We start from the raw sequence: 57671 nt of genomic DNA on the forward strand, positions 1-57671 counted from the left end.
CTTCGCAACCTTTATGACGGCTAATAACATTGGCGCTGTGCTTGGGCCTGCCCTCGGTGCCGTCTTCTTCTTTCACTATCGGGATGAACTATTATGGACCTGCACCGTTGTGATGCTGCTGTACTTCATCGCCATCTATTTCATGGTCCATGAAACATCGCCCCCTTCCGCCAAACTCCCGAAGGGACCGCATTTTCTTACAACGGTATTCAAGGAACAATGGAAGGGATACGGGATTATATTTCGGGATAAAGTATTCCTCACCTATATGTTGGCGGGGATCTTCTCGCTCATCCCGATTATGCAGCTCGATCTGTATATGCCGGTATATGTTATCGACGAGGTGCCCTCCCAGCCTCTTTTTCCTTGGACAGGCCTCTCCCCCGTATTGTCCGGCGCGGAAATCTACGGATGGCTGGTCGGGTTCAACGGGTTGCTGTTCGTCCTGTTTATTTGGCCTGTTACGAAATGGTTCCACAATTGGAAGGAGCGCGATGTCTTCATCTTATCCTCCTTCCTTTCCGGGATAGGCACGTTCGCCATCGGATTGAACTCCAATATTTGGTTCCTATTCGTTATTACGATTGTTTTCACCTTCGGCGAAATCGTACGAACCCCGGTAACCCTAAGCTTCATCAGCCGCTATGCCCCTGAGCATGCAAGAGGCCAGTATATGGGAGCGGACAGTTTGCAAAACACGATCGGCAAATTCCTGGCGCCTGTGACCGTGTTCGTGTCGAGTTGGGTGCCGCCTATGGGCATTTTCAGTATGATTTTGATATTTTCGCTCATCAGCGTGGCTCTTTACGTTCAATTGTTTAGAATGAATACGGAGCATCCGGAAGCAGCGGATTCCGGGCCCCCGTAACAAAACCATCAAATAAAGAACAAACGGAAGGATGCCGAGAAAAGAATATTTCCCGAGGTTTTTTCTGTTGATTACAGGTGTTTAAAGCATGAAAACGATGGTAATTCCTTTACGACGCTCAATCGCTGCCGTATTCCTCTTGTCCGGTTTTCATTTCATAGATCGAGGAGGGCATACCGCCCCGTCGGATGTCGACGGCATATACTACGCCGCTCTCGGGATGACGGGCGGCACGATGACGGAAGCATGTCCGACCCGCCGAATGTCGATCGATTCTTGTAAAAAACGCGGCGTCTGTCCCACTACCCTCGGAAATGGCCGTTGGGACCGTCCCATTGTTTCCGTGGGTGAACTATAACTGGAATGGCGACTTTGAATGTCGATCAGAGCGGCGGGTAGACCACGATCCTCGTAACGGGGAACGGTCTACCCGTTTTTTCTTGCAGGCGAGTCGAAGTCGCTGCGTTCAAAGCGGCAGCCGCGGCGGTTCATGTACGAAGAGAACTTTCGCCGGCGTTAACGCCAATACGAATGCGAAACAACGTTTCATGATCAATTCTTTTCACCCGCTTTCCCATAATGAACGATAGACTGCGATCGCTTGCGGTCGGTCGCTTCGACAAACCTCATGTCAGGTTTTCGCTAAAAGACGGTGAAATGTTAACACCTCTCTTCTAAAAAAAACGGCACGGCCAGCGGTTTAAGCCTTATTAATTAAAATAATTATAAAGTAGTATTGATTTCCATCGCCCGGCCGTATATAATCGACTCAAATCAACTTTTTATATATTTTAGTATATAAAGTATGTTAAATCGAACGGAGGAGTCGACGATGAACGAACAACAGGTTGTCATGATTACGGGAGCTTCCAAAGGGCTCGGCAAGGCGCTGGCGCTCGCCTTCGCCCGGCAGGGGGCGAGCTTGGCGCTTTGCGCGCGGGGCGAGGAGGCGCTGCAGGATGTGCGCCGGGAGGCCGAGGCGCTCGGGGCGGCCGGTGTGCTGGCGGTCGCCGCGGACATCTCGTCCGCGCGGGACGTGGAGAAGTTCGTGGCGCTGGCGGAGTCGGCGTACGGGCGGATCGACGTGCTCGTCAACAACGCTTCGGCGCTCGGCCCGAGCCCGATGCCGCTCCTGCTCGATTACCCCGAGGACGATTTCGCGGAGGTGCTGCGCGTCAACGCCGTCGGCACGTTTCTCGTCACGCGCCGCGTCATCGCCGGCATGCTGCGGCGCGGATCGGGCTCGATCGTCAACGTGACGTCGGAGGCGGGCAGCGTCGGCTATGCGGGGTGGGGCGCCTACGGCATCTCGAAGTTCGCCGTCGAAGGGATGACCGAGACGTGGGCGGCCGAGGTGGACGGCAGCGGCGTGCGCGTCAACATGGTCGACCCGGGCGAAATGGATACGGCGATGCACGCCTCGGCGGTGCCGGACTGCGATTACGAGCTGGCCGACCCGAACGATTTGACCGGCGTCTTCCTCTGGCTCGCGTCGGACGAAGCATCGCACGTCAACGGCTCGCGGTTCGAAGCGCAGCGGTTCGCGGCGGACGGCCCGGCACCGGCATCGGCGTCGGCGGAAGGAAACGGGTAGGGAACGGAAACGGTTGGAGGACGGAAAGGAGCGGATGTTCCATGGAAACGAAGTCGTTAGCCTTCGAGCTGCCGGAGGAGCGCAACGCCGGGGCTCCGCCCGAGAGACGCGGCTTGCGCCGCGACCGGGTCCGGCTCATGGTGCAAAGCCGGGCGGACGGGACGGTCCGCCATACGAGCTTTCATAAGCTGGCCGACGAGCTGCGGCCGGGCGACTGCCTCGTGCTGAACGAAAGCCGCACGATTCCGGCATCGCTGCGCGCGGTCCGGTTCGTCGGAGCGATTCCGGTCGACGAAGTCGAGGTTCGCCTCGCCCGCCGGACCGGAGAGGCGGAATGGGAGGCGCTGCTGCTGCATGCGGGCGGGTTCTCGGGCGCGATTGCCGATGGCGGGACCGTCTCGTCCGCGGAGGGCGGGTTCGGGACCGCTACCGCTCTCCCCTCGCCCGCCGAGCCGATCGCGGGAGGAACGGAGACGCTGCGGTTTTCCCCCGCCCTGTACGCCGAGGCGGAGAGGCGGGCGGGCTCGCCGTTCGTCGCGCTGCGGTTCAATCGCGGCGGCCGCGAGCTGTTCGCCGACATTTACGCGCTCGGGGAGCCGGTCCGCTACGAGTATACGGAACGGCCCTGGGACCTCGACTATTATCAGACCGTGTACGGGACCGTGCCGGGCTCGATCGAGATGCCGTCGGCCGGCAGGGCGTTCACGTGGGAGATGCTGTTCGCCCTCCGGCGAAAAGGCGTCGCTATCGCCTACGTGCAGCTGCACACGGGGCTGTCGTACTTGTACGGCTCCCGCCTCGATCCGGCGGACAACGCCGAATCGTACGCCGTCTCCGCCGCGGCCGCGGAGACGGTCAACCGCGCCAAGCGGGACGGCGGACGCATCATCGCGGTCGGCACGACCGTCGTCCGCTGCCTCGAATCGGCCGCGGATGCGAACGGCTCGCTCCGGCCGGGAAGCGGCCGGACGTCGCTGTACGTCGACGAGGCGTACCCGCTCCGCATCGCCGACGGGCTGATGAGCGGCCTGCACGAGCCCGAGGCGAGCCATCTCCATATGCTGTCCGCCTTCGTCGGCGGGAAGGCGCTCCGGCACGCTTACGAAGAGGCGATCCGGGAGCGGTACTTGTGGCACGAGTTCGGCGATATTCACTTGATGGTATAGGGTACAAAAAAGCCGGCCGATTCGCATGGAATCGGCCGCTCGCGCCGTTCAGTCCCCGAACCGGAGCAGCAGCCCCATCGTCTCCGCGGGCGCCAGCTTCGCCCGCTCGTACGCCTCCTCCAGCTGCTCGAGCCGGTAGACGCCGGAAATGAGCGGCTTCAGGTTCAGTCGGCCCGATCCGAGCAGACGGGCGAACTCGTCGAGGTTGCGCTGCAGCGTCCAACGCACGTAGCCGTACGGGTAGTCCCGCCCCTCCCGCTCGTAGTCCGCATCGTACCGGCCCGGACCGCCGGCCCGGGATATCGTGATGTGCGCTTCCTTCGCGAACAGCTTGTTCCGGTCGAACTCCGTGTTCGTATCGCCGACGATGACGATTTTGCCTTTGTCGCGAATCCAGTCGAGCGCCTGATCGATGAGCCGGTGCTCCTTCGTATTGGCGCAGATGAGCACGCAGTCGGCGCCTTGCCCGCGAGTCGCCTCCCGCACGCGGTCCCGCAGCTGCTCCGGCGAGCGGCATACGTCGCCGAGCCCCGCCTGCTCGAGCATCGCGCAGCGCGTCTCCATCAAGTCCATCGCGATGACGCGGTACGCGGCCGCGTGAGCGATCTGCGCGGCGAGCTGGCCGACGATGCCGAGGCCGAGCACGACGACCGTCTCGCCGAAGCGGAGGTCGGCCTGCCGCAGCCCTTGCAGCGCGATCGTCGCGATGCCGGCGAACGCCGCCTCCCGCGGATCGACATGGTCCGCGATCGGTGCGACATGGTTCCGGCTCGCGTGGAAGTAGTCGGCGTGCGTATGCGCGCCGTAGCAGACGATGCGCTGGCCGACCTTCACATGGTCGACGCCGGCGCCCGCCTCCTTCACGATGCCGGTCGCGCTGTAGCCGAGAAACGCGTTGATCCCTTTGCGCAGCACCATCAGCTCGGTGCCGGTGCTGACCGCCGAATATTCCGTCCGTACGAGCACGGACCGGTCCGTCGTCTCCGGAACCGGAATGTCCGCGATTTCCAATCGCCCGTCGATGCTTCTCGCCGCTTTCACGTTCGCTCTCCCCCAACCGGCGGTTCGCCCTCCCGCAATGTCGCGGGAGCTCGGCGGTCGCCGTTCGAATATGATACTGTAGTTGATTTTATAATTCATATCTTCAAGCAGTCAATGACTTTATCGCGACCATTAATGCACATTCTAATTCAACCCCCCTAGAAATTCGATACTCCCATTCCGTCACAGCGAGCTGTAATTCATTATAACTTCTATTCCCACGGAGATATGAATTAGATTATAATGGAACCGACAATACCACGATAACGCGAGGAGCACGAACATGACCGAACGAATAAGCCGCAGGACGTTCGCCGAGCGGCTCGATCAGATGGTCCGCGAGCTGCGCGGCCGCATTTTGGACGGGACGTACGCGGAAGGGGATTTTCTGCCCGCGGAGAGCGCGCTCGCCATGCGGTTCCGCCTAAGCAACAATTCGGTGCGCAAAGGGCTCGAGACGCTCGTGGCGGAAGGGCTCATCGTCAAGATCGACAAGGTCGGCAGCCGCGTCATCCCGGGCACCGCCCGTCCGACGACGACGATTACGATCGCCTGCTCCCCGTCGATCGCGCGCGACACGGATTTTCAGCGGCTGCTGGACGATTTTCACCTGATCCATCCGTCGATCCGCGTAGCGCCGGTCGCCGCGAATCCGGCCGGCGACGCCCTCGGCGGCACGTACCCCGAATTCATCCGGAACGCCGTCGATGACGAATCGGTCGATTTGTTCACCGTCAACCATATGCATTTCCGCGAATTGGCGGAGAGCGGCTTTCTGCATGTGGCGGAGCCGCTTCCTCCGGACGGCCGCATGTACCGGTTTCTGAACGAGGCGTTTGCGATCGACGGCCGGACGTACGTCCTCCCGCTCGTCTTTTCGCCGGTGGTGCTATGCTACAATAAGGACCATTTCGCGGAGGCCGGGCTGCCCGAGCCGGATTCCGGCTGGACGTGGGACGATCTGGTGGATGCGGCCGCCCGACTGACGGTGCCGGGGAAGCGGCACGGGTTTCACTTTTTCCAGGTGTCCGAGAACCGGTGGCCGCTGTTCGTGCTGCAGGGCGGAGGGACATTCGGAGAAAGGGACGGGGACGCGCCGATCGGGCGTTCCGGCGGAGAAGACCGGCTGGAGCGGCTGCTGGAGGGCGTCCGGCTGTGCGGGGACATTTTGCGCAACCGGGACGTCTTTCCGAACTATTGGCCCGAGAGCGAGCCGGAAGCGAGCCGGCTGTTCGCCGAAGGCCGCATTTCGATGCAGCTCGCCACGTACCACAGCTTGAACGACTTGAAGGACGCCGGCGTCCGGTACGATATCTCGCCCGTTCCGAATCCGGCGGGCCGGCCGCCGGCCACGCTGCTCGTCGCGATCGGGCTGCTCGCGAGCGCCCGGACGAAGCGCAAGGAGGAAGTGCGGCTGTTCCTCGACTACGCCGCTTCCCGCAGAGCGCAGGAGCACATCCGCGCGCATACGCTCAGCATCCCGGCGATGAAGGCGGTGGCCGAATCGCCCGAGCCCGAAACGGGCGCGAAGCTGAACCGGCCCGCCCGCTTCCCGCTGTTCCGCGAAATCATCCCGTCGTACCGGCTGCACGCGCAGCTCGGGCTGCCGATGCGGCAATTCGAGCCGCTGCGCCGGGAGCTGATGCTGTACTGGTCCGGCATGCTCGACGAGCCGGGTCTGGCCGAACGGCTGCGGAAGCTGTAGCCGAACGCCGTGCCGGACCCGGCGGTGCGAAAGCCGAAAGCCGCCGCGTCACCCTTTGACGCTGCCGAGCACGATGCCTTTGACGAAAAACTTTTGCAGAAACGGGTACACGACCACGATCGGCATCGCGCCGAGGAAAATTTGCGCCGCCTTGACCGTCTGGTTGGACAGCTGCTTCATCAGCTCGACGTCGCTGTCCGACATCGCGCTCACGTCCTGGTTGATAATAATGGTCTGCAGGTAGCTTTGCAGCGGGTAACGGGTCGGATCGTTCATGTAGATGAGGCCGTCGAACCAGGCGTTCCAATGGCCGACCATCGTGAACAGCAGCACCGTCGCGAGCACCGGCTTGGACAGCGGGACGTACAAGCTCCACAGCGTCCGCATATGGCCCGCCCCGTCGATGAACGCCGCCTCCTCGAGCTCCTTCGGCAAGCCCCGGAAAAAGTTGAGCACGAGAATGACGTTGAATACCGGCACCGCGTTCGGCAGCACGAGCGCCCAGATCGTGTCCATCAGCCCGGTGTTTTTGACCGTCATATACGTCGGGACGAGCCCGCCCCCGAACAAAATCGTGACGAAGAAGTACCAGACGTAGACGGTGCGCAGCTTGAAATCGCGCGTCTCCTTCGACAGCGGGTACGCGATCAGGACGCACAGCGCCATATTGAGAGCGGTGCCGAGTACGAGCCGCCGCACCGATACGCCGAACGAGCGGACGAACTCCTCCTTGCCGAGCACGAACGCGTACGCCTTCGTCGTAAATTCGACCGGCCACAGCCCGACCCGCCCGGCCGCCGCCGCGCCGCTCGAGCTGAACGACACCGCCAGCACATGGACGAGCGGGAACAGGCAGACGAAGGCGAGCGCGAGCAGGACGGCGTAGTTCGCGGCGACGAACAGCTTCCGGCCGAAGGACGGATTTTCTACCACGGACGAGCTCCCCCTTCGCTAAAAAATACGGTAGTTGGCCAGCCGGTACGCGAGCAGGTACGACACCGAGATGAGCAGCAGCGAGACGACCGACTTGAGCAGCCCGACCGCCGTGGCGAGACTGTACTGCGCGTCCTCGAGCCCCATCCGGTACACCATCGTGTCGATAATGTCCCCGCTTTCGTACACGTAAGGGCTGTACAGGTTGAAAATTTGCTCGAACCCCGCATTCAAAATTTGCCCGAGGCTGAGCGTCGTGAGAAGGACGATGACCGGCCGGATGCCGGGAAGCGTAATGTGCCACGTCTGGCGCCATCGGCCCGCTCCGTCGATGACCGCCGACTCGTACAAGGACGGATCGACGCTCGACAGCGCGGCGAGATAGACGATCGTGCCGAAGCCGAACTCCTTCCATTCGTTGGAGAGGACGATCGTGTACGGGAACCATCTGTTGTCCCCGAGGAAAAAGATCGGGTCGATGCCGGCCATGCCGAGCACCCGGTTGACGATGCCCTGCCCCGGCGACAGGATGTCGATCAGGATGCCGGCCAATATCGTCCACGACAGGAAATGGGGCAAGTAGATGAGCGTCTGCACCGTCCGCTTGAAGACGGCCCGTCGCAGCTCGTTCAGCAGAAGCGCCGTCGCGATCGGCGCGATAAGGCCCGCGACGATTTTCATGACCGCGATGAACAGCGTGTTCCAGAGCACGTCCATCGTGCTCGGCAGGCTGAACACGTACCGGAAATTGCGCAGGCCGACCCATTCCGACCCGAAGACGCCTTTCACCGGAATATATTTCTGGAACGCCATGACGAGTCCGCCCATCGGCACGTAATGATAGATGAAGACGATAATCGCCCCCGGCAAAATCATCAAATGGAGCGGCAGCTCCCTCAGTCGTTTCGCTTTCCGTACGGCGTTCAACCCCGCTCCTCCTCCCGAACGTTCCCCCGCCGGCGCCGGCCGAACCCGTAGTTCGGCGGCGCCGGCGCGAGGACGGTTACTTTGTCTGCGCGGCGTACCAGTCGTTCACTTCCTTGGTGATCATGTCGCCGCCCTGCTTTTTCCAGTCGGCCACGAACTTGTCGAAGGCGTCGAGCGGCAGGTTGCCCGTGACGATTTTGACGAACGTTTCGATGCGCAGCTTCTTCAGCTGCTCGTTGCGCTCCGCCATCGTCGCGGTCGGCGTCGTGTAGAACTGGTTCGGCACGAACCGGTCCTCCTTGATGATCCGGTCGATGATGCCGGCCGAGCCGCCGGGGCCGTTTTGCGCGAACTCGCCCCACAAGTTTTTTTGCCCGCCCTTGTACAGCATGATCCGGTCGTACACTTTTTTGCGCTCCGGGGCCAGCTCCTCGGGCTTGATTTTGCCGTCCAGCACGGCGGTCGCCTGCCGGTAGTTCTCGATGTTGTTGTCCGGCAAATAAATTTTGACCGGGGAATACGTCCAGATCGCCGACTGGTCTTCCTTGCTCGGCACGATGAATTTGTAGTACACGTCCTCGGACTTGTTGTAGTAGTACGTCTGCAGCCAGAAGTCCATCATTTTGAAAATCGCTTCCGGATGCTTCGTTCCTTTCTTCACGACCCAGTAATAACTGAAGATGTTGAGCGGCAGCTGCGCCTTGAACGGCTTGCCGTCGACGGTCGGCATCTCGTACGCCTGCCACTCCTGGTTCGGCGTCAGCGTCACGAGCGGAGAATTCGCCGAGCCCCGGCCGCCGATCATCATGCCGATTTTGTTGCCGCCGATCGTCTCGTACACTTTGTTCGGGTCCTTGACGATGAATTCCGGATCGAAATGGCCCGCCTTGTACATCTCGCTCAGCTTCGCAAGCGCTTTCTTCATTTCCGGCTGAATGTCGCCGGCGGCGAGCCGGCCGGACGCGTCCTTGATCCAGAAGCCGGTCGTCGCATCGAGATACGCGCCGTACCCCTGCATGATGCCCCCCGCCATGCCGAGATCTTTATCCATCGCCAGTCCGAACGTGTCGTCCTTGCCGTTCCCGTCCGGATCTTTCTTCACGAATGCGTCGGCGATCGCGAACAGGTCGTCGATAGTCTTCGGATCGGGCAGCTGAAGCTTTTCCTTCCAATCTTTGCGAATCCACAGGATCGCCGGTCCTTCCTTCGCGACGCCGGTCCACGGAATCGCCATCAGCTTGCCGTCGATCGTCGCCGACTTGAGCACCGTCTCCCCCGCGCCCGCCATCACCTTCTTGACCGATTCGGGAGCGTAGTCGTTGTACAGCTTCGTCATCTCCTCGAGCTGGCCCGCCTCGTACAGCTGCCGGAACTGCTGCGGCGTCGCCGCGAAGAAGTCGGGAATGTCGCCGGAGGCGATCATCAGGTTCGTCTTCTTCTCGTATTCGGTGGACGGCACGTACCACTGCGTCTTCACCTTGATCCCGTACTTCTCGGCGATCGTGCGCACCCAAATGTTGTTGTTGATATCTTCGCCGTTGAAAAATTTGGTCGTCGGAAAGCTGTAATTGACCGTCGTCAGCTCGATCGGCGGATCGTACTTCTCCGGCACCGTCTTCGGCGCCGCCGTCTCCGTACCGATCCCCGCCTTGCCCGCATCGGCCGGCGGCTTCGTCCCGCCCGCCTCGTCTTTGCCGCACGCGGCCAGCGCGGGAACCGCCGCCAGGCTCAGTGCGAGCAGCCATGCTGCCGTACGCTTCATCTCGATCGCGCACCCCTCTCGATATCGCTCGATTGTCGGACGCCCGTTCGGCCGGACGCTCCGTAAGCCCATCTTAGTCTCGCGGCCCTTTCCGGCACAACGATCCGTTTCGCCGATTGTATTCCGAACCGACACCCAACCGCCGTTTACGCGAAGATGGCTGCTTTTCGGAATAAGAGTAACGAAACGGAATAGCCGAAACGATGGATGAAACCGATTTCATTCGCTATACTGGAACAAAAGCAATCCGTTCGGAAACGGGGGTCATCGACGTGAAAGGACGCATCCGATGGAACGGCCGCTCGTTGTTCGCGAAGCTGCTGCTCGGATTTCTGGTCGTGATTTTCATTTCGTTCGCCTTTAACCTGCTGGCTTACCATTTCTTCTACGGTCAAATGCGCGGGCAGCTCATCCGGTCGGGTACGATGGGCTTGTCGAAGACGGTCGACGGCTACGAGAAGCAGCTGCGCCAGCTCGACGACCTGCTCACCCGCTACTACTTCGACAACGCGGTGGCGGCTCTCAAGAAAGGAAGCATCGACTCCGACTTCCCGATCGTCAACGACCTGGCGGAGGAGTTCAAGACGATCGCCGGCCATTACAACCTCGATCTCGAAAACGTTTTCATTTACTTCAAAAACGAAGGCTTCGTCATCGATAAAAACGGGTTCGCCCGTACCGACGACATGTTCGGCAAATATTACGCCAGCCGCGAATACGGCCCGGCCTTCTGGGAGAAGCAGTTCGCCGAAGATTTTCACCTCCGCGCGTTCCCCGTCGCGGAATTCAAGCGGTTCCGGTACGACGCGGCCGGGCCCGACGGCGGACGCTATTTCCCCGTCATCGTGAAAAGCCGGATCGGCAGCCAGTTTTACGCCGGCGCGCTCGTCGACGCCGACCGGATGTTCTCGGGGCTTGCGCAGACGTCCGGCCATGCGTTTACGATCTTGGGCGCGGACGGCGCGCCGTTTTACCGCACCGGGGCCGCGGGCGATGCGCTGCCGAAGCTGCCGGCGGGGTCGTCGTTCGTGCGCCATGCGGACAGCTACTACTTTTACCAGACGGGGCCGGTATCGGGCTTGACCTACGTCAGCATCGTCCCGTACTCGAGCATCGCCGCGCAGCTATCGAAGCTGAACGCCCTGCTGCTGACGCTGTTCGCGATCTCGGTGCTCGTCAGCGTCGTCATCTCGGTGCTGCTGAGCGCCCGGTTCAAGCATCCCGTCCAGCGGATCGTCGAGGCGCTGCGCCAGATGAATCCGGCCATCCGGCACCGCAGCTCGATCGCCGAATTCAACGTCATCAGCGAAAGCCTGGAGCATATGTTCCGATCGATCCGGCGCAAAGATTCGCTGCTGCAAAAGTACGGCTACTTGGACAAAATCAAAAGCGTCCCGCCGATCGACACCGAAGCGCAGCCGCCGGCCGGTGCGGACCGGCCGTTTCATTTCGTCATGATGCATATTCATTATACGCGGGAAGACGGGCTTGCGGGAGGCGGCGACGCGGCGCGGGCGGCGAACGTGCTCGAATGCGTCAATGCGGAGTGGTCGCGGGCGTTCCCCGATTCGGTGACGATGCCGATCGAGAAGGACCGTCTCCTGACGATCGTGTTCTCGGATACGGACGTTTCCGGGACGGTCGCCGGCATGCTGGACTCGTTCAAGGCGGCGTTCGACCGCGACAAGGCGCTGTACCGGCTGACGATCGCCTGCGAGCCGCGGCTGTGGCAGCCGTCGGAGTTTACGGCGGCCTACGAGTCGGCCGCGGAGATGATGCGCCGCCGCAGGCTGAACGACGAGACGCAGGTGATCGCGACGCCGGGGGCGCCGGGGCCGATCGCCGTCTGGACGCCCGACGAGGAGCGCGGCTTCGCCGCCCATCTGGAGGCGGGCAGCGAGGCGCAGCTGCTGGCGCTGTTGAGAGGCGCGATGCAGCGGCTCGCCCGGTGCGACGCGGCCGCGTGGCAATACCGGCAGTTCGCCGGCGACCTGCTCTCGAAGCTGCTTATGGCGCTCATGGCGCACCGGATCGACACGAGCCTCCTCGCCGGGGCGCGCGCTCCCTCTCCGTACGACGAGATCGAATCGTTCGTCTCCGCGGAGCAGTACGAATCGTTTTTCGAGCGCGTCGCGAGGCAGGCGGCGGCGCTCATCCGCGAGAAGCGCGAGGCGCGGGATCCGATCGTCGACTTCGTCGTCCGGTTCATCGAGACGCATTACGGAGAGGACATTTACCAGGACTTGATCGCGGACCGGCTGAACATTTCGACCGGCTACCTGCGCAACTATTTCAAGGAGAAGACGGGGCAAAACTTGAGCGACTACTTGAACGAATACCGGATCGGCAAGGCGAAGCAGATGCTCGAAGGGACCGAGGACAAAATCCAGGACATCGCCGCCAAAGTCGGCTACCAGAACGCCAACTCGTTCACGCGGATGTTCCGGCGGCTGACCGGCGTGACGCCCGGCGAGTACCGGCGCGAATGCCTCGTCAACTCGACGGAATGAGGCGGGGCGGCGGCCCGCTCCCCCCAAAAAAAGCCTCGCCCCCGGCCGCAACAGCGGCCGAAAGGCGAGGCTTTCCGATTGGACACGGTCTCTAGTGAATATCCTTTTTCTTGAACCGGCCGCCCTTCACGTCGTGGATGTTGCCCACGGCGAGGAACGCGCCCGGATCGAGCTCCTCGACGATCGACTTCATCTTCGCTTCCTCGAGGCGGGTGATGACGCAGAAGATGACCCGCTTCTCGCCGCCCGTAAACGCGCCTTCCCCGTGCAAATACGTGACCCCGCGGCCGAGACGCTGAATGATCGCCTGGCCGATGTCATCGTGCTTCTCGCTGATGATCCATACCGACTTCGACTCGTCGAACCCTTCGATGATGACGTCGATCATCTTATACGCAATAAAGTAAGCGATCAGCGAATACATCGCGCGGTCCCAGCCGAAGACGAAGCCGGCGCTGGCGAGAATGAACACGTTGAAAAACATGACGATTTCGCCGACCGAGAACGGCGACTTCTTCGTGATGAGAATCGCCACGATTTCCGTCCCGTCCAGCGAGCCGCCGAAACGGATGACCATGCCGACGCCGACGCCCAGGATGATGCCGCCGAATACGGAAGCGAGCAGCGGATCGTCCGTCAGCGGCTGGACGGAATGGAGCAGCCACGTGCCGGCCGACATGATGACGACGGCGTATAGGGTGGAGATGGCGAACGTTTTGCCGATCTGCTTATACCCCAAGTAAAAGAACGGAAGATTGAGAACGAGCAGGAAAATGCCGAGCGGCAGTCCGGTTAACGCGGACGTAATGATCGAGATGCCGACGATGCCGCCGTCGATAATATTGTTCGGAACCAGGAAAATTTCCAGGCCGACCGAGAACAGCGCCGCCCCGAACGTAAGGAACAGCACCCGTTGGACGAATTGCATCCGGGTCATTTGCGAATGGGTATGTTGGGGATGCGTTTGCGTTTGTTGCAGCTGTACAGTGTCTGTTTTCATCGTAATCCTCCCTGTAGCGATGCGCGCAAGGCGCAGGCGCAGCCAAACAAGCCCGCGCGATTGCGGCTCAGTATGGCAGGCAAGTCGACTCGGCTTGCCACGGACGGGTCGGCGCGAATGTCGCTACAACGAGACGTATACGGAAGTGAATTTGATCGGACGAAGAAGCAATCTCCTCATCAGCAGAGGAATCGCTCGAGCTTGCCGAAGCAGCATGGCGGAGATGACGAAGCCGACCGGGAACGCCATTTGCGAGAAGACCGCAAACGGTAAAGCTTCCTCCGGCTTCTCGAAATTTTGGACGGCCGCGCTGGCCGAAGAGCATCCCGCCCCCCCTGCAGATACGGCGGGAATGGCGCTGGATACGGGGGTGACGACCGATTCGATCGTCGGCATGAGAAACGACCAGAGGAGAGCGAAAGCGACGATCGCCTTCAGATGTATCCGACACACCTTCGCAACGTTCATACTTCCCCCCCTCCCCGCAAGTCTCTCTAAAGCCATAATACCACAAATTTGCCCAATTTTCAAAAAGAATGCAACGGAACGGCATCTTTGGTCCGTTTCCCTCGCATTATCTCCGAATATCACTCCTAATGTAAGCTCTTACGCGGAAAGAAAAAAGCCCGAGCCGCGCGAAAACATCGGTTTTCGCAGCGGAGCTCCGGCTGCGGATGCGGGCGAGCTCCCCTTACTTTCGCTTGCGCAACACGCGGCCGAACACGATCAAAAGCGGCGACAGCAAAGCGGCTGCCGCGAGAAGCGACGCCCGGACCGAGTACCGGCTCCCGACGAGGCCGACGAGCGGACCGCCCGCCGTTTGCCCGAGCGCATCCGACTGGCCCATCATCGATAGGACGGTCGCGCGCACCTTGCTTTCGATGTTTTGGTTGAGCCACGTATCGTATATCGGTCCGGACAGCGACCGGATGACGCCGAGCGCCAAGACGGAGCCGAACGCCCAGGCGAAGCCGGGCGAAAGCGCGAACGACGCGATCGCGGCGATGCGCAAGCCGGTCAGCACGAACATGCTCGTGACGATATGGCGGGTGTTGTCCATATCGAGACGTCTTTCGGCGATTCGGACGGCGATCAGGCTCAGCACCGTGACGAGAACGGATATGACGCCGAACCAGGCCGCCATCGACAGCGGGACGCCGTCCGGGAACCCGATCCCGCCGATCATATGGGCTTCCCACAGCCGGTCGTACCCCTCGGACGCCGCGCCGCCGAACAGCGTCACGACGACGATCGCGATCAGCACCGGCCGATGGCGAACGGCGTTCACGCCCGTGAGCCATGTCGTCTTCATGTCCCGGAACGGGGAGGCGCCGGCGACGCGCTCCGCCGGGACGAAGTTCGTTTCCGTCATGCGCGCGACAAGGAAAAAGCCGAGGCCGGCATACAGCAATCCGCCGACGACATACGGAACGTTCGGGGCGACGGTCGAAAGGCCGACGCTAAGCGCGATGCCGGCCAAGGTCGCGATCAGCGACAGCCGTTTGACGCGCATGAACAGACGCCCGACGTCGGCTTCGCCCGCTTCGTCGACGATCCAAGCCGTTTCGGCGCCGCTGATCAGCGTATAGCCGATGCCGCAAACGACCTGCGAGACGAGTATCCAGGCGAGCGCGGGCACGGCGGGTGCGGGCGAATCGAGCCAAGGGACGAGCCCCTGCAGGACGAAGCCGGCGCCGAGCGCGAACACCCCCGAGAGGACCGACAGCCGGCGGCCGTACGTGTCCGCGACGACCCCCGTTATCCCTTCGAACAAGAGCACGGTCGCTTCGAGAGCCGTTCCCACAAGGAGCAGCTCGAACGGGCTTAATCGAAGCTCCGCGACGTAATAGATCGCATACGTCGTAAACATCGTCGCATTGGCGAGCGACTCGACGATTTTCATAACGGCATACAGCAGAGACGCGCGATGGTTTTTCAAAATGTTGTCCGCCTTTCAGGCGAACGGAGGCCATCCATCCAGTCGGCAATGCGATGAAGCTTGGCAGGCATGGGGCGGCGGGATGCGCCCCGTTCCCGTTACAATCTCGTTCTTCTTTGCAGCCCGACCGCGCGACAAGCATCCGCTATCGCGTTGCGCGCACCGTCCGCCGTTCGTTTTTCGTTATTTTGGAATTCGTCTGCCATTCGTTTGCTGAATCGTCTCATTTCGGACACCTCCGTTAATCGTTACCATCCAGTTTTACGCGTCAAGCCTGCAAAGTAAAGCGAAAAGTCGATTATAACCGAATGCGGCGAAAAAAAACGGGAGCTTCCCGCAGAGCTTCTCGCTCCGTCGGGAAACTCCCGTTCTCGTCGCTAGTGCGTCGGCGAATTAGCGGATCGGCTTGTGCGGCTTCCACGCCTCGTCGAGTCCGAGCCCGCGCAAGTCGGCGACCGTCCCGTTCCGCTCGGCCTCGTACAGCCGCCAAATGACCCGCAATCCTTGCAGGCTCGTCGGCCCGTCCGTCATCGGGCGGGAGCCGTCGCGGATGCAATCGAGGAAATGCTCCAGCTCGTGATGCGTGAACTTGCCCGACGCGTCGGCCTCGTACAGGACGGTCGTACGCGATGCCGTATCGAGGTTCGCCTTCTCTTCCTTGATGTGCGTATGCGCGTACAGCTTGCGCTCGGCCAGGTTGATTTCGAGCATCCCTTCCGTGCAGTGGGCGTGAATGCTCCAGCCGAGCCTCGTCCCTCGGGCCCCCCACGTGCCGAAATGATAGCCGAGAGCGCCGCTCTCGAACTCGATCGTCACGTTGCTCGTTCCTTCCCGTTCCATCCAAGGCGTGCCGAAGTTCGTCCCGATATGCGTTCCCCGCACCGGCCTGCCGAGCAGCCAGAGCAGCAAATCGACGTAATGGCAGCCGTGGCTGAAAAATTGCCCGCCCCCGAGCCGATCCGCGGAAAGCGCCCAGTGGCCGTCATAGTACCGGGTGAACTGCTCCGTCCAGACGGACATTTGGAAGCAGTCGCCGTACGCCTTCGCGTCGAGAAGCTCCTTCAGCTTCCGGACGATCGGCCAAAAGCGGACCGGGTAAGCGGTCATCAGCACTTTGCCGGCACGCTCCGCCGTCTCGATCAAATCGATGCACTGCTGCTCCGTATTGCACATCGGCTTCTCCATCAGGACGTGCTTGCCCGCCTCGAGGCAGGCGAGCCCCACCTCGTAATGGAGGTCGTGCGGCAGCACGACGAGCACGGCGTCCACATGGCCGAGCAGCTCCCGGTAATCGGTGACGGCGACCTTGGCGCCGGTCAGCTCCGCGGCTTGGTGCGCGCGCTCCGGCACGACGTCGCATACGGCGGCGATCTCCACCCGGTCTGCCAAATGATGGAATCCACCGGCGTGCGCTCCCGTCATGCCGCCGCAGCCGATAATGCCCAGACGAATCGTTGTCATGGCGTTCTTCCTTTCCCCCGCTTGGTTTGCTGAAGATTCCAGCGTTTCTCACACCTCCATCTTATCCCGATTGCAGGGGACATTCTTTGTCTTCCCGGTCCTAAGTTTTGCACTTTTCGCACTTCGCCTCCGTGCAGCCGCGGCCGGTTACGGCCCGTAAGGAGCCTCGTGCCGGCCGCCGCCCCCTTCGACCGCGGTCGCGGTCAGCTCGGCGGCGGGGTCCGCCCCGCGGACCTCCTCGCGAAGCGCGCGCTCGCGCTCGCGGGCGACGATGGCGACGAGACAATCGCTCTCCGCGGCGGATGCGTGCGGACCGCGGAGGAACGTCACGTCGCCGCCGAGACGCTCCGTCAGCCTCGTCCGCACGTCGTGCGGGCGCCCGGAGCGGATGACGACCATCGTATGGCGGCGGAACCGGCGCACCGTCGCTTCGAGCGACTTGTACGCCGCATAATACGCGATGGCCGAATACAGCGCGCGCTCCCAGCCGAACGCGAAGCCGGCCAGCGCCAGGACGGCCAGATGGAAAAGCGCGACGAGCTCCGCCGCCGACAGCGGCACCTTCGGCCGGAGGCGAAAGGCGGTCTCGCGCAAGCCGTCCGTATACGCGCCGACGCGAAGGACGAGCCCCGCGCCGGAGCCGATCGCGAGGCCGCCGAGCACCGACGCCGCGAGCGCATGCTCGGTCAGCGGCGGCACCGGCTCGAGCGCGAGCGCCGCGGCCGCCGTCGCGCCGAGAGCGGCCGTCCGGGCCAGGACGGAGCGCAGGCCGCTCCCGGGACGTTTCAGGAACAGGAACGGTACGTTCAGAGCGAGAAGCAGCAGCCCCATCCGCATCTCCGTCACGTGCGAGAGCACGATCGAGATGCCCTGCGTGCCGCCCGCCACGAGCCGGTTCGGCTTCAGGAACAGCTCGAGCCCGACCGCGATGAGGGCGATGCCCGCGCAAAACGAGACGGCGGCGGGCGCACCGCCGACCATACGCCGCCACATACCGCCGGCCGGGCAACCGAACTTCGCCCCGCGCCGCATCGCGTCAACCTTCCTTCTCCGCGGCCGGTGCCGAAGCCGCCGCCGCGGACGTGTCGGAGGGGCCGACAGCGGCCGCAGACGGCCGCTCCTCTCCCAACAGCGGACGTACGAGCCGGTAGACGCGCTTCGACTCCTTCGTCAGCAGCGGGCCGAGTATGGCCAGCAGCAGGACGTACAGGGCGGCGAACGGCTGCAAAACCGCGAGCAGCCCGCCCGCTTTGCCGAGATTCGCCATGACGATCGAAAACTCGCCGCGCGACACGATCGTCAAGCCGATATTGACCGACGCCTTCGCCGACAGGCCGGCGCTTCGCCCCGCCAGCAGGCCTGCGGCGAAATTGCCGGCGAGCGTCACCGCCACGGCGGCGAGCGACAGCCATACCGCTCCGCCGAGCGTCGTCGGATCGATCGTCAGCCCGAAGCTGAAAAAGAACATCGCGCCGAAAAAATCGCGAAACGGCAGGATGAGATGCTCGATCCGCTTCATATGCTCGGTTTCCGCCAGCACGAGGCCGACGAGCAGCGCGCCGATCGCTTCCGCGACGTGGATCGTCTCGGAGAAGCCGGCGACGACCATCAAGCCGCCGAAAATGACGAGCAGGAACAGCTCGTTGGAGCGGATGTCGAGCGCTTTGTTGAGCAGCGGCACCGCCTTGCGGCCGATGACGAGGACGGCGAGCATGAACGCGAGGGCGACGAAGGCGGACAGCGCCACTCCGGCGACCGAGGTCGAGCCGCTCAGCAGAAGCCCCGACAAAATCGAGATGTACACGGCGAGGAACACGTCCTCGAACATGATGATGCCGAGAATCATCTCCGTCTCCGGATTGGCCGTCCGCTTCAGGTCGACGAGCACCTTGGCCACGATCGCGCTGGACGAAATCGTCGTAATGCCGGCGATGACGAGCATCTCCTTGTACGGCATCCCCGCCAGCAGGCCGAACAGCAGGCCGAGCGTAAAATTGATGGCGATGTAAATCGTCCCGCCCACGACGATCGAACGGCCCGACCGGATGAGGCGGCCGACCGAAAATTCCAGACCGAGATAAAAGAGCAAAAACAATACCCCGAGCCTCCCCATGAATTCGATCAGAGGAGCGCTCTCGATAAAGCGGAAGTCGAACACGCCGAGCTTGGGCGCATGCGGCCCGACGGCCATGCCGATCAAGATGTAGAACGGAATGACGGAAAATCGCAGCCGGGCCGACAGCAGTCCGGCTATGGCGATCAGGACGACGGCGAGACCGATTTCGAGAACGAGGTGATCCATCGTCACAGTCCCCCGTTCTGCAGCAGCCGCTTGAGCAGCTTCAATTGCCCCCGTTCGCCGGCGACGACCAGCGTGCCTTCGGCGGCCAGCCGATACGAAGGTCCCGGGTTGATTTGCGACGTACGGTCCAGGCCGACGGCCGCGATAATCGTCGCGCCGGTCGTCCGGCGGACGTCCAGCTCGCCGATCGTCCTGCCCACGCAGGCGAAGCCGGCGTCGATGCGAAACCACTCGATGACCAGGTCGTGCAGCGCGACCTCGATCGTCTCGAGCGCCTTGGGCTTATAGTTCATTCCGCCGAGAATGGCGGCAACGGCTCTCGCTTCGTCGTCTTCCAGCGTCATCGTCGAGACGGCCTCATCCGGCTCGCGGTGATCGAATTGGTATACTTCCCGTCTGCCGTCGTCGTGGACGACGATGACGAGCTTGAGCCGCTCTCGCGTCTCCACTTCATATTTGCGGCCGATTCCCGGCAAATCCGATTCTCGGATTGGTTTCATGGATGACCTCCCGATTGTGTGATAACGGCACAATCGGATGAGGGCGATGCCCGGATCGGGAGACGAGGCGCCTTTTTCGGGCATGCCAAACTACACCCGCGTACCGAGTGTTAAAAAATGGATGTTTGTTAGGAAGGAAAAATAAGGACCAGGCCGTTATAAGTAACGGGAACCGAATCGGAGAGAACGCAGAAGAAGCTGCTTGCGGAGCAAAGCAACGGGGGGCGCGAATCGTTGCAGACGAATGCGGACGCGGTCCGCGCGGACGATCGCAATCGGAAACGGCATGAAAACGGCGACGAGCGCCAGCAGCAGACGAAGCTTCTGCACCGGGTGGGCCGGAGCGCCGCTGGGCGAATGGAAGGAAGCTTTGGCCGATACGGCGGGGATCGTCTTGGAAACCGGCGTCACGACACGCTCGGCGGTCGGCACGAGAAACGTCCACAGCAGCGACAGCGCGAAAGCGAGAAGAACGATCGTACGGACGTTGCGGGATAGCGTCAAGCGGTTCGCCCTCCTTTCTGTCGATTTCCGTTTTATTTTATCATAATATTCGGTCAAATTCAAACAAATGGAACCTTTTACGTCACAATGAAAGGCATTATCTCCGTATATCGCCCGATTTCTGATCCGTAATCGCGTTTTCGCCATTAATCCTCACGAATAAAGAAGCGACCGAACCGTGACGGTCCGATCGCATCGTGGTCTCATCGCGCCCCTTCCGGGACGAGCCTGCCGTCGTATACGACGAGCTTTCCCCGCTTCACGACGGCGTGCACGTGATTGACGCCGAAGTGATAAGGCAGGTAGGCGACGTTCGGCGCGTCGAACAGGACGAGGTCGGCAAGCTTGCCGGGCTCGAGCGTCCCGGCGACGTCCCCTTTGCCGATCGCGCAAGCGGCGTTGACGGTCACCGCCGTCATCGTCTCCTCCGGCGTCAGGCCGAGGTTGAGGCAGCCGAGCGTCATGACAAGCTGGATCGACTCCGTCGGCGAGCTTCCGGGGTTATAGTCCGTCGACAGCGCGACGGCCATCCCCCGGTCGATCATCGCGCGCGCCCGGGCGTGCTTCGTCAGCCGCAGGTTGAACGACGTCGCGGGCAGACAGACGGCGATGACGCCGGCGCCGCGCATCGCCTCCAGCCCTTCGTCCGACGCCGCGATCAAATGCTCGGCGGAGACGCATCCGAGCTTGCCGGCCAGCTGCGCGCCGCCCATCGGCTCGATTTCGTCGGCGTGAATCTTGATGCCGAAGCCCATCGCGCGGGCGGCGGCCAGCAGCTCCTCGGACTCCTCGACCGAGAAGACGCCGTGCTCGCAAAACACGTCGCAATAGTCGGCCAGCCCTTGCCGCTTCACCTCCGGCATCATCTCGTCGATGACGAGCCGGACGTAGTCGCGCGAACGCCCTTTATACTCTTCGGGCACCATATGGGCGCCCATAAACGTCGAGACGAGGTCGACGGGGTGCGAAGCGTCGAGCCGCTTGGCGACGCGCAGCTGCTTCAGCTCGTCCTCGAGCGTCAGCCCGTAGCCGCTTTTCGCCTCCGCCGTCGTCACGCCGTGCAGCAGCATCGTGTCCAAGCTTTTTTTCGCCTTGGTGTACAGCTCGTCCTCGGTCGCCTGCCGGGTCGCGCGCACCGTGCTCAAAATGCCGCCGCCCTGCGCCAAAATGTCCAAATACGACACGCCCTTCAGCTTCAAGGCGAGCTCGTGCTCGCGGGAGCCGCCGTGCACCAAATGCGTGTGCGGGTCGACCAGCCCCGGCGCGGCTAGCCGCCCACCCGCATCGAGCCGCGACGCGGCCGTCGTCCCTCGGGCCTCGAGCCCGGCGATCACCTCGTCCTCCGGCCCGGCGGCGACGACGAGGCCGTCCCGGATCGCCACGGCCCCCCGCCCGACGGCGCCGATGTCGGACATGGCCGCGCCTTTCCGCGGTCCCGGCGCCCCTCTCATCGTGATCAGCGTCCCGATATTGTGCACGAGCAGATCGATCCGTTTGTCGTCCATGCGATTCCCTCCGTGGCGGACGCCCGGCCGGCCGCAACCGGCCGGGCCGCCGCTTCTCCATCAGATGCCGAGCATCGGCACGCGAACGCCGCGCTCCTTGGCCGTGTTCACCGCCAGCTCGTAGCCCGCGTCGGCGTGGCGGATGACGCCCATGCCGGGGTCGGTCGTCAGCACCCGTCTCAGCCGCTCCTCCGCTTCCTTCGTGCCGTCGGCCACGACGACCATGCCCGCGTGCAGCGAGTAGCCCATCCCGACGCCGCCGCCGTGGTGGACCGACACCCAGCTGGCGCCGGAAGCGGTGTTGACGAGCGCGTTCAAAATCGCCCAGTCGCCGACGACGTCGCTGCCGTCCTTCATCGATTCGGTTTCCCGGTTCGGCGAGGCGACGGAGCCGCAGTCGAGATGGTCGCGCCCGATGACGATCGGGGCGGACAGCTCGCCGCTGCGCACCATTTCGTTGATGGCGAGCCCCATCTTCATCCGCTCGCCGTAGCCGAGCCAGCATATCCGCGCGGGCAGCCCCTGGAACGCGATCCGCTCCTTGGCCATGCCGATCCAGCGGCGCAGATGATCGTTTTCCGGGAACAGGCGCAGCACGAGCTCGTCCGTCTTGTCAATGTCCGAGGGGTCGCCGGACAGCGCCGCCCAGCGGAACGGGCCTTTCCCTTCGCAGAACAGCGGCCGGATGTAGGCCGGCACGAAGCCCGGAAAGTCGAAGGCGTTCTTCACGCCTTCGTCGAGCGCGACTTGGCGGATGTTGTTGCCGTAGTCGAACACGACGGCCCCGCGCTCCTTCAGGTCGAGCATCGCCTGCACGTGATCCGCCATCGACCGGCGCGAGCGCGCCACGTACTCGGCGGGGTTCGACTTCCGCAGCGCCGCCGCTTCGTCCAGCGTGAGGCCGGCCGGGACGTACCCGTTCAGCGGATCGTGCGCGGACGTCTGGTCGGTGACGAAATCGGGCACGATGCCCCGTTTCACGAATTCGGGGAAGATGTCCGCCGCATTCCCGACGAGCCCGATCGCGAGCGGCTTCTCCTGCTCCTGCGCCTCGCGGGCCAGCTTCAGCGCCTCGTCCAGCTCGTACACCATGACGTCGCAATAGCGCGTTTCGATACGCCGCTGAATGCGGGTCGGATCGACGTCGACGCCGATGACGACGCCGTCGTTCATCGTCACCGCGAGCGGCTGCGCGCCGCCCATGCCGCCGAGTCCGGCGGTCAGCGTCAGCGTCCCGCGCAGCGTGCCGCCGCTATGCTGCCGCGCCGCTTCGGCGAACGTCTCGTACGTCCCCTGCAAAATGCCTTGGGTGCCGATATAAATCCAGCTGCCGGCCGTCATTTGCCCGTACATCATCAGCCCTTTCCGGTCGAGCTCGTGGAACGTGTCCCAGTTCGCGTACGCCGGCACGAGCACCGAGTTGGAGATCAGCACACGCGGCGCTTGCGGATGCGTCTTGAACAGGCCGACCGGCTTGCCGGACTGGATGAGCAGCGTTTCGTCCGCCTCCAGATTCGTCAGGCATTCCACGATTTTGTCGAAGCATTCCCAGTTGCGGGCCGCCTTGCCGATGCCGCCGTATACGACGAGGTCCTCCGGACGTTCGGCCACCTCCGGGTCCAGGTTGTTCATCAGCATGCGCAGAACGGCTTCCTGCTGCCATCCTTTCGCGGTCAGCTTCGTCCCTCTCGATGCGCGGATGACGCGTTTGTCCGTATGTTGCATCGCTTATCTCTCCCCCATGTTCGATGATGTCTCGTTTCGCTTCGCATAGCCGGCCAGGAAAGTCAGTATGACGTGCAGCGCGGTTCGCACCGTCGCCCGCCGCGGATCCTGCAGCGGATCGACGCAGACGACGTCGAGCGCCTTCACCTTCGGATGGAGCCCGAGCATGTACGCGGCGTCGAGCAGCTGCCACGAGGTCATGCCGGCCGGCACCATCGCCGGGACGCCGGGCGCAAACGCCTGATCGAGCACGTCCATGTCGACGGTCGCGTAGATCGCGTCCGTCCCGTCGCCGGCCGCGGCGATCGCCCGTTCGACGAGCGTCTCGACTCCTTCGCGGGCGACTTGCCGCGCCGTGAATTGCGTAATGCCCTTCTCCACGGCGTATTCCCGGTACGGCTTCGAGTTGGCGAAGCCGTGAAGCCCGATCTGCGCGATATGCCGGCCTTCCACCGTGCCGGATTCGATCAGTCCGCGAATCGGCGTTCCGTTGGACGGGCCGCCGTCCTCCAAATTGCGCACGTCCATGTGCGAATCGAGCTGGACGATGCCCACCTTCCCGCCGATTTTGCTTTTGAACGCCTTCACGGAAGGACAAGTGATCGAATGGTCTCCCCCGGCGATGACGGGGAACAAATGAGGCATCGCCTCGTATACGCTGCGCAAGCCTTGCTCGATATTGTCGTGGCACCGCAGCAGGTCGGTGACGTGCATCCGGATGTCGCCGAGATCGCGCGCCTGCAGCCGCTGCAGGTCGACGTCGTGGTCGATGCTGTACGTCGTGACGTTCGGGAACAGCTCGCGCAGCGCGTTCGGCGTCATCGACGCCGCCGATACGCTGATCGACGTTTTCGACAGCGGCACGCCGATGAAGCCGACGTCGACCGCCTCCTCCCCGTCCCACGGGACGAGCCATTGCGCGACCTTCGTCTCGTACCGGTCGCGCCAGTTCAGGCGGCGGACGAGCTCCGGCGGGTTAAGCAGCTCGATTCGTTTCATGCCGAACCTCCGAGATACGCTTTTTTGACGATATCTTGCGACTTCAGCCGTTCGGCCGTGTCGTGGTGGACGATTTCCCCGTGCTCCAGCACGTAGCCGCGGTCCGCGACGGAAAGCGCCATCGCGGCGTTTTGTTCGATCAGCAGCGTCGTCAGCCCTTGGCCGCGAATCGTCCGGATCGTATCGAAAATGTCGCGGACGACGATCGGCGCGAGCCCCATCGAAGGCTCGTCGAGGATGAGCAGCTTCGGCTTCGCCATCAAGGCGCGGCCGATCGCGAGCATTTGCTGCTCGCCGCCGCTCATCGTGCCGCCCATCTGGCGTTTCCGCTCCGCGAGACGCGGGAACAGCCCGTAGACGTACTCCATGTCCCGCGCCAGCTCGCTCCGCGATGCCCTTCGGGAAAAGGCGCCCATCCGCAAATTTTGCTCGACGGTCAGCTTCGGAAAAATGCGGCGCCCTTCGGCCACCATCGCGATGCCCGCCTCGACGATCCGGTGCGTCGGAAGTCCGAGAATCGGCTTCCCGCCGTACTCGATCGAGCCTTTGGCCGGCAGCGCGCCGCATATGGCGTTGACCGTCGTCGTCTTGCCGGCGCCGTTCGAACCGATGAGCGTGACGACCTCCCCTTCCTCGACGGTTAACGAAACGTCGCGCACGGCGTGAATGCTGCCGTAGGACACGTGCAGGTTACGAATGTGCAGCAACGGCGATCACCTCCTCGTCCGGCTTGCCGAGATACGCCTCGACCACTTCCGGCTTGGCGATGACCGACTCGGGCTCGCCGTCGGCGATTTTTTCGCCGTGGACGAGCACGGCGACCCGGTCGCACAGTCCCGTCACCATGGCGACGTTATGCTCGATCAACACGATCGTCGTCCCTTTGCCGCGGATGGCGCGAATCAAATCGGTCATTTCCTGCACCTCGGCGGCGTTCATGCCCGCCGTCGGCTCGTCCAGCAGTAGAAGCTTCGGGTCCGACGCGAGCGCCCGGGCGATTTCCACCCGCCGCTGGTCGCCGTAGGACAAGCTGCCGGCCGCCTCCCGCTCGCGCCCCTTCAAGCCGACCCGTTCGATCGTCGCCAAGCTTCGCGCCGTCACCTCCTCTTCCTCCCGCTTCGCGGAACGAAGACCGAGGATGGCCGCCCAGAGGCCGGAGCCGGTCTTGCCGAACAAGCCGACCTTCACGTTGTCGAGCACCGACTCTTCCTTCAGCAGCCGGATGTTCTGGAACGTCCGCATCATGCCCGCCCGGGCGATGCGGAACGAAGGCAGCGCGTGAATCGGGCGGCCGTCGAAGGAGATCGTTCCCCCGTCCGGCTTGTAGATGCCGGTCAGAATGTTGAAGAAGGTCGTCTTCCCGGCGCCGTTCGGGCCGATCAGCCCGAGAATTTCGCCCTTCCGTACTTCGAGGCCGACTCCGTTCACCGCGGTCAGCCCGCCGAATCGTTTCGTGACGCCGTCGGCTTTAAGCAGGATCGACACGTTCCTTCACCCCCTTCGTCTCCCGGTCCGCCGAACGGTCCTCATCGGCCGCGCGACAGCTTTTCGTTTTCATCCCCGTCTTGCCGAAGATGCCTTTCGGCCGGTACCGCATGACGACGACCATGAGCAAGCCGTAAAGCATCATTTTGTACATGTCGATATATTTCATGTCGACGCCGTCGATCTTGAACAGCCGGAACAGCTCGGGCAGCAGGTAAAGCAGCGTCACGCCGAACAGCGTCCCGCGGATGCTGCCGAGGCCGCCGACGACGACCATGCTGAGCACCGTGGCCGACACCGTGAAGCCGAACGATTCCGCGCCGATGAACGACATCTTGTGGGCGAACAGCGCGCCCGCTGCGCCCGCATAGGCGCCGCCGATCGCGAACACGAGCACTTTGCAGTACGTCGTATGAATGCCCATCGCTTTCGCGACCGTCTCGTCCTCGCGGATGACCATCCAGGCGCGTCCGATGCGGGAGCGGGTCATTTTCCGCAGCGCGTAGATCGAAGCGAGCAGCGCCAGCGCGACGACGACCAGAACGCCCGTATTGTCCAGCTTCGTCCCGAACAGCGATAAGGGCGGAATGGAATCGATGCCGTAAGCGCCCCCGGTAATATCCGCGTTTTTGAAAAACGACTGGATGATCAGCCCGAGTCCGAGCGTCGTAATGGCCAAGAAGTCTTCCCGCACCCGCAAGCTCGGCAAGCCGAGAACGGCGCTGAACAGAAACGTCAGGACGACGGCCAGGATCATCGAAATCCACGGGTCGATCCCCGCTTTCGTCGACAAAATGGCGGAGCTGTAAGCGCCGATTCCGAAAAAGGCGGCGTGCCCGAGCGACACTTGTCCGGCGTACCCCGTCATGAGATTCAGGCCGAGGCCGAGCATCATGTAGATGATCAGGAAGACGACGATGTCGACGTAATACGGATTGAAGAACGCATCCAACGGGATCACCTACACTTTCTCGATGTTTTTGCCGAACAGGCCGGAAGGCTTGATCAGCAGAATGACGATCAGAATGAGGAACGCGATGGCGTCCTTGTCGACGACCATGCCCGTCATGAACCCGTCGCTGAGCGACTCCACGATGCCGAGAATCAGGCCGCCGACGATCGTCCCCGGAATCGAGCCGAGTCCGCCGAGGACGACGACGCAAAACGCCTTCAGACCGGGAATCGCGCCCATCGTCGGATAGAGCGAGTTGAAGTTCATCGCCACGAGGACGCCGGCCGCCGACGCCAAGGCCGACCCGAGGAAAAAGGTGACCGACACGACGCGGTTGACGTTGACGCCCATCAGCGATGCGGCGCGCATATCTTGGGCGGCCGCCTGAATGGCGAGACCGAGCCGGGTCAGCTTCAGAAACGCGTACAGCAGACCGATGCCCGCCAGGCCGGCGGTGATGATGTACAGCTTCGTATTGGTGAGCGATACCGATTCCGACAGCCGGACGATCGACACGTCGATGCCCGTTTCCGGAAACGCCCGCGTATCCGAGCCGAAGGCGACCTGGAATGCGTTCTCCAGAAAGATCGCCACGCCGATGCCGCTGATCAGCGTCGTAATCGGATGCACCCCGCGCAGCGGCCGGTACGCGATCCGCTCCACCGCCATCCCCGCCGCCCCCGAGACGGCCAGCGCGAACAGAAACGCCACGGCGAAATACATATGAAAGTACGTCATGCCGGCCATCGCGGCGAAGGCGCCGACCATGTAGATGACGCCGTGCGCGAAATGAAGCAGCTTCAGCACCCCGTACACCATCGTCAGCCCGACCGCGATCAGAATATAAATAAAGCCTAGCGAAACGCCGTTAAGCAATTGCTGAATCAACATCCGTTCATCCGTCCTTTCCGAGTCTCGAAGCGGGCGAAGGAGGACCCGGCCGATCGAATCCTCCTCCGCTTGCGCCTGCCCGCTCCCCGATGCCGGTTCAGTTGTACGTTTTCGCCTTGACGAATTGGAACTTGCCGTCCTTGACGGTCATGAAGACGACCGGCTTGATGACCTCGTGGTCTTTGCCGAACGTGATTTTGCCGGACGTGCCGTCCAACTCCTTCGTCTCGTTGATCGCCTGCTTCAGCTTCTCCCGGTCCGCCCCGACTTTCTTGAGCGCCTCCAGCACGACCGTCGCCGCGTCGTAGCTTTGCGACGACAGCATGTCCGGCTCGCCCTTGTACTTGTCCTGCCACGCTTTGACGAAGCTTTGCACGACCGGACGGGTGTCCGACGTATAGAACGACGTCGTGAACGTCGAGCCTTCCGTATTCGTCTTGCCGAGCTCCAAATATTTCGGCGAATCGAAGCCGTCCACGCCGAGCAGCTGCGCCTGGATGCCCGTCTCTCTCGCCTGCTTGACGATCGCCGCCGCTTCGTTGTAGTAGCCGACCACGTACAGCGCGTCCGGGTTCGCCGCTTTGACCGCGGTCAGGATGGAGCTGAAATCTTTGTCCCCCATCTTGAACGGGCGTTCGATCGCCACCTTGGCGCCGAGCTTCTCCGCTTCTTCCTTGAAGGCGCCGTAGATCGTCTTGCCGTAGTCGATGTCGACGTACAGGACGGCGACGTTCTTCTTCTTCAAGTCGTTGACGGCGTAGTCGGCCATCGCCTTGCCTTGGATCGGTCCGGCGTAAATAACCCGGTTGACGTAATCGCCGGCCTTGGTCGCCTCGGGATGCACCGCGTACGCGATCACCATCGGCACCTTCAGCTCCTGGATTTTCGCCGCCGCCGTCTTCGTCGGTCCGCTGTACGCCCCTCCGACCATCGCGACGACCTTGTCGTTGCTCACGAGCTTTTGCACCGCCTTGAGCGCTTCCTCCGGCTTGCCTTGATCGTCCTCGGCTACGAGCTCGACCTTGGCGCCGTTCAAGCCTCCGGCCTTGTTGAACTGCTCGACCGCCAGCAGGGCGGCGTCGCGGCTGTGCGTGCCGTCGGTCGCCGTCGCTCCGGTGAGCGGACCGAACCAGCCGATTTTGATCGTCTCCGCCGGCTTCGCGGAAGCGCCTTCATTTTTGCCCGAAGCTGGGGACGCGCTGCCGCCCGCACCGCTGCCGCAGGCCGAAAGGAAAAGGGATGCCGACAGCAGGCCGGCCGCGACCATGGACATTTTTCTCATCTTGTATGCCCCTCTCGTGTTGGATGCTCGTTAATGAATCCGCTTTCATGAACCCATCATACCGGAAAAGCGCGGCCTTGCCTCTAGCCGAACTTGTGATCCTCTAGCACAATTTTGCGGTCCGGTATTCGTTCGGCGTCGCGTTCATGTACGCCTTGAACTTCCGCGCGAAATAGTTCGCGTCCGGAAATCCGACGCGCCCGGCGATTTCCTGAATGGTCAGCTCGCTTGTTTCCAAGTAGTGCAGCGATTTTTCGATCCGGAGCTTGTTGACGAAGTCGACGAAGCTCATGCCGGTTTCTTTTTTGAATAAATGGGAAAAATGAGACAAGCTCAAATGACAATATTGTGCGATCTGGTCGAGCGTCATCTTCTCGCCGAGATGTTCCTTGATATAGGCGATCGCCGAACGGATCGCCGGCGACGACCGCTCGCCGTGCATCGAGGCGGCCTGCTTCGCCAGCTTGCGCCAGTAGTCGCACACTTTGAGCACGAACTTGTCGTAGCGGATCGTGCCGCTCAAGTCTTGCAGCACTCTCGCGTTTTCCGACAGGATGACCGCCGCGTCTCCCCCCAGATCGAGCACCGTCCGCGACAGCGAAAGGACGAGGTCATACGCCTCCGACTTGAACATGTCGACGCTGTGCTTGTACGACTGGGCGAGCCGCTCCAGCAATATTTTCAGATGCGCGACGGAGCCTTCCTCGTCGCCGATGCGGACGCGCGCGAGCAGCTCGGCCCGCTCCTCGGGCATCACCGCCTTTTTCCAAGGCTGCTGCAGGCCGCTCTTCTTCCCGCGCTCGTAGACGAAAATGATCCGGTTGCCCTGAAAAAACCGATCGACCATCGATTCCTTCGCTTCCTCGAACGAGTAATGGAGCATGTACGGGTTGTCGTAGTAGGCGCCGATGCCGGCCGAGACGGCGAAGCCGCGCGCGTCGGTCCGCTTCTGGACGTCGCGGGCGATCCGGACCGCCTCCGTCTTGTAGCCGGAGCTGTCCCCCTGCAGCTCCAGCAGGACGCACAGCACCCCTTCGGCCGCCCATACCCAGACGTACGGCACCCGGATCGCCTCGCGAATCGCCTCGACGAGCTGCTGCCCGATTTCCATCCGCCACGAGAAGGGCTGACCGAGCGCCAAGTCCGGATATCGGTCGATCGAGAGCGCCATCGCCACCTGCGGCCGGACTTCGATGCCGAGCGCACGCTGCAGCTCGGCGAAGCTTCCTTCGTGAACGAGCGTGCCGGAGACGAGCAAATGGGAAAATACCGCTTGCGCCGAATCGAGCTTCATCGTGCGATGTCTCCTCCTGATGTTGGGATGTCCAAAAATTGTCCATAAATAACATACACGATTGAAAGCGCTGCCACAATAGGAGGCGGCTGGAATACGCCTCAAGCGCGGCTGTCGTTCCTTCGACCGTAACGGAAAAAGCGCCGACCTCTTCGGTCGGCGCTTCTCGGAAACGCGGGCATATTCGGTTATTTCGCCGGACTCGGAACCGGCTCCGCCGCTCCCGCGCTCGGCCGCCTGTCTCCGGCCGCCCGGTTCGGCTCCTCGTACTTCACTTTTTTGATGAAGAAGGCGAGCACGAGCGCGGCCACGGTCATCCAGGTCGCCACGACGAACGCGTAATTGATGCCGTAGACCGTCGCCTGGTTCACTACCTCGTGCATTTTCGCTTGATCCGCCGGATTGACGTGACCGGCTGCGACCAGCTCTTTCGTCCGTGCGGTCGCCTGGTTCGACATGATCGTCACGAGGAGCGCGGTGCCGAGCGCGCCGGCCACGTTCCGCAGCGTCTGGGACATCGCCGAGCCGTGCGGGTTGAGCCGCGGCGGCAGCTGGTTCATGCCGGCCGTCTGAATCGGCATCATCAGCATCGACATCCCGAACATCCGCAGCGTGTACATGAAAATCATATGCGTATACGTCGTATCCACGGTCAGCTTGCTGAACTCGTACGTCGTAATCGCCGTGATGGTCAGGCCGATGACGGCGAGCCAGCGCGCTCCGATTTTATCGAAAATGATGCCGGTAATCGGCGACATGATGCCCATCAGAATCGCGCCCGGCAGCAGCAGCAGGCCCGATTCGAGCGGCGTGAATCCGCGAATGTTCTGCAAGTAAATCGGCAGCAGGATCATCGCCGAGAACATCGCCATCGTTATGATGACGTTGATGACCGTCGTCAGCGAGAACATGCTGAAGCGGAACACGCGGAACTCCAAGATCGGCTTCTCCGCTTTGAATTCCCGCCATATGAACAGCAGGAGCGCGACGACTCCGACAGCGATGCTCGTCAGCACGCGGGCACTGCCCCATCCGTCGTTGCCGGCGTCGCTAAACCCGTACAGCAGGCCGCCGAAGCCGAGCGTGGACAAGATGACGCCGAGCGTATCGAGCTTCGGCTTGGAATTGCGCGTAACGTTCTTCATCGCGAAGCTGCCGTAGACGAGCGCGAACAGCGAAATCGGCAGCACGATGTAGAACAGCACCCGCCACGAATGGTGCTCGACGACCCAGCCGGACAGCGTCGGCCCGACCGCCGGCGCGAAGATCATGGCGAGCCCCATCATCCCCATCGCCTTACCCCGCTGCTCGATCGGGAATATCGTCAGGAAGACGATCGACATGAGCGGCATCATGATGCCCGCTCCGGCCGCCTGCACGAGCCGCCCCGTCAAAACGACGGGAAAGCTCGGGGCCAACGCGCATATGACGGTGCCGACCGTGAACAGCCCGACGGCGACGTTGAACAGCTGTCTTGTCGTGAAGCGGTCGATCAAATAGGCGCTGATCGGAATCAATACGCCGTTGACGAGCATGTAGCCGGTAGCCAGCCATTGAATCGTATTCGGGCCGATGCCGAGATCCTTCATCATGCTCGGCAGCGCCACGTTCAGAAGCGTTTGGCTCAAAATGGCGACGAACGCGCCGATGAGCAGGGACGCGACGATCGGTCCCCGTTTAATTGCGGAAATCGCTTGATCCATATTTCGTTATCCTCTCTCCCGGTGCAAAATCGGATTATCGCCGGCTTCAATCGTCCGTTTGGTCCGCACCGTTCAGCATAAGCATGAAGATGCGCCGCAAATGTTCGATATCTTCCTCGGCCAGCGGTTTGAAAAACAGCGCGATCGCCTCCCGCTGCGTATCGAGCAGCCGGTCCAGCGTCTCCTTGCCTTTGTCCGTCATGCGCAAATAGACGACTCTCCGGTCTTCCTCGCTCCGCTCCCGCTCCAGCATCCCTTTCGCGATGAGCTTGTCGGCCAAGCCCGTAATCGCGCCGGACGTGACGCCGAGCGTCTCCGCAAGCTCCGCCGTTTTTTGCGGGCCGCGGGAATTCAAAATGTAGAGCGTGCGGAATTGGCTGATCGACATGCCGTCTTCCATCCGTTTGTTCCATTCGTGCGATATTTTGCGCACCAAATTTTTGAACAATGCGGTTAGCTCCAGCATTCGGGTATTTTCCGGCATTGCTCCCGATCCGCCCCCTTACGCTTTCGTTCAGCCGTAAACATTTTAGCACTAAACTATTAGACAGTTTAGAAGAACGAAGACGGCGCGTCAAACGCCGTCTGGCTCGATATGGGGCGATATGGCTCACATGGCCGGGCGATGTATCCGTTTTGCCGCCGGTTTCCGAACGTTTACGCCATAACGTCCTTCACGGAATCGGTCTTTTCCTTACTTTACCCACCTTCCGTCCGTTGAATGTGCGGCCTCGGCGCTGATAACGATTACCATTCTCGCTTATTTAGAATTATTATAAATAAGTATTGTATTTAACGAACCGCCGTGTATAATAAGGTACACGGACGACATTTCCATCGTCCTTTCAACGGAAAGCGGGTGACTCTCATGTACGATTACCATCATCTCCGCCACGTCAAGGAGCAGGCGACCTCCAAGCGTGCGCTGTGGATTACGCTATTGCTTACGTTCTTTTTTACCGTCGTGGAAATCGTCGGCGGCCTCCTGTCCAACTCGCTCGCGCTGCTGTCCGACTCCGCGCATATGGTGTCCGACGTCATCGCGCTCGGGCTGAGCATGACCGCCATCTACTTGGCTTCCCGGCCGTCCGACGCGCGGTTTACGTTCGGCTACCTGCGATTCGAGATCATCGCGTCGTTTTTGAACGGCTTTGCGCTCTGTATCATTTCCGTCGGCATCTTTTATGAAGGCGTACGCCGGTTTCTCCACCCCGAGGAGATCGACCTCGGCCTCATGCTGACGATCGCCTCGATCGGCTTTGCCGTCAACCTCGTGCTGACGATCGTGCTCAGCCGCAGCATGAAGGAAGAGGAAAATTTGAACGTCCAGAGCGCGCTGTGGCATTTCATCGGCGATCTGCTCAGCTCGATCGGGGTTATCGTCTCGGCGATCGTCATCTATTTCACCGATTGGGGCTGGTTCGATCCGCTCGTCAGCGTCGTGATCGGCGGCATCATCTTCACCGGCGGGGCGAAAATCGTCAAGGAATCGTACCTGATCCTGATGGAATCGGTGCCGTCCAAGTTCGATCTGGACGACATCCGCCGCTCCATCGCCGACGTCGAAGGGGTCGAGGACGTGCACGAAATGCATTTGTGGGCCATTTCGTCGGACCACTACTCGCTTACCGCTCACGTGTTCATCGACGAGAAGATTCAGCCGTTCTGCATCATCCTCGCGATCAACGAGACGCTGAAGCGAAAGTACGGCATCGAGCACTCGACGATCCAGATGGAGCACGCAACGATCCATCCGCACGGCGAGTACGGGAAAGAGTTTTTGCGGCATAAGGAAGAAGAGGAACGATTGAAGGGGAACGGATAACGGCATTCGGAACGGAAGCCAAATAAAAAGGGACGGCCGCTTGGGCGGAACCGCTCCCTTTTTTGGCGTTGACGCGCGTATTTTAGCGGCCGCCGTCGAACTTTTGCATCCAATGGGCCGCATCGTGCAGCGGCTCGAACCCGAATCGGCCGTACAGACCCGCGGCGTCCTCGGTGACGAGCAGGAAGCGACGCAGCCGCTGCAAATCCGGATGGTCGACGACCGCCCGGACGAGGCGTTCGGCGATGCCATTGCCGCGATACTCCCGGACGACGAAGACGTCGGTCAAGTAAGCGAAGGTCGCCCGGTCCGATACGACCCGGGCGAAGGCGACCTGCTTCGGCTTGCCGCCCTCTCCCGTCGGCTCGTAAGCGGCGGCCACGACGGCGGAATGGCGGACGGCCCGCCGGAACGTGTCGAGGTCGAGCGATTTCGCCCAGTACATATGCTCGTGCAAGTACCGGTACGTAAACGTCTCGTCGATCAAGGACGGATCGGTCGAAACGAACACGTTCGCGGGAGCGGCGGTCATCCTTCTTCACCGTCCTCCGGAACGGCTACCCGATCCGCCAGCCCTTCCGCGGCGAGCCGCTCCCGCAGCTGCGCCCGGGTGAGCAGGCAGTGGTTGATCGCCTCCATATGGACGGCGACCGCCTTCGTATACGGCGCATGCCGGCATAGAGCGACGACGTCGTCGGCCTCCATCGTAATCGCGCCCCCAGGACGAACCGGGCGCCGCCCGCGTTGACGACCGTCACGTCCGGCCGGAACGCGTCGAGCGCCTGCCGCACCTCGTCGCACCAGATGGTGTCGCCCGCGACGTAAAGTGTCGGCTCGCCGTCGGCACGGAACACGAAGCCGGATACGCGGCCCATCCGTTTGCCGATTAAGCCCGTGCCGTGCCGGCCTCCGGTCCGATGAATCGTAACGCCGCGGAACGCCGCGCGTTCCCCGACGGGGGTGACCGACCCGAACCCGGCGAAGGCGGCCTCGTCCCCGGGCTGGCACAGGATCGGGGTCGTCTTCGGCAGCGCCCGCGCCGCCGGCTCGTCCCAATGGTCGGGATGCAAATGCGTCACAATGGCGGCGTCGGGCCGAAGCCAGTCGTTCGCCGCTGCGGGCAGCGGGACGAGCGGATTGCGGCGGTCGTTCGCCGTGTTCGCGATCGGCGGGTTCGCCCCCGCTTCGCTCCACATCGGATCGATCAAAAACCGGACGCCCGCGTATTCCACGCCGAGCGTCGCATGGCGGATCAGCTGAAGCTTCATCTTTTATGCACCTCTTACCGGAAGGATAGTCGTTCTGCTACAATTATAGGAAATCGGCGATCGGGCCGGATACGGTTTCGTGAAACGAAATAGCCGTTTTCATTTTCATGCTGAAAGGAATCTTCTCCGATGAACGTAACCTCGATCGACGAAGTCGATCTTCGCATTTTGCAAGCGCTGCTGGAGGACGCCACCCGGTCGCACAAGGAAATCGGCGGGCTCGTCCATTTGACCGGACAAGCGGTCGGCGCCCGCGTGCGGAAGCTGCAGGACCTAGGTATCATCGAAGGCTACACGGTGCGGTGGAACCCGGAGAAGATCGGGCTCGCCGTCCACGCCTTCGTCACCGTGTTCATGAAGTCGGGGACGGCGCACTCGGCGTTCCATTCGTTCGTGCGCGACGACGAGCGCATCGAGGAGATGCACCGCGTCAGCGGCGAAGGCTGCTACTGGCTGCGCGTGCGCGTCGGCACGCCGGCCGGGCTGACCGCCTTCCTCGACGAGCTGCTGCGATTCGGCAACTATAAGCTGAGCCTCTCGATCGGCCGATTGAAGTGAGCCGCGGAGGCTTTTTTCTTTTGGGGGCGGCGGGGTAGCGGGCACACTTGGAGGCCCGGTATGCGGAGACAGGCGTACGCATGCTGGTTGCTTCGTGGGGCCGCGTACGCGCGCGGCACGCTCGATTGGATTTTGTCCAATGGATTCGGGCCGTTCGCCTCCTCGGGAGGAGATCTGTTGGATATCATCCAATAGAACGGCCCCGTTCGCGCCCATTCGGCCCGCTCGCGAGACTATCTATTGGATAAAATCCAATAGGCGGCCGAATGTCCCTCCTCCCGAGGCTCCGCGATTGGATTATATCCAATCGAGTTGATAATACCCGGACGACGCTTCGAACAATCCGCGTCACTTTCGGAAGAAGTATTCGGGGGTCCCGGAAAGTAATCGGGATACGTTTGAACGCTCCCTTCCCATTCCGGTGAAAAGTTTAGGGAACGGTTTGCAGCGAGGAGTCGTCCAATGGAAGAGGTGAACGAAAAGTGGGTTTGGACTATTTAAGCACGCTGTCCGACAGCACGGACAAAAACGCCATCCTATCCGACCTGATGGAGCGCTATGGCGACGACGTATGGAACTACGCGTTTTTCCTGACGAGCCGTTTCGATCAGGCCGACGACATTTTCCAGGACGTCTTCCTGAAGGTATACCGCAGCATGTTCTCGTTCCGCGGGGAATCGAGCGTCAAGACATGGCTGCTCGCGATCACGCGCAACGTCGCCAAGGACCACCGCAAATCGGCATGGGCCCGCCGGGTGCTCCTCATGGCGACGATCCGCCGGACGGAAACGGCTTCCTCGACGGAGAAAGAAGTGCTGAGCCGGATGGTGAACGGCGATATTTGGAAAGCCGTCATGGATTTGCCCGAGAAGCTGCGGGAAGCGCTGCTGCTGTACGCCCACCATCAGTTGACCGTTCCCGAAATCGCCTCCATGCTGAACATTTCGCAAGGCACCGTCAAATCCCGGATTCACCGGGCCAGGGCGAAGGTGCCCGCCATGTTGAAAGATCAACTGACCGATTGACGATGCGGACAAGCGAAGGAGGCGATCATGTTGAGATCGAGACGATTCGACTGGGAAAAAGAACTCCGGCATTTCCCTTTGAACCCGAAAGGCGTGCCGGCCAAATTAAAACAATCCGTGGAGGAACGAATCGCGATGGAAGCGACATCGAAACGCATCCCGGGCAAATGGTGGGCCGCCGCCGCCGCGCTGCTGCTCGCCTCGGCCGTTCTGTTCGTCCAGCGGGAGCCGATCCTCGGCCTGTTCAAGCCGGATACGGCGCCCAAGCCGTTCGACGCGGTCACGGAACGCTCCGTCAAGGTGCAATGGTACGACGGCATGTCGTTCATGAGCCGTTACGGGCAAGCGTTCGTCATCCGGTACCCGAATATGGACGTCGAGACGGTCAATTCGCCCCCCTACGACCCGAGTCAGGATCGGGCGGCCCAATACGAAGCGATGATCGAGAAGGAAAAGCCCGACGTCGTCTACTTGCCGATGGACGTCTTCCCGAAGCTGGCGGCGAAGGGGCTGCTGCTCCCGCTCGACTCGATCGCGGCTAAGGACAACTACGATTGGACCGTCTATCGCGACGGCGTCTTGTCGGCGATCCGCGAAGCCGGCGGAGGCGGCGAGCTGTACGGGCTTTCGCCGAATTATACCGTCAACGCCCTGTATTACAACAAGACGCTGTTCGACCGGTACGGGGTCCCTTATCCCCAAGACCGGATGAGCTGGGAAGAGCTGTTCCAGCTCGCCCGGCGATTTCCGGCCGGCGGTACGGGCGACGAGCGCGTCTACGGGTTCGTCAACGATTACGCGTCCCCCTTCGGGACGGCGGACTCGGCCGCCCGAACGGCGGGACTCGGCCTGACGGACGCCGATGCGACCCGGATGACGGCGAACTCGGAGCCGTGGCGGACGATATGGACGTACGTGGCGGACGGCGTCTCCAAAGGCTGGCTGTACGAAACGCCGCCGCGGACCGGCACCATTTCCGGCATCGATTATTACAAGCGCAACCCGTTCCTGACCGGCAACGCGGCCATGATGCTGACGCGGCCGAACTTGGCGAACGACCTGGTGCAGGCGAAGAAGCGGCACAACCTGGCGAACTTCGACTGGCAAATCGTGACGGAGCCGGTCGATCCGGCCCGACCGGACGTCTCGTCCACCTTCGCGATGGAAGGCGTGTACGCCATTCCCGCAAGCTCCCCGAACGTCCGGGACGCCTGGGAAATGATCAAGCACATCCACAGCGAGCCGATGGCCAAAAAAGTCGCGATCCAGTACGACTCGAACGTCTTGAGCTCCCTCGCCTCGTTCGTCTCCAAAACGGAAGGCCCTTCCCTGGAAGCCTTCTCGCGGCTCAAGCCGGACGGATCGACGGCCGGCCTGGTCGGCGGCAGGATGACAAACGAGCTGTACGGCGAGCTGACGACGGTCGTCGACGAAGAGATCAAAGCGGCAGCGGCCGGCTCCAAAAGCGTCGACGACGCCATCGACGCCATCCAGCTGCGCGGGCAGCAGGCGCTCGACAAGGCCAACGCCGCGAACAAACCGTAAATCGGAAGGAGAACGCAAGATGAAGCTGGACCGCGAGACGAAAGCCGGTACCGGTGCGGTTGCCCGGAGACGGATGACAAGGGCGAACCGCCCTCGGGGCGCGGGCGGACGGACGGCGATCGGCACGATCGCCGCCGTTCTCCTCCTCGTCCCCGTTCTGCTGGCCGGCTGCAGCCCCAAACCGGCGGACGAGCCGGCCAAAGGCGTGCTGCGCGTCCTGTTCGGCGACGAGCAGTCGTTCCATTATAATTTCGGCGATTATTTCGCCGTCAAATTTCCCGATATCGAGGTCGAGGTCATCCCGACGGCCGACCTGTACCGCCCGGGCGTCAACTATTGGGACGAATACGAGAAGCTCATACGCGAGCGGAAGCCGGACCTGCTCATTTTATACTCGGATTACGAGAGATGGGCGGACAAGGGGCTGCTGCTCGATCTCGAGCCGTTCGTGAAGAAATCGAAGTTCGATCTGGACAACATTTCTCCGGCGGCGATCGAGCACTTGAAGACGAACGCCGAAGGCAAGCTGTTCGGCCTGGCACCCGAATTTACGAGCTATGCGCTCTATTATAACAAAGACTTGTTCGACAAATACGGCGTTCCGTACCCGACGAACCGGATGTCGTGGGACGACGTCATGACGCTCGCCCGGCGGTTCCCCGTTGATCCGGACCCGGACAAGCGCATCTACGGCATTCACGAGAAATATATGACGCCGTTCGATTTCGTCAACGACGTCGCCTCGACGCAAGGCGCCGCCTTCCTAAGCGAAGACGGGAAACGGATGACGATCGACACGGACGTTTGGAGAAAGGCGTTCCGCCAAGTGCTGGAAGGCTTCAAGAGCGGCAACCTGTATTACTATTACAAGGACGGCAAACCGATCAGCTACGGCCCCGACGAGACGAAGCAGATGGACCTGTTCAGCTCGAACCGGGCGGCGATGACGGTCAGCTCCCCGGAGCAAATGTTCCGCATGAAGCAATGGGGCGAAAGCGGGCTGAACTGGGACATCGTCACCGTTCCCGTCGATCCGGCCAATCCGGACTATACGCGGTACTTTTCCCCTTCGATCGTCTACGCCGTATCGGCCAACGCGGAGCATCCGGAGACGGCTTGGGAGGTCGTCCGGTACTTCAACGGCACCGAAGCCGCCAAAGTGAGCCAAAAAACGTCCGAAGCGCTGCCGACCCGGACCGCCTTCGCCAAGACGAAGGACGGCCGCAGCCTGGAGCCGTTCTACATGCTGAAGCCCGTAAAACAGGACGCATCCTCGTACGCCGTTATGCCCGGCCCGTTCTACCAGCCGTTCGAGACGCTCGTTATCCGCGAAATCGACGAGGCCGTCAAAGGCCGCAAGACGATCGAGGAGGCGGTGCAGACGATCCAGACGGAAGGTCAGACGCTGCTCGACCAAGCTTGGCTCGAGAAGAAGGCGGCGCCATGACGGACGGCGCCCCGCCGCCGCGCACGCCGAAAAAACGCTTCGTTCCCCGTGAACGAAGCGTTGTTTTTTTCTATACGCGAACGGGCCGAGTCGTTGTACGATAAAGTGTCGCGAAGCGGAATCCGCCGAAACGTTTCAAGTTTTGTTGGTAAATGGAAACCATTTCGCCGATTGTACAGTCTAGATATAGTATATACCTCGAATAAGGGGGTGTTGACGTTGAGAGGACCAAAGATCCTGCTGCTGCTTATCGTTCTGGTCTTGATTTCGGCCGCATGCTCCGACAAAGAGGAACGTCTCCCAATCGACGATGCGGTGAAAACGAACGAAAAGGAAAAGGAGATAAGCCCGAGTATGGGAGAAAGACTGCTCGCGGCCGCAACCCGACATGACACCGAGCAGGTTCGGGCGCTCATGGGGACGCTGGAGACGGAAGCCGAATTGAATCAGGCGCTGGCCAGCGTTTTAAACGAACGCCATAAATACAAGTACGACCAAAAAGAAGATGTAGAGCTGGTGATGCAGCTGCTGAGCAAAGGAGCGGACCCCAATGATACGGATCGGGGCGAACCGATCCTCTTTCTGGCGAGGACGGCGGACCTATTAAAGGCGTTTTATGAAGACAAGAGGACGAACCGTCATGCCAAGACATCGAATGGGGCAACCTTGCTGATCGCTGCGATCGGGGGCCGCAGTCCCGAAAGGGTGGACTATCTGTTAACGATGGGTGCCGATCCGAATGAGGAAGCCGTTCTAAAAGACGGAGAACTCGTAGTCCCTCTTCATGATGCAATCCAATACGACGACGACCTCAACATCGTGAAGCTTCTTCTCCGTCACCCGAAAATCGATTTGACCAAAACGAACCAAGAAAGCTACACGCCCCTCGAGTGGGCAAAGCACTTGAACAAAAGCGAAGAAGTACTCCAGCTGGTCGAGGCTGCGAACGCTTCGCCGAACCGTTAAAAAGGGGACCGCTCGCGCGGTCCCCCGTTCTCTATCTATGCTTCCCCGGTCGATCACTCGTACCAGTAGCCTTTATGCCCTTTCTCCAGCCGCATGAGCGCCTCGAGATAATAGTAGTCGCCCCAGATGACGAAATCGTCCGGCGACAAGCCGCCGCGCACGTGATACGACCCGTGCTTCAGCAAGCCTTCCACGCCGTCGTCGTTCATCGTCGAATAGTTCGCGACGAGCGACTTCATCGAGCGCCGCAGCCCGTCCTCAAGCTCCGCGCGGGCCGGATCGTTCGGCTCGAGGTGACCGAGCAGCTCGAGAATGCCGCACGCCGTAATCGCCGACGCCGAGCTGTCACGGGACGTTCCCGCTTCGACCGGCACGTCGAAGTCCCAATACGCGACGTCGTCTTCCGGCAGACGGCTCAGGAAGTAGCGGGCCAGCCGCTTGGACGTGTCGAGGTAGAGCGGATTTTTCGTATACCGGTACGACAGAGCGAAGCCGTAGACGCCCCACGCTTGTCCGCGCGTCCACGTCGAGCCGTCGCGGTAGCCTTGATGCGTGCCGCCGCGAATCGCGTCGCCCGTCTCCTGGTCGAAGTAGAACGTATGGTACGACGAATCGTCGCCGCGCACGAGAAACCGCCGGCTCTTGTCCGCATGGAGCGTCGCGACCTCCCGGTACTTCTCGTCGCCCGTCTGCTCGTACGCCCAGTACAGGAGCGGCAAATTCATCAAGCAATCGATGATGATGCGCCCGCCGTTCTGCTCGTGCCCTTCCGGGCCCCACGCCTGGATGATCCGGCTTTTCGGACGCCAGCGGGTAAGCAGGTGGTCGGCCGCCCGAAGCGTCAGCTGGCGGGCCGCCTCGTCCTTCTCGATCATCCATTGCGCCTTCGAAGACAGCGAGTACAGGAAGCCGATGTCGTGGTGATCGAGATTCGTCTTCGCTTCGAGCCGTTTGCGGAAGCTCTCCACGTTGGCACGGGCCGTGTCGCGGAACTTCGTGTCGCCCGTATACTCGTAGCACAGCCACAGGATGCCGGTCCAGAAGCCGTCCGTCCAATCCGTATTCGGATTCAAATTGTACTTGATGCCGCCGTCGCTGCTGACGTGCGGGAATTGGTCCCCGCCGTACTTGTCGATGTTGCGGGCCGCCTTGCGGGCCGCGTCTTCAATCGCTTGCTTCCACATGGTCCGTCATTCCCCTCTCCCGATTCGCCTCTTGCCCGTTGATTGTCCGCCGCTCGTCCGGCGCGTTCATTCAATTCCGCTTCGCCGAAGACAGGCGCTCGACGAGCGCGAGCGGGATCTTCACTTCGCCGCCCGGCTCCGGCAGCCGGACCGGCTGCGCGTCGCCCTTCGTCTTCAGCTTCGCCTGCTCGCCCAGGTGCGTCAGCATCCAGCGGAACGAAATGTCCGCCTGATGCTCGTACGGAATGTTGAACGTCGTCATGCCCGGGTACGAATGCTCGGCGATAAATTCGTTGTTGATGCCGACGATCTTGAACCGGTCCGGCACCGGATACCCCTGCTCGATAAGCCGGTTCATGCAGACGAACGCCTTCCAGTCGTCGAAACAGATGACGCCCGCCGGCTCCGTCCCTTCGCTTCGCTCCGCCAGCCAGCCGGGCAGCTTCTCCGGCGCGATGTCCCCCGCGTCGATCATGTCGAACGGGTACGTATCGCCGAGCAGGCGCAGCCCTTCGCGAAACCCGGCTTTGCGCTGCTCGTCGGTGGCGTGCGCGCGCCGGTGGCCGTAATAGTAAAACGAGCGGCAGCCCTGCGCGCGAAGATGGAGCACCGCGTCGACGCACGCTTGGTAGACGTTCAGATTGACCGTGCCGATCGCCAGCTCCTTCAATTCGTTCCAGCAGTTGAAAAAAAGGATCGGCGTCCCGTCGCCCACCATGCGTCGAACCGAATCGTGCGACATGGCGAGACCGTGGCAAAACAGCCCGTCCACTCTGCGCTCCAGCAGCTTCTCGAGCAGCCGCTTCTCGATCTGCGAGTCGAGATCGGTGGAGAAGACGGAGAGATGGTAGCCGTAGGCGTGAGCCGTCCGCTCCATCTGCTGCGCGAACAAGCCGTAATAGCCGCCGAACCCGGGCAGCAGCAGGCCGAACTCGTACGTCCGGCGCCGGCTGAGCGAAGCGGCCATCACGTTGCGCCGGTAGCCGAGCTTGGCGGCTGCTTCCTCGACTTTGCGGATCGTCTCCTCGGTAAGCGGCACGTTGCGGCGGTTCAGCACGTTGGAGACGGTCGCGGTCGAGACGCCGGCTTCCTTGGCGACGTCGAACACGGTAGCTTGGCGATGTTCCGTCACCCGCGGTTCCTCCTTTCACGACTGTGATTTAAACGTTTAAATCAAGTATAGGTTTAAACGTTTAAAGTGTCAAGTGCCGGCCTCTCTCCTCTATCGTCCCCCCCCTCCGGTTAAGCTGCCCGACGTCCCTATTACCGGCATATGAAAAAAAGAGGAACCGTTCGCGGCTCCCCTGTCGTTCTTTACACGCCGCGGACGTCTCCGCCGGCCGTCCGCAGCTTCCGGCTATCCGTCCAGAAACCGTACGAGAAGGTCCGCCAGCCGCTCGCCGTGCGTAATCGTAAGCATATGGTCGGCCCCATCCACGACCTCGAACCGAATGGAGGGGATGCGCCGGTACTCCTCCGCCACCCGGTCCATGTCGTCCCATTCCACCGTACCGCGCACGAACAGCGTATCGGCCTCGATCCGCTCCAGCCGCTCGATCGCCGGCGGGGTCGGCCATACGACCTCGAAGCTTTTCCATTCCGTAAACACGCGGTTCATATATTCGCTGTGCAGCGTCTGCATCAAATCGCGGTGAGGGCTTTGCATGATCGTTCGGTAAAGGGGACCGCTCAAGGAAAAGTCGACCATCCTCCGCACGTCGGGGGCGTAGGAATTGACTTGATTCATCCAATCCGTGAACGTCTTGGAATACGCGAAGCCCGACAGCGAAGGCGCGATCAGCGCGAGCTTGTCGACCCTCTCCGGATGGGCGAGCGCGAATTCGGCCGCCAGCTGCCCGCCCATCGAATGGCCGACGAGACTGGCGCTCGCGAGCCCCAGCTCGTCGAGCAGCGACCTCAAGTCGTCCAGCAAATTCGTCGGCCTCTGCGGCGCCGGGGAACGCCCGGTCCCGCGACCGTCGTACGTTACGACTTTATGCGCTGCCGCCAAGTGCGGAACGACGAATGTCCATTCCCGGGAATCGACCCCCGGGCTATGAATGAGTACGACCGGCTTGCCTTCCCCTTGCGTTTCGTAATACAAGTCCATCGGCGTGGCTCCCTTCCAACGTTTTACCCGGGTATAGCTTTATTTTATTTTTGAATGAACAACTAGTCAATATAAAAATGAGCTTCGTCAGCGTACCGCTAAAATGATCGAGTCCGGCTCGTGCCCGCGATACGGGCTCGGTTCCGCCGCCTGCCCCTGGACAAAAAAGACGTATGCTCTTGTCCCTAAACGGCGACAAAAACATACGTCCCTTCCATCGGCAGTGCTTGGTGCGACCCGGCCTCTACGGGTTCGCCCAAAGCCGCAGCAAGTAGTCGGCGTCGGCCGCCAAGGCCGCCTTCGCCGATTCGGACACGTGCTGACGCATCGGTCCGTTGTTCAGATGCATCGCATACCGCTCCAGATGGCTCGACGCTTGCTTGACCGAGCCTTTGCCGTAATGATGCTTCGCCTGCTCCAGGGCGTTGCGCAGCTGCGGCACGAGCGGGCCGCGGACGTCGCCCGCCGCGATGAACCGCTCCGTCAGCGCCCCGATCGAGTCGAGGCTCGTCGTGACGCGGACGGTTACGTCCGCCGCGACCGTATGGCCGGCCGCATCCGCCGCCTCGACCCGGACGATGTGGGCGCCGGGCCGGCCGGACCAGTCGACGACGGCCGAATCGGCATACGTGCCGTTGCCGTAGACGGCGTCCGTCACCGTCATCGATCGGACGGCCACGCCGGACAGCGGGTCGGTTACGGTCAGCTCGAGACGCACCGGCTCGCCGTCCTCGACAACGACGGTTCCCTCCGCCGCCGGAATCCCGTTCGCCGTCAGTACGAACGCCGGAGCGTCCCGGTCGATCGGGATCTCGACCGACTTCGCCGCCTCCGTCTCGCCCCTATCGTTCACCGAACGATAGTGCACCGTATGCCGGCCGCTGTCCGCCAGCACGATCGGCTCGCCGTAAGGCGACCACGCTTCGCCTCCGTCCAGGCTGTATTCGGTGCGCGATACGCGGGCCGGGTCGCCGTAGACGTGCAGCGTCACCGTGACGTCGCCCGTATACCACCCGTTCGTCTGCGGCCCGGCGACGGCCGCTTCCGTCACGGGGACGCTCGCTTCCGCCGACAGCGGGATGCGCAGAGCGGCGCCCGGGGCGATGTCGTAGACGTAGCCTTTCGAAAAATCGTTCGAATCGACGAATCTGCGCACGAGCGTCGCATCGCCGATGTCGAGACGGTACCGGCCGCCGCCGAGCGGCGTCACGCTGCGGATCGCATAGACCGCGTTGCGTTCCTTGTCGTTCGCGACGTACGCCGTGCGGCCGGCCAGCGCCGACGGGTCGACGCCCTGCAGGTCGAGCTCGGCGACGATTTCGTTGCCGACGGCCAGCTCGCGGGTGAAGTCGACGACGGCGCCCTGCAGCGCCCCGGCCGAGCGAAGCGGCGTTTCGCCGATGCGGCCGAACGTCGTGCCGTCGTTCAGGTAAACGTGCATCGTGCGGCCGTCCTTCTCCGAGTAGACGCCGAAGAAGCCGCGGAATTCGAGCTTGCCGTCGATCGTATACGTCGCGGACGCGTCGGACGCCTGCACGATGTAGTCGGTGCGGCCGTTCGCCAGCTCCACCTTGATCGCGCGCACGCCGTTATCGGTCGAGGTATCGACCGGGACGCCGTCCCGCTTCACTTCCGCCTCCGCGATCGAGCGGACGTACCGCTCTCCCTTGTACGGCTCGAGCACCGACGTGAACAGGCTGTCCAGGTTCGCGCCGGTCCGGTGGGCGAGCATGTACCGCAGCTGCTGCGGGTTGCCCGGCTTGTTGCGCGGCGGCACGCCGTTCGCCAGCGCGACGTCGTCGACCGGGCCGAGCATCGTCAGCCGCAGGTGGACGTCCGTCTCCGCGCCGGCGCCGCGGCCGAATACGTTCCACGTATCGTTCGCCTTCCAGTCGACGCTGAACGCGCCCGTCGGCGATCCGTCGCGCTCCACGTCCTTCAGCCAATGGAAGCCGCTGCCCATGTAGCCGGCTCCCTCCACGTCGTCCGCCCGCTGGCCGAACGCGACGTTTGGTCCCGCGTACGTGCCGGTCGGCTGCGCCGTCAGCGCCAACCCTTCGGTCGACACGGTCCCCTCCGGCCCGTGGAAGCTGTAATGGTGGTCGCTGCCGCCCTTCACGCGGAAGAAATCGACCGTGTACGAATGCTCCGCGTCGACGCGGATCGTCGCCATCGTCCGCCGGTATCGCTCCGTCTGCGGATACGGCTTCGGCGCCTCCACATCGACGAGCTTCACCTGCTCCGTCTCGTCGTAATGGTGCGGCAGCCCGACCCATTGCGTCTGCTGCTTGCGCTTGTCGACGACGACCGTATTATGGCTCACCGTGTTGTTGACCCATTGCGCGCGGTGCATGTCGACGTTGTCCGCGAACTCGGGGTAGCCGAGATCGGGGGCGAGATCGAGGCCGTACGCGTGCAGCCCGATGTTGAGCGTGTCGCGGTGGCCGTGCCCGGAGCTTCGCCCGTAATACATGTACGCGTCGCGCAGCGTGTTGCGGGCCGCATCCGCCTTCGCCGCTTCCTCGGCGGTCAGCAGCTGCAGCTCCGTGACGCCCATCTTGTAGTTGTTGGCCGACGCGTTGCGGCCGCTGTTCTCGAACGATATCGTATGCTCGCCTGCGGACAGCGTCATCACTTGAAGCAGCTCCGGATCTTTGAGCGTGCCGAAGAAGTCGATCTCCTTGACGAATTGCCCGTCGATCGACACGCGGTAGATGCCGTACGAGGCCGCCCGGAACGGCTTCAGCCGCACGTGATACGTATCCGTGCGCGGCGCTTCGAACCGGAACCCGATGCTGTGCCCCGGCGTCGTCGCCTCGAGCTGCACGGTCGCCGTCGATGCGTACGTGTTGTACGCCGTGCTGGCCGACGTCACCGCAAGCTGCGGGAAGCCGTAGTTCGTCCCGTATTTCCGCTTGTCGTTGTCCCCGTCCCGCAGCGCCGTGAAGCCGTAGCCCGTCAAGTTCGACGAGCCGAGGTCGAGCGGTCCGTGCTCCTCGATGACGGCTTCGATATCGCCTGCGACGCGCTCCGGGTCGGCGGAGAAAATGTCCCCGTGAATGCCGTCCGCGCTGTTGTTGTTCAGAAAATGCGCCAGCTGGGCGAAGATCGGGTCGCCGTACGCCTCGAACGCCTTGATCATCTGCGCCGAATCGAGTCCGCTCAAGCCCGGATTGCCGGTCATCTCCGAGTCTCCCGTCGGCGGCATATATTTCTCCGAAAGCAGGAGCGGGTACATGGCGTGGAACATTTTCCGCAGCTTCACGTTATCGTACAGGTCGGCCTGCGGGTATTTGTCGTAGCCGTACAGCACGTCCGCCACTTGCAGGAAATTGTTGAGCCACAGCCGGTTGTAGCCCGGCGCCGACTCGTTGCCGTGGCCGTCCCGGTCGACGTCGTTGACGAGCGACGCCAGCAGGTTGCCTCCCGTGACGCGCCACGGATTGGCGACGAGACCGCCCGCTTGGTTGTTGAAGTCGAGCCATTCCTTCGTGTCCGGGAACGTATCGAGCACGACCGCCGCCATCGCCAGCGCGCTTTGATGCATGCCGACGTTGCCGCGGATTTGGCTCGCCTTCACGCCCGGGAATACTTGCCGCACGATGCCTTGCTCGGCGTTGCGGCGAAGGCCGGTGCCCGAATGTTTCCACGACAGCTTGTGCTCGCGGCCCTTCGCGCTCAAGAAGGCGATCGCTTCCGGGTCGTCCATGGCCGGGTAAAAGGCGTCGTACGCGCTCAAAAAATCTTTCACGAGCGACGTTTCCCAGATCGAACCGACCGCCTTGCCCGTACCGGTCCCTTGGGCCGACTGCAAATAGATCGTCGGGTCGTACGCCGACGCGTCCAAGCTCGGATAAACGTCGGCGATCCGGTCGAGCAGGACGATGCCGGCGCGGGCGTACCGGATATCCCCCGTAAAGACGTACGCGTCCCGCAGGCTGCGGACGGCGCGCTGAATGATGCCGCTGCTGTACCACAAATGCCAATGGACGTAATACGAAATGAACGTATACCGGTTGCCCTTGTCGTCCACCCACCCGTATCCGTCGTCGACGCCCCACGTCGGGCCTTTCTCCGGATACAGCGTATTGACGAGCAGGCTGCGGTCCGCCCGCTCGGGCCGGAAAACGCCTTGTTCGTCGAGCCCGCTCCGGTAATACGCGCCGAAATCGTTCGTCGGGAACTTGTAGCCGCTCGACGGGTCGACGATTTTCCACGGCTCGCCCACCGGGTCGGCCAAATACGGGTAGTTGCCGTACTTGTCGATCTCGCGTCCGGTGACCGGGCTCCCCATCACCTGATTGACCCCGTAGCTGCGCGGCAGCGTCTGCGGCGGCACGATATTCCACAGAAACTCGTAGCCGAGCGCGACGAACGGATCGGCGGAAGCGGCGGCCGCGTCCCGGATCGATTTCGCCCAATCGTAGCGGGCGGCGTTGTCGCGCGCGTTCGCCACCTTGGCGGGCGTGTAGATCGTGCTGCGCGTTTTGTCGCTTACGAGCGGCTGTACCGTAACGGTCGCGCTGCCGGTGCGCGTCGTCCCGCCCAGCGTGACGGTCGCGGAGACGACCGCTTGTCCGGCGGCCTTCCCTTCGATCGTCCCTGTCAAAGGATCGATGCCTGCGATGCCGGCGCTATCGGTCGCAAAGGCGAACGTCGCGCCCGTCAAGTCCGCCTCCGTCCCGTCGTCGAACTTGCCCGTGACGACGGTTTTCGCATATTCGTCGACGGTGATCGTCGCCTTCTCCGGCCTCACCTCGACCGAGGCGAGCGTCTTCGGCGTGACGACGACGGAAGCCTGCCCTTCCGCCGTACTGCCGTTGAACGTGACGGACGCCCTCACGACGGTCGCGCCGGTCTTCAGCCCGGTCAACACCCCTTGCGGAGAAACGGAGGCGATCGACGGATCGTCCACGGAGAAGACGGCGTTCGCCTGCGACAAGTCGGCCGGCGTGCCGTCGGTCAGCTTGCCGGACAGCGCGATCCGCGACGCGCCGCCCACGAACAGCTCGGGAGGATCGAGCGCGACGGCGACCTCGGCCAGCCGCCCGTCGGACACCGTGACGGTCGAGGAGACGGAAGCGTTCCCCTGGTCGGACGCGAGCGACGTCGTAATCGACGCCGTGCCGCGGCCGATCGCGCGGATCGTCCCGTAGACGTCGACCGTGACGACCGACTCGTCCCCGCTCGCGTAGCCGAAACGCGGGTTCGTCACCGCCGTGCCGTCGGACATCGAGACGGTCGTGCGCATCGTCGCCGTCTCGCCCGGCAGCAGCAGCGTCTTGGACGGCTCGCTCGTAAGCCGCAGCTCCGCCGGCCCCGGCATCGGGACGAGCGTCAGCGCGCTTGCATACATCGAGTAATTGCTGCCCGTCGTAGCGGCCGGATTGCGGCCGACGACCGTCAGCGTCAGCACGTGGCCGCCCGCTTCGAGCCATACCGTCTTCATCGGCGTATCCGGCCCGAATCGGCTGCCGGGGTCGTAGAAGTCGTACCGCCCGATCGGGGCTCCGTCGACCGACAGCTCCCCGATGCCGGATTTGAAATACAAGTAGCCTTGAAACGAAATCAAATAATGGCCGGACGCCGGCACCGTGAACTGGAACGATCGCGCTTGCCCGATCGCGGTCGCCGAAATGGCCGCCCCGTACGCCTTGTTGCGAGTCGTCGCCGGCGCGGCGGTCAAATCGCCGAGCGCGAACAAGCCGCCGCTCCCTGAAAACGCATCCAAGAAACTGTAGCGTACGGCCGGAGCCGGGGCGCCGTCGGCCAAAGCCCCGAGCGGCAGCAGACCGGCGACGAGCAGCGGCACGAGCAGCAGGCCGATCGCCCGGCGCATCGCTCGGCCCGCGAACCGGGACGTGCGTGAATGGAATGATCGCATCACTTCACTCCTTCTCCTCTTAGATATGGTTTGGGCACGATCCGGTACGGATGCGCAGCCGCCATTATTATAAATAGAAATACAGGTGTTAAACAGGGACATTTTTGCCTCGAATTTGTACAAAACGGACTTCTCCGCGCCGGATACACCCTGCTTCGCTCCGGCAAAACGTGCTAAGATGGAAGAAGAAGCGGCCCGAAGCCGAGCCGTCAGAACGGGAGGTGCAAGCGTGATTCACGACCATCCGAACGACAACCCCTCGGTCCCGTATCGCCGAACGATTCATATGCCCGACATGGATTCCGCCTTCCGCGTATTCCAGACGCATTGGCGGGTGACGAAGCCGCATTGGTCGCGGCCGCTGCACGAGCATCCGATCTTCGAGCTGAACCTGGTGCTGGACGGCGGGCAGGACGTGCTCGTCGGCGATGCCGTCCACCGGATGGGTACGGGAGACGTGCTGTTGATCCAGCCCGGCGTTCCGCACCGCGTCACCGGCACGCACGGTCGGGACGTGACGTATTTCGCGATTCATTTCGACGTCGAGGACTACATGTTCCGAGCGATCTTGAGCCGCTACCGGTGCGGCCACCATCCGTACGGCTCCCGGACGGAGCGGGAAATCCGCGGGCCGCTGCGCGACCTGATCGACCTGCTGAAGTCTTACGAGGGCCGCGACTTGTCCCATCCCGCTCCGCGGCTCAAGCTGATGTCCCGCGCGTTCGACCTGTTCGCGGCGCTCGGGGGAGCGGAGCCGTCCGAGCTGCTCGCACGGGGCGGCCGGTCGGACGGCTTCCTGGCGGCGTGCCGGATGGCCGATCAAATCGACAAGGCGGTGAAATCGGGCGGCGCCGATGCGGACGCGCTCGACCTGCGCATCGCGCAGCTGGCGGAGAAGCTCGGCTACGACCGGTCGTACCTGTGCCGCGTCTTCCGCGGCACGTTCGGCGTTTCCCCGCGCAAATATTGGTCCAGCGTCACGCTTCATCACGCCCGTCTGGAGCTGATGAACGACAGCCAGTCGATGGACCGGATCGCCGAGAAGCTCGGATTCCGGGACGGCGCCCATTTCAGCAAGCAGTTCAAGCGCTGGACGGGCACGTCGCCGACCGAGTACCGGCAGCGTCAGCAGACGATGTTTTCGGCGGATTGATCGTAAGCGCTTCCTTCCATTGAACCCGTCGCCTTCACCGTCTTCGTATCGCTCGGAGGCGAATGCCGTACCGCGGACGAAGCGTGATGGACGGCTCGAGCACCGCTTCGCGGCCGTCGGCCGGCTCGAAGCGGTACGTTTGCGCGATCGACGCCAGCAGCAGCGTCGCTTCCGTCATGGCGAAGCCGCTCCCGATACAGACGCGCGGACCCGCTCCGAACGGGAAATAGACGTAAGCGGGCAAGCTTTTTTCGAACGATGGGCTCCAGCGGTCCGGCCGGAACGATTGCGGATCGGCGAAATGGTCGGGGTGCCGGTGCATGACCCACTGACTCAGCGCCACTTCGCAGCCGGCCGGCAGCCGGTAGCCGTCGATCGATACGTCCTCGACGGGCTCCCGCGAGATAAACCATACGGGCGGGTACAGCCGCATCGACTCCTTGATGACGGCTTGCGTATAAGGGAGCCGCGGTATGTCCGCGAACGCGGGCTCCCTGCCCTCCAGGACGCGATCGAGCTCCGCCGCCAGCACCTCTCCTGCGGCCGGATGACGGGCCAGCGCGTACAGCGTCCACGACAGCACGTTGGCCGTCGTCTCGTGACCGGCGAGGAACAGCGTCATCGCCTCGTCTCTCAGCTGCTCGCCCGTCATTCCGGTACCGTCGTCGTCCCTCGCTTGCAGCAGCATCGACAGCAGGTCGCCCCTGTCGCGATTTTCTTCCCGTCTCCGCTCGATGATGCCGTAAACGATCCGGTCCAGCTTCTCGACGCTTCGCTTCAGCCTCGCGTTTCCCGGCAGCGGCAGCGGGAACGGCACCGTCTCCAAGAGGCGTCGAACGACGCTGGCGTACTGCTTGACGTATTCGCGAAACACCCGATCCATCGATTCCGCCACTTCGTTCGAGCCTTCGCCCGGATCGTACAGGTCGACGTCGAACAGCGTCTTGCCTACGATCTCCATCGTGCATCGCATCATGTCCGCGTGAACGTCCCGAACTTCATCCTTACGCCAGCCGGCGAGCATCCGCTGCGCATACGCCGACATTACCGCCGCGTACCCTTCGATCCGATGCTGGTGGAAGGCCGGCTGGGACAATCGCCGCTGCCGGAGCCAGAAGCTTCCTTCGCTCGTCACCAAGCCGTTCCCGAGCACCAAGCTCAAAATGCGGTCCCGCTGGTAGCCTTTGACGAACAGCTTCTGGGTGTTGGTCAACACGAATTGAACGTGCTCCGGCCGGCTCAGCAAGTACGTATCCCGCCCTTTCTCCAGCTCGAGCTTCACGACCGGCCCGTATGTCCGGGCGCACGTTTCGAAAAAGCGAAGCGGATTCGCTCCCATCTCGAGCAAGTTTCCGAGCACGGGGATCGGCTTCGGCCCCGGCACGTTCGTATTGGACGTCGTCATTCGCTTCCCTCCGTTTCCGATGGCTTTGCGCTTGCCGCCTAATTAGGGTCATACCAGCCTTCTTCGAACTCAATCCGTTCCTCCAGCCCGCCGATCAGCTCCATCGGCTCGAACAGCTCTTCGATATGATAGACGCCCGGCGGGCAAACGCCCACGTAGAGCCGTTCCGCCACGGCGGCCGCCACCGCTCCCGTCACCGCATGCTCTTGTCTCCCGCGCACCGAGCATTCGTACCGGACCGGGCGCCCGGCTTGCGTCCCTTCCGCGCTCGCTTTCGCCACGCAGACGTCGGACCCCCAACGGAGCCGCTCGAACGTTCGAACCGCCGCCCGCCGAACCGCGCGGCAGCGCAGCAGCCGAAACGCGCCCGCTTTCTTGAACGCGGCGAGAAGGCGGGTCGCCGACCGCGAGTCGAAGCATATCCGCGTACTCACCGTACGAATCCCGAGCGTGTCCGGCAGCGAGAACTGATCGGCGAAAGGAAACCGATACGCCATTCTACGTCCCCGAATTCCGGGAAATGCCGTTTTTTTCCCGTCCTCGAAGCTGTTCGCTTCGGTTCGCCCCCCTTGCGCCGTCACGTTGAAACGGGCTTCCATGTTGTCCGCCATCCATTCGATCGCCGCCCGCCCGTGCTTATCGCCCAACCCCAGCATCAGGAAGATGTCCGCAGATCGGACTTCGTCCAACGATTGCACGCACCGTTTGACGAGCAGATTCGTCAAGCCGGGGGCGAGTCCCACACTCAAGACCGCAGTCGATCGCGGTCGCCCTTTTCCTTCGCCGCCCAGCTTACGGACGCGCGCCAAAAAGCCGGCGGAAGCGGAAATATCGACATAATGAACGCCGAGCTCCAGACACCTTGCCACGAACGACGTATCGTCCTGGTCCAGGCACATGACGACGAGTCCGGTTCCTTCCGGCAAGCCGACGGACGAGCCGTCGCGGACGTCCATCTGCAAGGGCAGCACGTCGCCGTCCGTCGACGAGGCGAACGCCGCCGCTTTCGCCAAGCTTCGGCCGGCGGCGTATACGCGGCCCGGGAACCGTCGCCCGAGAAGGCGGCAGACGACGCAGCCCGCTTGACCGTAACCGCCGACTACGACGATGATGTCTTTCATGCCAGAGCCCTCCGTCATTTGGTATAGTAACTAAACCTTTTCAGCAAAAAAAATTAGTCTTCCAGCGATTCGATCAACGTCCGGAGACCTTTCTCGAATATGTCGATCTCCGAATCGCTCAGCCGCGCGCGCAGACGTTCGTAAAATCGGTCATGGACGTCCTCGTGCGCCCGGAAAGCCTCCTTTCCCTTTTCGCTCAGCGTCAGGACGGTCGCCCTCGAATCGTGCGGATGCGGCGAACGCGTCAGCAGCTCCTTCTCTTCCAGACGGGAGACGATTTGGGTGACAGCCCCTTTCGTTACGCCGAGCCGGCCGGCGAGCTCGCTCATCCGGACGCCGCCTTCGTCGCCGATCGCTTCGATCGTATGAATTTCGCTCGGCGTCAGCAAGCCGGCGTCCCCGAACCGTTTCGGGTGCCGCTCGAGCCGCCGAAGCTGCATAATTAGCCTCCCGATATGGCGGCTGCCCGTGTATTCGGGGGCGGTTGACGGATCGTGTTTTCGTTTCATATCATTAGTTTAGATACTAAACTTTCTATTGTCAACCGCGTCGATACGCGAAACGGCCGCCCCGCTTCGGACGGCCGCTCCATCTGTTATCGTCAATACGTATGCCGCTCGATCGTCTCCGCCAGCAAGTGCGCGATCGCGTCCGGCCCGCCGTTCAATTCCGCGGCGCCGAGTCGGAGCACCTGCTTCCGTTCGTCCATGTCGAACGCCTGCTCGAGAAAGCCGGTCAGCCCGCGCGCCCGCCGGTCGACCTCGACGAGAACGTCCAGCCCGCCGGGGCGGGGGAAGAAGACGAGCTCGAGCTCCGTCATCCGGCTCCCGTACCCGTGCCCGGGATAAAACTCGAACTCCTGCACGAACGGGACGCCTCCCCGGCCGTACCGGGCGTATTCGCAGCGCGCGCTCTTCAGCCGGCAGCCGAGCCGTTCCGCCGCGGCGAGCACCGTCTCCGCATGCGGGTGAGGGCGGACGCGAATCGCGTCGTCGTCGCTCGGGTCGACGGCCATTTCGATGTCGAGCCCCGTGCGCAGCCATACCGGCTGCCCGCCGATCGTCGCCGGCGTGTCGACGGGCAGCTCGAAGGCGAAAGGCACTTCCACGCTGTCGTTCGCCCGCAGCGTCATCCGGTCGGAAACGCGAATTTTGGCCAACGCGTAGTTTTCGGTATATTTCCGGTCGTCATGCTCCTTGACGTATTGCGTCATCACCAGGATATAGATGCTGCCGATCTCCTGCTCGACGCTGCCGCCCCGAATGTGGACGACGCCCCGCACCTCTTCGCCGGGCGCGTACTCGCCCCGCTCCAGCTTCGTATCCACCTTCGCTCCGCCGATCCCGATACTGGCCAGCATCCGATTGAACAAAGACATTGCCATCCCTCCCGATAATCGTAACCGTTTCAAAACGCTTATACGGAGAAGAGTCGGTGCGGTTTCAGCGGAAGCGGGGAGGCGGCCGTTCGCCTTCCCACGGCGGTACCCGAATGCTGGCGCCGGGCGCCGCCTCGTTCGCCGGGAAATCCTTGTACAGCCATAGCTCCGGCGTATCGCGAATCCCTCCGGGAATCCGCAGCTCGAAGCTTCCCGGCGGGAACCGGTCCGACGCAACGTACAGCCGGCTGCCGTCGACGCGGGCTTTGTCGATCGGGGCGAACCGATGGGCCCCCCCGTCCGCGCGAAAGCCGATCAGCTCGCGGCTCAGCCGGACCGGATCGATGCGGATCCGCTTGTTGAACGAAATCATCGCCTCGCGAGCACCCGTTCGCGATGCCAGTACCGGTGTCGGGCGCTCCTCGTACATCGCGCCGCCGATATGGTATTCGTAGGCGGTCCAGGACGCGTACCCCGATGCGGCCGCCGTCGCGGCGAACGTCTCCGTCCAAGCGCGGCTGCGGATCATGTTCCTCGACGAGCCGACGTCCGCCTGCACGGCGATCGGCACGTCGGGATGACGTCTCCGGATGTCGCGGACGAACGGCTCGTAGCGCCGGACGTAGTCCGCGGGAAGATCGGGATTGCCCCAATCCGGCCAATGCGTCTGCAGCACGTGAAGGTCCGGCTTGACGGCCGCGATCATCGAGGCGGCGTCGTTGCCCTGCATGTCCGCCAGCCGGCTTACCGAATCGGGTCCGGCGTCCACGGCCAGCGACCACGTCGCCACCGCGATGTCCGGGCGGGTGCGGCGGGCGCCTCCTTCCCCGTTGATGACCCGGTCGAGGAAGCCGTTCACGGCGTCGATGCGAAACCGGACCCATTTCCGATACGTGTCCGGGTCGTTCTTGTAGTAGCGCGGCGACGAGGTCCGGACGAACTCCGGCATCTCCAGCCCGTACCGCCGGCGAAACGCCCGCTGCGCATAGGGTCCGACGTCTCCGTACACGCCGCTTTCGAGCCCGTTCCATTCGGGGAAGTACGGCTCGGCGATTTCGATGCCGTCGAACGGGCAGTCGGCCAGCATGGCGGTGATCGTTTTCGTTTTCCATGCCACGAAGTCGTCGTTGAAATACGAGAACCGCCGATAGCCGTCGTCGACCGGCCGGAGCAGCTTCATTTGCCAGTCCGGCCATTCGTCCGGGTACCCTTCCGTGGAAAACGAACCGTTGCCGAGCACGAGCGCCCAGACGAACATACCCCGCTTCCGAAACGCCTCGATCAGCTTGCGGTTCACCTTCCTCTCGTTGACGACGAAGTAGCGGACGACCGGAAAGCCGGCCAGCCGGATTTCCTCCGCCACGCTGTCGGGCGATCGGTTGGCATAGTACGGGAACAGCGGGTCGACTTGAATGGTCGGACCGGACAGGCCGCCCGTCCGGGGGCGCGTTGTTGCCGCCATAAGCGCATCCCTTCCTTCTACATCGGATGATTCCTCGTAGAAGATCATACGATGCGGCGCCCGGCCGCTATGCACGAAATATCCGTTCCGACCGAGCCGGTCAAATATGGTTATATCGCGGAAGTCCGGCGATTAGAGGACGGGAGACGGCTAATCACGGCGCCTCGAACGCCGAGACGTCCAGGACGTCCAGCCCGTACTTGCCGGACGGCGCGGGCTCCCGGCTCATCCATTTGCCGTTCGTAAAATCGGGAAAGGCGACCGGCTGGCTGCCCAACGCGACGGATTGCTCCGACAGGACGGTCACCGCCATCCAGGCGGCGGCATCGTACACGTCGATCGGCGGAGCCGTCTGCCGCCGCAGGCTCTCCACGAAGGAGCGCAGGCACAAATAATCCATCCCGCCGTGCCCTTCCCGGACGCCATGAGCCGTGTACCATTTCCACAGCGGGTGCTCGTATTCGGCCATATAATCGTCGAAAGGCTCCCACGTATGGGCGGGGCTTCGCCCTTCGAGATGGATCGACCGGTTGTCTTCCATCCAAATGCCTTTCGTCCCCTGTACCCTGCCGGCTCTGGAGTACGGCCGGGGGAGCGTCGTATCGTGGATGACGGCAATCGTCTCGCCGCCCGCGCACCGGATCATCGTGGTGACGATGTCGCCCAAAGCCGCGTCCGCCTTCGCCGCCGGATGCTCCGGCCCCAGATGGCGTTCCGTCCAGGCGGCCAGTCCCCGCGCTTTGGACGACATGGAAGTCAGGCTCACGAACCGGTTCCCGCGGTTGATCCCGAGCAGTTTGGCGATCGGGCCGATCCCGTGGGTCGGGTACAGATCGCCGTTGCGGTTCAAGTAATGCCGAAGACGGTAATGCCGATTTTCGCTTCCTGTCGCGACTTCCTTGCGCAAATCGTGCTCGTACCCGCACTGGCAGTGAACGAGCTCTCCGAACAAGCCTTGCCGGACCATGTTCCAGACCGCCAGCTCGTGACGTCCGTAGCAGCAATTTTCCAGCAGCATGAAAGGCGCCCCGGTCCTCTCCGCCGTTCGCACCAATTCCCACATGTCCTCGAGCGACAGCGCCCCTCCGACCTCGCAGCCTACGGCTTTCCCTGCATTCATGGCCACTATCGCAATCTCCGCGTGGCTCGTCCACGAGGTCGAGACGATCACGCCGTCCAGATCGTCCCGGGCAAGCAGCTGCCGGTAATCCTCGTATCGTTCCGCAGCCGCCCGGCCCGATGCGGCGATCCGTTCCGCCCCCCGGCACAGCCGATCTTCATACCGGTCGCAT

The 57671-nt window shown here is 62.5% G+C and carries 46 protein-coding genes and 1 pseudogene (2 of these 47 cut by a window edge); 12 read left to right on the plus strand and 35 right to left on the minus strand.

Annotated elements, in window-relative coordinates:
* From DLM86_RS14525 to DLM86_RS14535, 3 genes are all read left to right on the plus strand, one after another.
* Positions 1 to 868, plus strand: the 3' portion of a protein-coding gene (locus tag DLM86_RS14525; RefSeq protein ID WP_211326536.1) for an MDR family MFS transporter. The gene continues 395 nt to the left of window position 1, outside the view; 868 of the gene's 1263 nt are visible here — the last part of the coding sequence; its start codon lies beyond the left edge, outside the window; its stop codon occupies positions 866 to 868.
* 832 nt (positions 869 to 1700) lie between these two features.
* The gene (locus DLM86_RS14530; protein ID WP_110840763.1) at positions 1701 to 2462 is read left to right on the plus strand and encodes an SDR family oxidoreductase; all 762 of its coding nucleotides are present in this window, start codon (positions 1701 to 1703) and stop codon (positions 2460 to 2462) included.
* Between the two features lie 41 nt (positions 2463 to 2503).
* Positions 2504 to 3628: an S-adenosylmethionine:tRNA ribosyltransferase-isomerase gene (locus DLM86_RS14535; RefSeq protein ID WP_110840764.1), complete on the plus strand. Its 1125-nt coding sequence runs from the start codon at positions 2504 to 2506 to the stop codon at positions 3626 to 3628.
* Between the two features lie 48 nt (positions 3629 to 3676).
* Here DLM86_RS14535 and DLM86_RS14540 read toward each other — a convergent pair whose 3' ends face one another.
* Positions 3677 to 4669, minus strand: coding sequence for a zinc-dependent alcohol dehydrogenase (locus DLM86_RS14540; protein WP_110840765.1), 993 nt, complete (start codon positions 4667 to 4669; stop codon positions 3677 to 3679).
* A gap of 283 nt (positions 4670 to 4952) precedes the next feature.
* Here DLM86_RS14540 and DLM86_RS14545 point away from each other — a divergent pair, with 283 nt between their 5' ends.
* Positions 4953 to 6374 carry an extracellular solute-binding protein gene (locus tag DLM86_RS14545; RefSeq protein WP_110840766.1) on the plus strand — a complete coding sequence of 474 codons (1422 nt, stop codon included), beginning with the start codon at positions 4953 to 4955 and terminating at the stop codon, positions 6372 to 6374.
* 48 nt (positions 6375 to 6422) lie between these two features.
* Here DLM86_RS14545 and DLM86_RS14550 read toward each other — a convergent pair whose 3' ends face one another.
* The 3 genes from DLM86_RS14550 to DLM86_RS14560 form a co-directional block, all read right to left on the minus strand.
* Positions 6423 to 7307: a carbohydrate ABC transporter permease gene (locus DLM86_RS14550; RefSeq protein ID WP_110840767.1), complete on the minus strand. Its 885-nt coding sequence runs from the start codon at positions 7305 to 7307 to the stop codon at positions 6423 to 6425.
* Between the two features lie 18 nt (positions 7308 to 7325).
* A complete protein-coding gene (locus tag DLM86_RS14555) occupies positions 7326 to 8183 on the minus strand; it encodes an ABC transporter permease (RefSeq protein ID WP_110841046.1) in 858 nt (285 codons plus the stop codon).
* 127 nt (positions 8184 to 8310) lie between these two features.
* Positions 8311 to 9996, minus strand: a complete 1686-nt coding sequence (locus DLM86_RS14560; RefSeq protein WP_158289477.1) for an extracellular solute-binding protein — start codon at positions 9994 to 9996, stop codon at positions 8311 to 8313.
* Positions 9997 to 10268: 272 nt separating this feature from the next.
* Between DLM86_RS14560 and DLM86_RS14565 the strand changes: the two genes are divergently transcribed.
* Positions 10269 to 12506 (plus strand): helix-turn-helix domain-containing protein, encoded by a 2238-nt coding sequence (locus DLM86_RS14565; RefSeq protein ID WP_158289478.1) that lies wholly within the window; start codon positions 10269 to 10271, stop codon positions 12504 to 12506.
* Positions 12507 to 12597: 91 nt separating this feature from the next.
* Here the strand turns inward: DLM86_RS14565 and DLM86_RS14570 are convergent, their stop codons facing one another.
* The 19 genes from DLM86_RS14570 to DLM86_RS14660 form a co-directional block, all read right to left on the minus strand.
* Positions 12598 to 13443 (minus strand): YitT family protein, encoded by an 846-nt coding sequence (locus tag DLM86_RS14570; RefSeq protein ID WP_245954624.1) that lies wholly within the window; start codon positions 13441 to 13443, stop codon positions 12598 to 12600.
* A gap of 186 nt (positions 13444 to 13629) precedes the next feature.
* Positions 13630 to 13974 carry a hypothetical protein gene (locus DLM86_RS14575; RefSeq protein ID WP_110840771.1) on the minus strand — a complete coding sequence of 115 codons (345 nt, stop codon included), beginning with the start codon at positions 13972 to 13974 and terminating at the stop codon, positions 13630 to 13632.
* 223 nt (positions 13975 to 14197) lie between these two features.
* A complete protein-coding gene (locus DLM86_RS14580; RefSeq protein WP_245954600.1) occupies positions 14198 to 15445 on the minus strand; it encodes an MFS transporter in 1248 nt (415 codons plus the stop codon).
* A 393-nt stretch (positions 15446 to 15838) separates the two neighbouring features.
* Positions 15839 to 16906, minus strand: coding sequence for a Gfo/Idh/MocA family protein (locus DLM86_RS14585; RefSeq protein WP_110840772.1), 1068 nt, complete (start codon positions 16904 to 16906; stop codon positions 15839 to 15841).
* Between the two features lie 147 nt (positions 16907 to 17053).
* Entirely contained in the window at positions 17054 to 17938 is an 885-nt protein-coding gene (locus DLM86_RS14590) for a YitT family protein (protein WP_110840773.1), read from the minus strand.
* A gap of 4 nt (positions 17939 to 17942) precedes the next feature.
* Positions 17943 to 19208, minus strand: coding sequence for a cation:proton antiporter (locus DLM86_RS14595; RefSeq protein WP_110840774.1), 1266 nt, complete (start codon positions 19206 to 19208; stop codon positions 17943 to 17945).
* 2 nt (positions 19209 to 19210) lie between these two features.
* The gene (locus DLM86_RS14600; RefSeq protein ID WP_110840775.1) at positions 19211 to 19708 is read right to left on the minus strand and encodes a cation:proton antiporter regulatory subunit; all 498 of its coding nucleotides are present in this window, start codon (positions 19706 to 19708) and stop codon (positions 19211 to 19213) included.
* A gap of 156 nt (positions 19709 to 19864) precedes the next feature.
* On the minus strand, positions 19865 to 20212 hold the full coding sequence (locus tag DLM86_RS14605; protein ID WP_110840776.1) for a hypothetical protein: 348 nt from the start codon (positions 20210 to 20212) through the stop codon (positions 19865 to 19867).
* A 203-nt stretch (positions 20213 to 20415) separates the two neighbouring features.
* The gene (hutI, locus tag DLM86_RS14610) at positions 20416 to 21717 is read right to left on the minus strand and encodes an imidazolonepropionase (protein WP_110840777.1); all 1302 of its coding nucleotides are present in this window, start codon (positions 21715 to 21717) and stop codon (positions 20416 to 20418) included.
* A gap of 60 nt (positions 21718 to 21777) precedes the next feature.
* Positions 21778 to 23442, minus strand: coding sequence for a urocanate hydratase (gene hutU, locus DLM86_RS14615; RefSeq protein WP_110840778.1), 1665 nt, complete (start codon positions 23440 to 23442; stop codon positions 21778 to 21780).
* Positions 23443 to 23445: 3 nt separating this feature from the next.
* Entirely contained in the window at positions 23446 to 24441 is a 996-nt protein-coding gene (locus tag DLM86_RS14620; RefSeq protein WP_110840779.1) for an agmatinase family protein, read from the minus strand.
* Positions 24438 to 25148 carry an ABC transporter ATP-binding protein gene (locus DLM86_RS14625; protein WP_110840780.1) on the minus strand — a complete coding sequence of 237 codons (711 nt, stop codon included), beginning with the start codon at positions 25146 to 25148 and terminating at the stop codon, positions 24438 to 24440. Before DLM86_RS14625 ends, DLM86_RS14620 begins: the two co-directional genes overlap by 4 nt.
* Positions 25132 to 25917 carry an ABC transporter ATP-binding protein gene (locus DLM86_RS14630; protein WP_110841048.1) on the minus strand — a complete coding sequence of 262 codons (786 nt, stop codon included), beginning with the start codon at positions 25915 to 25917 and terminating at the stop codon, positions 25132 to 25134. The genes DLM86_RS14625 and DLM86_RS14630 overlap by 17 nt, the downstream gene beginning before the upstream one ends.
* Positions 25910 to 26887 (minus strand): branched-chain amino acid ABC transporter permease, encoded by a 978-nt coding sequence (locus DLM86_RS14635; RefSeq protein ID WP_245954601.1) that lies wholly within the window; start codon positions 26885 to 26887, stop codon positions 25910 to 25912. The genes DLM86_RS14630 and DLM86_RS14635 overlap by 8 nt, the downstream gene beginning before the upstream one ends.
* The gene (locus tag DLM86_RS14640) at positions 26888 to 27769 is read right to left on the minus strand and encodes a branched-chain amino acid ABC transporter permease (RefSeq protein WP_110840781.1); all 882 of its coding nucleotides are present in this window, start codon (positions 27767 to 27769) and stop codon (positions 26888 to 26890) included.
* A 97-nt stretch (positions 27770 to 27866) separates the two neighbouring features.
* Positions 27867 to 29051: an ABC transporter substrate-binding protein gene (locus DLM86_RS14645; RefSeq protein ID WP_110840782.1), complete on the minus strand. Its 1185-nt coding sequence runs from the start codon at positions 29049 to 29051 to the stop codon at positions 27867 to 27869.
* A 103-nt stretch (positions 29052 to 29154) separates the two neighbouring features.
* Entirely contained in the window at positions 29155 to 30345 is a 1191-nt protein-coding gene (locus tag DLM86_RS14650) for an AraC family transcriptional regulator (RefSeq protein WP_110840783.1), read from the minus strand.
* Positions 30346 to 30533: 188 nt separating this feature from the next.
* Positions 30534 to 32048 (minus strand): DHA2 family efflux MFS transporter permease subunit, encoded by a 1515-nt coding sequence (locus tag DLM86_RS14655; RefSeq protein ID WP_110840784.1) that lies wholly within the window; start codon positions 32046 to 32048, stop codon positions 30534 to 30536.
* A gap of 46 nt (positions 32049 to 32094) precedes the next feature.
* Positions 32095 to 32514 carry a MarR family winged helix-turn-helix transcriptional regulator gene (locus DLM86_RS14660; RefSeq protein WP_245954602.1) on the minus strand — a complete coding sequence of 140 codons (420 nt, stop codon included), beginning with the start codon at positions 32512 to 32514 and terminating at the stop codon, positions 32095 to 32097.
* 402 nt (positions 32515 to 32916) lie between these two features.
* Between DLM86_RS14660 and DLM86_RS14665 the strand changes: the two genes are divergently transcribed.
* Positions 32917 to 33873: a cation diffusion facilitator family transporter gene (locus tag DLM86_RS14665; protein ID WP_110840786.1), complete on the plus strand. Its 957-nt coding sequence runs from the start codon at positions 32917 to 32919 to the stop codon at positions 33871 to 33873.
* A gap of 82 nt (positions 33874 to 33955) precedes the next feature.
* Here DLM86_RS14665 and DLM86_RS14670 read toward each other — a convergent pair whose 3' ends face one another.
* Positions 33956 to 34405: a GNAT family N-acetyltransferase gene (locus tag DLM86_RS14670; RefSeq protein WP_110840787.1), complete on the minus strand. Its 450-nt coding sequence runs from the start codon at positions 34403 to 34405 to the stop codon at positions 33956 to 33958.
* Positions 34402 to 35141: pseudogene (locus DLM86_RS14675) on the minus strand (MBL fold metallo-hydrolase). Before DLM86_RS14675 ends, DLM86_RS14670 begins: the two are co-directional and overlap by 4 nt.
* A 129-nt stretch (positions 35142 to 35270) precedes the next feature.
* Here DLM86_RS14675 and DLM86_RS14680 point away from each other — a divergent pair.
* From DLM86_RS14680 to DLM86_RS14700, 5 genes are all read left to right on the plus strand, one after another.
* A complete protein-coding gene (locus DLM86_RS14680) occupies positions 35271 to 35699 on the plus strand; it encodes an Lrp/AsnC family transcriptional regulator (protein ID WP_110840788.1) in 429 nt (142 codons plus the stop codon).
* 482 nt (positions 35700 to 36181) lie between these two features.
* The gene (locus tag DLM86_RS14685) at positions 36182 to 36724 is read left to right on the plus strand and encodes an RNA polymerase sigma factor (RefSeq protein WP_245954603.1); all 543 of its coding nucleotides are present in this window, start codon (positions 36182 to 36184) and stop codon (positions 36722 to 36724) included.
* A gap of 27 nt (positions 36725 to 36751) precedes the next feature.
* The gene (locus DLM86_RS14690) at positions 36752 to 38269 is read left to right on the plus strand and encodes an ABC transporter substrate-binding protein (RefSeq protein ID WP_110840789.1); all 1518 of its coding nucleotides are present in this window, start codon (positions 36752 to 36754) and stop codon (positions 38267 to 38269) included.
* 19 nt (positions 38270 to 38288) lie between these two features.
* Entirely contained in the window at positions 38289 to 39716 is a 1428-nt protein-coding gene (locus DLM86_RS14695; RefSeq protein WP_110840790.1) for an extracellular solute-binding protein, read from the plus strand.
* 219 nt (positions 39717 to 39935) lie between these two features.
* Positions 39936 to 40682, plus strand: a complete 747-nt coding sequence (locus DLM86_RS14700; protein ID WP_110840791.1) for an ankyrin repeat domain-containing protein — start codon at positions 39936 to 39938, stop codon at positions 40680 to 40682.
* 53 nt (positions 40683 to 40735) lie between these two features.
* Here DLM86_RS14700 and DLM86_RS14705 read toward each other — a convergent pair whose 3' ends face one another.
* From DLM86_RS14705 to DLM86_RS14720, 4 genes are all read right to left on the minus strand, one after another.
* Positions 40736 to 41866, minus strand: a complete 1131-nt coding sequence (locus DLM86_RS14705; RefSeq protein ID WP_110840792.1) for a glycoside hydrolase family 88 protein — start codon at positions 41864 to 41866, stop codon at positions 40736 to 40738.
* 70 nt (positions 41867 to 41936) lie between these two features.
* Positions 41937 to 42998, minus strand: a complete 1062-nt coding sequence (locus DLM86_RS14710; protein ID WP_110840793.1) for a LacI family DNA-binding transcriptional regulator — start codon at positions 42996 to 42998, stop codon at positions 41937 to 41939.
* Positions 42999 to 43223: 225 nt separating this feature from the next.
* Positions 43224 to 43976, minus strand: coding sequence for an alpha/beta fold hydrolase (locus tag DLM86_RS14715; protein ID WP_110840794.1), 753 nt, complete (start codon positions 43974 to 43976; stop codon positions 43224 to 43226).
* 244 nt (positions 43977 to 44220) lie between these two features.
* Positions 44221 to 49860: an FIMAH domain-containing protein gene (locus tag DLM86_RS14720; RefSeq protein ID WP_110840795.1), complete on the minus strand. Its 5640-nt coding sequence runs from the start codon at positions 49858 to 49860 to the stop codon at positions 44221 to 44223.
* Positions 49861 to 50089: 229 nt separating this feature from the next.
* Between DLM86_RS14720 and DLM86_RS14725 the strand changes: the two genes are divergently transcribed.
* A complete protein-coding gene (locus DLM86_RS14725) occupies positions 50090 to 51013 on the plus strand; it encodes a helix-turn-helix domain-containing protein (RefSeq protein ID WP_158289479.1) in 924 nt (307 codons plus the stop codon).
* Positions 51014 to 51047: 34 nt separating this feature from the next.
* Here the strand turns inward: DLM86_RS14725 and DLM86_RS14730 are convergent, their stop codons facing one another.
* The 6 genes from DLM86_RS14730 to DLM86_RS14755 form a co-directional block, all read right to left on the minus strand.
* Positions 51048 to 52418: a cytochrome P450 gene (locus tag DLM86_RS14730; RefSeq protein WP_110840797.1), complete on the minus strand. Its 1371-nt coding sequence runs from the start codon at positions 52416 to 52418 to the stop codon at positions 51048 to 51050.
* A gap of 38 nt (positions 52419 to 52456) precedes the next feature.
* Positions 52457 to 53539, minus strand: coding sequence for a saccharopine dehydrogenase family protein (locus DLM86_RS14735; protein WP_110840798.1), 1083 nt, complete (start codon positions 53537 to 53539; stop codon positions 52457 to 52459).
* Between the two features lie 53 nt (positions 53540 to 53592).
* A complete protein-coding gene (locus DLM86_RS14740) occupies positions 53593 to 53979 on the minus strand; it encodes a MarR family winged helix-turn-helix transcriptional regulator (protein WP_110840799.1) in 387 nt (128 codons plus the stop codon).
* Positions 53980 to 54140: 161 nt separating this feature from the next.
* Positions 54141 to 54917, minus strand: coding sequence for a sporulation protein (locus DLM86_RS14745; RefSeq protein WP_110840800.1), 777 nt, complete (start codon positions 54915 to 54917; stop codon positions 54141 to 54143).
* Between the two features lie 64 nt (positions 54918 to 54981).
* Positions 54982 to 56379, minus strand: coding sequence for an N-acyl-D-glucosamine 2-epimerase (locus tag DLM86_RS14750; RefSeq protein ID WP_110840801.1), 1398 nt, complete (start codon positions 56377 to 56379; stop codon positions 54982 to 54984).
* A 154-nt stretch (positions 56380 to 56533) separates the two neighbouring features.
* Positions 56534 to 57671 carry the 3' portion of a Gfo/Idh/MocA family protein gene (locus tag DLM86_RS14755; RefSeq protein WP_110840802.1) on the minus strand. 113 nt of this gene lie beyond the right edge of the window, so the window shows 1138 of its 1251 coding nt (coding positions 114-1251); its start codon lies off the right edge, out of view — the gene reads right to left on this strand; it ends in the stop codon at positions 56534 to 56536.

Source organism: Paenibacillus flagellatus, assembly GCF_003217775.1.
GTDB lineage: Bacteria > Bacillota > Bacilli > Paenibacillales > NBRC-103111 > Paenibacillus_AB > Paenibacillus_AB flagellatus.

Excerpts from the sequence above, each read along its gene's own strand:
- DLM86_RS14665 (WP_110840786.1), top strand. The coding sequence starts at position 32,917 with ATGTACGATTACCATCATCTCCGCCACGTCAAGGAGCAGGCGACCTCC.
- DLM86_RS14730 (WP_110840797.1), bottom strand. The coding sequence starts at position 52,418 with ATGACGACGTCCAATACGAACGTGCCGGGGCCGAAGCCGATCCCCGTG.
- DLM86_RS14720 (WP_110840795.1), bottom strand. The coding sequence starts at position 49,860 with ATGCGATCATTCCATTCACGCACGTCCCGGTTCGCGGGCCGAGCGATG.
- DLM86_RS14600 (WP_110840775.1), bottom strand. The coding sequence starts at position 19,708 with ATGAAACCAATCCGAGAATCGGATTTGCCGGGAATCGGCCGCAAATAT.
- DLM86_RS14660 (WP_245954602.1), bottom strand. The coding sequence starts at position 32,514 with ATGCTGGAGCTAACCGCATTGTTCAAAAATTTGGTGCGCAAAATATCG.
- DLM86_RS14620 (WP_110840779.1), bottom strand. The coding sequence starts at position 24,441 with ATGAAACGAATCGAGCTGCTTAACCCGCCGGAGCTCGTCCGCCGCCTG.
- DLM86_RS14530 (WP_110840763.1), top strand. The coding sequence starts at position 1,701 with ATGAACGAACAACAGGTTGTCATGATTACGGGAGCTTCCAAAGGGCTC.
- DLM86_RS14575 (WP_110840771.1), bottom strand. The coding sequence starts at position 13,974 with ATGAACGTTGCGAAGGTGTGTCGGATACATCTGAAGGCGATCGTCGCT.
- DLM86_RS14640 (WP_110840781.1), bottom strand. The coding sequence starts at position 27,769 with ATGTTGATTCAGCAATTGCTTAACGGCGTTTCGCTAGGCTTTATTTAT.
- DLM86_RS14670 (WP_110840787.1), bottom strand. The coding sequence starts at position 34,405 with ATGACCGCCGCTCCCGCGAACGTGTTCGTTTCGACCGATCCGTCCTTG.
- DLM86_RS14740 (WP_110840799.1), bottom strand. The coding sequence starts at position 53,979 with ATGCAGCTTCGGCGGCTCGAGCGGCACCCGAAACGGTTCGGGGACGCC.
- DLM86_RS14570 (WP_245954624.1), bottom strand. The coding sequence starts at position 13,443 with ATGACCCGGATGCAATTCGTCCAACGGGTGCTGTTCCTTACGTTCGGG.
- DLM86_RS14705 (WP_110840792.1), bottom strand. The coding sequence starts at position 41,866 with ATGTGGAAGCAAGCGATTGAAGACGCGGCCCGCAAGGCGGCCCGCAAC.
- DLM86_RS14680 (WP_110840788.1), top strand. The coding sequence starts at position 35,271 with ATGAACGTAACCTCGATCGACGAAGTCGATCTTCGCATTTTGCAAGCG.
- DLM86_RS14545 (WP_110840766.1), top strand. The coding sequence starts at position 4,953 with ATGACCGAACGAATAAGCCGCAGGACGTTCGCCGAGCGGCTCGATCAG.
- DLM86_RS14535 (WP_110840764.1), top strand. The coding sequence starts at position 2,504 with ATGGAAACGAAGTCGTTAGCCTTCGAGCTGCCGGAGGAGCGCAACGCC.
- DLM86_RS14585 (WP_110840772.1), bottom strand. The coding sequence starts at position 16,906 with ATGACAACGATTCGTCTGGGCATTATCGGCTGCGGCGGCATGACGGGA.
- DLM86_RS14735 (WP_110840798.1), bottom strand. The coding sequence starts at position 53,539 with ATGAAAGACATCATCGTCGTAGTCGGCGGTTACGGTCAAGCGGGCTGC.
- DLM86_RS14690 (WP_110840789.1), top strand. The coding sequence starts at position 36,752 with ATGTTGAGATCGAGACGATTCGACTGGGAAAAAGAACTCCGGCATTTC.
- DLM86_RS14590 (WP_110840773.1), bottom strand. The coding sequence starts at position 17,938 with ATGCGGCGCGGGGCGAAGTTCGGTTGCCCGGCCGGCGGTATGTGGCGG.
- DLM86_RS14650 (WP_110840783.1), bottom strand. The coding sequence starts at position 30,345 with ATGAAGCTCGATTCGGCGCAAGCGGTATTTTCCCATTTGCTCGTCTCC.
- DLM86_RS14560 (WP_158289477.1), bottom strand. The coding sequence starts at position 9,996 with ATGAAGCGTACGGCAGCATGGCTGCTCGCACTGAGCCTGGCGGCGGTT.
- DLM86_RS14555 (WP_110841046.1), bottom strand. The coding sequence starts at position 8,183 with ATGATTTTGCCGGGGGCGATTATCGTCTTCATCTATCATTACGTGCCG.
- hutI (WP_110840777.1), bottom strand. The coding sequence starts at position 21,717 with ATGGACGACAAACGGATCGATCTGCTCGTGCACAATATCGGGACGCTG.
- DLM86_RS14655 (WP_110840784.1), bottom strand. The coding sequence starts at position 32,048 with ATGGATCAAGCGATTTCCGCAATTAAACGGGGACCGATCGTCGCGTCC.
- DLM86_RS14595 (WP_110840774.1), bottom strand. The coding sequence starts at position 19,208 with ATGGATCACCTCGTTCTCGAAATCGGTCTCGCCGTCGTCCTGATCGCC.
- DLM86_RS14745 (WP_110840800.1), bottom strand. The coding sequence starts at position 54,917 with ATGTCTTTGTTCAATCGGATGCTGGCCAGTATCGGGATCGGCGGAGCG.
- DLM86_RS14750 (WP_110840801.1), bottom strand. The coding sequence starts at position 56,379 with ATGGCGGCAACAACGCGCCCCCGGACGGGCGGCCTGTCCGGTCCGACC.
- DLM86_RS14645 (WP_110840782.1), bottom strand. The coding sequence starts at position 29,051 with ATGAGAAAAATGTCCATGGTCGCGGCCGGCCTGCTGTCGGCATCCCTT.
- DLM86_RS14695 (WP_110840790.1), top strand. The coding sequence starts at position 38,289 with ATGAAGCTGGACCGCGAGACGAAAGCCGGTACCGGTGCGGTTGCCCGG.
- hutU (WP_110840778.1), bottom strand. The coding sequence starts at position 23,442 with ATGCAACATACGGACAAACGCGTCATCCGCGCATCGAGAGGGACGAAG.
- DLM86_RS14715 (WP_110840794.1), bottom strand. The coding sequence starts at position 43,976 with ATGGACTTGTATTACGAAACGCAAGGGGAAGGCAAGCCGGTCGTACTC.